This is a genomic window from Faecalibacterium faecis, from assembly GCF_040096475.1.
Lineage (GTDB): Bacteria > Bacillota > Clostridia > Oscillospirales > Ruminococcaceae > Faecalibacterium > Faecalibacterium taiwanense.
Genome location: NZ_JBBMEP010000003.1, coordinates 56602 through 114272 on the forward strand (window position 1 = coordinate 56602; position 57671 = coordinate 114272).

The 57671-nt window shown below is 56.5% G+C and carries 53 protein-coding genes and 1 riboswitch (2 of these 54 only partly in view); of the genes, 12 read left to right on the top strand and 41 right to left on the bottom strand.

All coding sequences use genetic code 11. The annotated features are described in order from the left end of the window. The 7 genes from WMO17_RS02300 to ligA form a co-directional block, all read right to left on the bottom strand. Nucleotides 1-421: the 5' portion of a hypothetical protein gene (locus WMO17_RS02300; RefSeq protein ID WP_349137395.1), read on the bottom strand. Its footprint begins 50 nt before the window's first position; only the first 421 of its 471 coding nucleotides appear in the window; it begins with the start codon at nucleotides 419-421; the stop codon falls past the left edge of the window. A gap of 3 nt (nucleotides 422-424) precedes the next feature. Then, nucleotides 425-1507, bottom strand: coding sequence for a stage III sporulation protein AE (locus tag WMO17_RS02305; RefSeq protein ID WP_349137396.1), 1083 nt, complete (start codon nucleotides 1505-1507; stop codon nucleotides 425-427). After that, nucleotides 1504-1887, bottom strand: coding sequence for a stage III sporulation protein AD (locus WMO17_RS02310; protein ID WP_349137397.1), 384 nt, complete (start codon nucleotides 1885-1887; stop codon nucleotides 1504-1506). Before WMO17_RS02310 ends, WMO17_RS02305 begins: the two co-directional genes overlap by 4 nt. After that, nucleotides 1884-2078, bottom strand: coding sequence for a stage III sporulation protein AC (gene spoIIIAC / locus WMO17_RS02315; RefSeq protein ID WP_005942027.1), 195 nt, complete (start codon nucleotides 2076-2078; stop codon nucleotides 1884-1886). Before spoIIIAC ends, WMO17_RS02310 begins: the two co-directional genes overlap by 4 nt. 18 nt (nucleotides 2079-2096) lie before the next feature. Next, a complete protein-coding gene (locus tag WMO17_RS02320) occupies nucleotides 2097-2561 on the bottom strand; it encodes a hypothetical protein (RefSeq protein WP_294647422.1) in 465 nt (154 codons plus the stop codon). Continuing rightward, nucleotides 2558-3451 (bottom strand): ATPase, T2SS/T4P/T4SS family, encoded by an 894-nt coding sequence (locus tag WMO17_RS02325; RefSeq protein ID WP_349137398.1) that lies wholly within the window; start codon nucleotides 3449-3451, stop codon nucleotides 2558-2560. The genes WMO17_RS02320 and WMO17_RS02325 overlap by 4 nt, the downstream gene beginning before the upstream one ends. 128 nt (nucleotides 3452-3579) lie before the next feature. Then, nucleotides 3580-5580 carry an NAD-dependent DNA ligase LigA gene (gene ligA, locus WMO17_RS02330; protein ID WP_173012910.1) on the bottom strand — a complete coding sequence of 667 codons (2001 nt, stop codon included), beginning with the start codon at nucleotides 5578-5580 and terminating at the stop codon, nucleotides 3580-3582. Nucleotides 5581-6202: 622 nt separating this feature from the next. On the opposite strand from ligA, the gene WMO17_RS02335 reads away from it, so the two are divergent. From WMO17_RS02335 to WMO17_RS02345, 3 genes are all read left to right on the top strand, one after another. Further along, entirely contained in the window at nucleotides 6203-6778 is a 576-nt protein-coding gene (locus WMO17_RS02335; RefSeq protein ID WP_349137399.1) for a uracil-DNA glycosylase, read from the top strand. Between the two features lie 70 nt (nucleotides 6779-6848). Beyond that, entirely contained in the window at nucleotides 6849-7934 is a 1086-nt protein-coding gene (locus tag WMO17_RS02340; RefSeq protein WP_207698067.1) for a hypothetical protein, read from the top strand. Between the two features lie 160 nt (nucleotides 7935-8094). Then, nucleotides 8095-10581, top strand: coding sequence for an ATP-dependent DNA helicase (locus WMO17_RS02345; RefSeq protein ID WP_154255702.1), 2487 nt, complete (start codon nucleotides 8095-8097; stop codon nucleotides 10579-10581). 66 nt (nucleotides 10582-10647) lie between these two features. Here WMO17_RS02345 and WMO17_RS02350 read toward each other — a convergent pair whose 3' ends face one another. The 4 genes from WMO17_RS02350 to glyA all read right to left on the bottom strand — a co-directional run bounded on the left by WMO17_RS02350 (nucleotide 10648) and on the right by glyA (nucleotide 14056). Beyond that, the gene (locus tag WMO17_RS02350) at nucleotides 10648-11619 is read right to left on the bottom strand and encodes a ketopantoate reductase family protein (protein ID WP_005942013.1); all 972 of its coding nucleotides are present in this window, start codon (nucleotides 11617-11619) and stop codon (nucleotides 10648-10650) included. Nucleotides 11620-11654: 35 nt separating this feature from the next. Next, nucleotides 11655-11915, bottom strand: a complete 261-nt coding sequence (locus WMO17_RS02355; protein ID WP_044953687.1) for a heavy-metal-associated domain-containing protein — start codon at nucleotides 11913-11915, stop codon at nucleotides 11655-11657. Nucleotides 11916-12185: 270 nt separating this feature from the next. Next, a complete protein-coding gene (locus tag WMO17_RS02360; protein WP_097775481.1) occupies nucleotides 12186-12701 on the bottom strand; it encodes a cob(I)yrinic acid a,c-diamide adenosyltransferase in 516 nt (171 codons plus the stop codon). A 101-nt stretch (nucleotides 12702-12802) separates the two neighbouring features. Beyond that, nucleotides 12803-14056: a serine hydroxymethyltransferase gene (gene glyA, locus WMO17_RS02365; protein ID WP_005942005.1), complete on the bottom strand. Its 1254-nt coding sequence runs from the start codon at nucleotides 14054-14056 to the stop codon at nucleotides 12803-12805. A gap of 250 nt (nucleotides 14057-14306) precedes the next feature. Between glyA and WMO17_RS02370 the strand changes: the two genes are divergently transcribed. From WMO17_RS02370 to WMO17_RS02380, 3 genes are read left to right on the top strand one after another with little or no spacing between them, the layout of a single operon-like run. Continuing rightward, nucleotides 14307-14879, top strand: coding sequence for a 5-formyltetrahydrofolate cyclo-ligase (locus WMO17_RS02370; RefSeq protein ID WP_207698063.1), 573 nt, complete (start codon nucleotides 14307-14309; stop codon nucleotides 14877-14879). After that, the gene (locus tag WMO17_RS02375) at nucleotides 14870-15505 is read left to right on the top strand and encodes a cyclodeaminase/cyclohydrolase family protein (protein WP_349137400.1); all 636 of its coding nucleotides are present in this window, start codon (nucleotides 14870-14872) and stop codon (nucleotides 15503-15505) included. Before WMO17_RS02370 ends, WMO17_RS02375 begins: the two co-directional genes overlap by 10 nt. 11 nt (nucleotides 15506-15516) lie before the next feature. After that, nucleotides 15517-16371 carry a bifunctional 5,10-methylenetetrahydrofolate dehydrogenase/5,10-methenyltetrahydrofolate cyclohydrolase gene (locus WMO17_RS02380; protein WP_349137401.1) on the top strand — a complete coding sequence of 285 codons (855 nt, stop codon included), beginning with the start codon at nucleotides 15517-15519 and terminating at the stop codon, nucleotides 16369-16371. Nucleotides 16372-16478: 107 nt separating this feature from the next. Here the strand turns inward: WMO17_RS02380 and WMO17_RS02385 are convergent, their stop codons facing one another. After that, entirely contained in the window at nucleotides 16479-17432 is a 954-nt protein-coding gene (locus WMO17_RS02385; RefSeq protein WP_005941994.1) for an MraY family glycosyltransferase, read from the bottom strand. 171 nt (nucleotides 17433-17603) lie between these two features. On the opposite strand from WMO17_RS02385, the gene WMO17_RS02390 reads away from it, so the two are divergent. Next, on the top strand, nucleotides 17604-19022 hold the full coding sequence (locus tag WMO17_RS02390; RefSeq protein WP_097775476.1) for an MATE family efflux transporter: 1419 nt from the start codon (nucleotides 17604-17606) through the stop codon (nucleotides 19020-19022). A 126-nt stretch (nucleotides 19023-19148) separates the two neighbouring features. On the opposite strand, the gene WMO17_RS02395 is transcribed toward WMO17_RS02390, so the two are convergent. Beyond that, complete coding sequence (locus WMO17_RS02395) at nucleotides 19149-19748, bottom strand: ECF transporter S component (RefSeq protein ID WP_005941988.1); 600 nt, start codon at nucleotides 19746-19748, stop codon at nucleotides 19149-19151. 150 nt (nucleotides 19749-19898) lie between these two features. Then, nucleotides 19899-20018: riboswitch (FMN riboswitch) on the bottom strand. Between the two features lie 168 nt (nucleotides 20019-20186). Here WMO17_RS02395 and WMO17_RS02400 point away from each other — a divergent pair. Next, nucleotides 20187-21269 (top strand): mechanosensitive ion channel family protein, encoded by a 1083-nt coding sequence (locus tag WMO17_RS02400; protein WP_349137402.1) that lies wholly within the window; start codon nucleotides 20187-20189, stop codon nucleotides 21267-21269. A 237-nt stretch (nucleotides 21270-21506) separates the two neighbouring features. On the opposite strand, the gene pta is transcribed toward WMO17_RS02400, so the two are convergent. The 7 genes from pta to hprK form a co-directional block, all read right to left on the bottom strand. Then, complete coding sequence (pta, locus tag WMO17_RS02405; RefSeq protein WP_349137403.1) at nucleotides 21507-22532, bottom strand: phosphate acetyltransferase; 1026 nt, start codon at nucleotides 22530-22532, stop codon at nucleotides 21507-21509. 381 nt (nucleotides 22533-22913) lie between these two features. Continuing rightward, nucleotides 22914-23888, bottom strand: a complete 975-nt coding sequence (gene pfkA / locus WMO17_RS02410; RefSeq protein ID WP_207698060.1) for a 6-phosphofructokinase — start codon at nucleotides 23886-23888, stop codon at nucleotides 22914-22916. 170 nt (nucleotides 23889-24058) lie between these two features. After that, nucleotides 24059-27568 carry a DNA polymerase III subunit alpha gene (locus tag WMO17_RS02415; RefSeq protein ID WP_349137404.1) on the bottom strand — a complete coding sequence of 1170 codons (3510 nt, stop codon included), beginning with the start codon at nucleotides 27566-27568 and terminating at the stop codon, nucleotides 24059-24061. Beyond that, nucleotides 27565-28494, bottom strand: a complete 930-nt coding sequence (gene whiA / locus WMO17_RS02420; RefSeq protein ID WP_207698058.1) for a DNA-binding protein WhiA — start codon at nucleotides 28492-28494, stop codon at nucleotides 27565-27567. Before whiA ends, WMO17_RS02415 begins: the two co-directional genes overlap by 4 nt. Nucleotides 28495-28510: 16 nt before the next feature. Beyond that, a complete protein-coding gene (rapZ, locus tag WMO17_RS02425) occupies nucleotides 28511-29374 on the bottom strand; it encodes an RNase adapter RapZ (protein WP_005941973.1) in 864 nt (287 codons plus the stop codon). Between the two features lie 33 nt (nucleotides 29375-29407). Continuing rightward, nucleotides 29408-30304, bottom strand: coding sequence for a UDP-N-acetylmuramate dehydrogenase (gene murB / locus WMO17_RS02430; RefSeq protein WP_207698057.1), 897 nt, complete (start codon nucleotides 30302-30304; stop codon nucleotides 29408-29410). 28 nt (nucleotides 30305-30332) lie between these two features. After that, a complete protein-coding gene (hprK, locus tag WMO17_RS02435; RefSeq protein WP_120079314.1) occupies nucleotides 30333-31268 on the bottom strand; it encodes an HPr(Ser) kinase/phosphatase in 936 nt (311 codons plus the stop codon). A 297-nt stretch (nucleotides 31269-31565) separates the two neighbouring features. Here hprK and WMO17_RS02440 point away from each other — a divergent pair, with 297 nt between their 5' ends. From WMO17_RS02440 to WMO17_RS02450, 3 genes are read left to right on the top strand one after another with little or no spacing between them, the layout of a single operon-like run. Then, nucleotides 31566-33353 carry a Na/Pi cotransporter family protein gene (locus WMO17_RS02440; protein ID WP_349137405.1) on the top strand — a complete coding sequence of 596 codons (1788 nt, stop codon included), beginning with the start codon at nucleotides 31566-31568 and terminating at the stop codon, nucleotides 33351-33353. Continuing rightward, nucleotides 33350-34039, top strand: coding sequence for a response regulator transcription factor (locus WMO17_RS02445; RefSeq protein WP_120079316.1), 690 nt, complete (start codon nucleotides 33350-33352; stop codon nucleotides 34037-34039). The genes WMO17_RS02440 and WMO17_RS02445 overlap by 4 nt, the downstream gene beginning before the upstream one ends. Continuing rightward, complete coding sequence (locus WMO17_RS02450; RefSeq protein ID WP_097775631.1) at nucleotides 34036-35385, top strand: sensor histidine kinase; 1350 nt, start codon at nucleotides 34036-34038, stop codon at nucleotides 35383-35385. Before WMO17_RS02445 ends, WMO17_RS02450 begins: the two co-directional genes overlap by 4 nt. 1 nt (nucleotide 35386) lies before the next feature. On the opposite strand, the gene WMO17_RS02455 is transcribed toward WMO17_RS02450, so the two are convergent. From WMO17_RS02455 to WMO17_RS02465, 3 genes are read right to left on the bottom strand one after another with little or no spacing between them, the layout of a single operon-like run. Further along, a complete protein-coding gene (locus WMO17_RS02455; protein ID WP_349137406.1) occupies nucleotides 35387-36358 on the bottom strand; it encodes a hypothetical protein in 972 nt (323 codons plus the stop codon). After that, a complete protein-coding gene (locus WMO17_RS02460; protein ID WP_223387567.1) occupies nucleotides 36355-37155 on the bottom strand; it encodes a hypothetical protein in 801 nt (266 codons plus the stop codon). The genes WMO17_RS02455 and WMO17_RS02460 overlap by 4 nt, the downstream gene beginning before the upstream one ends. Then, a complete protein-coding gene (locus WMO17_RS02465) occupies nucleotides 37152-38612 on the bottom strand; it encodes a spore germination protein (protein ID WP_223387566.1) in 1461 nt (486 codons plus the stop codon). The genes WMO17_RS02460 and WMO17_RS02465 overlap by 4 nt, the downstream gene beginning before the upstream one ends. Nucleotides 38613-38690: 78 nt before the next feature. On the opposite strand from WMO17_RS02465, the gene WMO17_RS02470 reads away from it, so the two are divergent. Further along, entirely contained in the window at nucleotides 38691-39086 is a 396-nt protein-coding gene (locus WMO17_RS02470) for a DUF421 domain-containing protein (RefSeq protein WP_349137407.1), read from the top strand. On the opposite strand, the gene nrdR is transcribed toward WMO17_RS02470, so the two are convergent. The 18 genes from nrdR to ppk1 all read right to left on the bottom strand — a co-directional run. Beyond that, nucleotides 39083-39493: a transcriptional regulator NrdR gene (gene nrdR, locus WMO17_RS02475; protein ID WP_349137408.1), complete on the bottom strand. Its 411-nt coding sequence runs from the start codon at nucleotides 39491-39493 to the stop codon at nucleotides 39083-39085. The two genes, WMO17_RS02470 and nrdR, sit on opposite strands and share 4 nt — an antisense overlap. A 38-nt stretch (nucleotides 39494-39531) precedes the next feature. Further along, the gene (gene secF, locus WMO17_RS02480; protein ID WP_298637918.1) at nucleotides 39532-41868 is read right to left on the bottom strand and encodes a protein translocase subunit SecF; all 2337 of its coding nucleotides are present in this window, start codon (nucleotides 41866-41868) and stop codon (nucleotides 39532-39534) included. A gap of 180 nt (nucleotides 41869-42048) precedes the next feature. Beyond that, a complete protein-coding gene (locus WMO17_RS02485; RefSeq protein WP_349137409.1) occupies nucleotides 42049-43332 on the bottom strand; it encodes an aspartate aminotransferase type Ic in 1284 nt (427 codons plus the stop codon). A gap of 230 nt (nucleotides 43333-43562) precedes the next feature. After that, nucleotides 43563-44885 (bottom strand): ATP-dependent Clp protease ATP-binding subunit ClpX, encoded by a 1323-nt coding sequence (clpX, locus tag WMO17_RS02490; RefSeq protein ID WP_097775636.1) that lies wholly within the window; start codon nucleotides 44883-44885, stop codon nucleotides 43563-43565. Nucleotides 44886-44926: 41 nt separating this feature from the next. After that, nucleotides 44927-45523: an ATP-dependent Clp endopeptidase proteolytic subunit ClpP gene (gene clpP, locus WMO17_RS02495; protein ID WP_005941935.1), complete on the bottom strand. Its 597-nt coding sequence runs from the start codon at nucleotides 45521-45523 to the stop codon at nucleotides 44927-44929. A gap of 146 nt (nucleotides 45524-45669) precedes the next feature. Next, nucleotides 45670-46986, bottom strand: coding sequence for a trigger factor (gene tig, locus WMO17_RS02500; protein ID WP_005941933.1), 1317 nt, complete (start codon nucleotides 46984-46986; stop codon nucleotides 45670-45672). Nucleotides 46987-47195: 209 nt separating this feature from the next. Further along, complete coding sequence (locus WMO17_RS02505) at nucleotides 47196-47879, bottom strand: metallophosphoesterase (RefSeq protein WP_005941928.1); 684 nt, start codon at nucleotides 47877-47879, stop codon at nucleotides 47196-47198. Between the two features lie 34 nt (nucleotides 47880-47913). Beyond that, nucleotides 47914-49374: a threonine synthase gene (gene thrC, locus WMO17_RS02510; RefSeq protein ID WP_349137410.1), complete on the bottom strand. Its 1461-nt coding sequence runs from the start codon at nucleotides 49372-49374 to the stop codon at nucleotides 47914-47916. Nucleotides 49375-49473: 99 nt separating this feature from the next. Then, nucleotides 49474-49836, bottom strand: coding sequence for a YraN family protein (locus WMO17_RS02515; protein WP_120079326.1), 363 nt, complete (start codon nucleotides 49834-49836; stop codon nucleotides 49474-49476). Then, nucleotides 49833-50480 carry a ribonuclease HII gene (gene rnhB, locus WMO17_RS02520; RefSeq protein WP_097777741.1) on the bottom strand — a complete coding sequence of 216 codons (648 nt, stop codon included), beginning with the start codon at nucleotides 50478-50480 and terminating at the stop codon, nucleotides 49833-49835. Before rnhB ends, WMO17_RS02515 begins: the two co-directional genes overlap by 4 nt. Beyond that, nucleotides 50477-51400 (bottom strand): ribosome biogenesis GTPase YlqF, encoded by a 924-nt coding sequence (gene ylqF, locus WMO17_RS02525; protein WP_005941918.1) that lies wholly within the window; start codon nucleotides 51398-51400, stop codon nucleotides 50477-50479. Before ylqF ends, rnhB begins: the two co-directional genes overlap by 4 nt. Beyond that, the gene (lepB, locus tag WMO17_RS02530) at nucleotides 51397-51945 is read right to left on the bottom strand and encodes a signal peptidase I (protein WP_120079328.1); all 549 of its coding nucleotides are present in this window, start codon (nucleotides 51943-51945) and stop codon (nucleotides 51397-51399) included. Before lepB ends, ylqF begins: the two co-directional genes overlap by 4 nt. Nucleotides 51946-52115: 170 nt before the next feature. Then, nucleotides 52116-52457 (bottom strand): 50S ribosomal protein L19, encoded by a 342-nt coding sequence (rplS, locus tag WMO17_RS02535; protein WP_022257134.1) that lies wholly within the window; start codon nucleotides 52455-52457, stop codon nucleotides 52116-52118. Between the two features lie 215 nt (nucleotides 52458-52672). After that, on the bottom strand, nucleotides 52673-53317 hold the full coding sequence (locus WMO17_RS02540) for a TIGR03936 family radical SAM-associated protein (RefSeq protein ID WP_349137411.1): 645 nt from the start codon (nucleotides 53315-53317) through the stop codon (nucleotides 52673-52675). Then, complete coding sequence (locus tag WMO17_RS02545) at nucleotides 53292-55154, bottom strand: TIGR03960 family B12-binding radical SAM protein (RefSeq protein WP_349137412.1); 1863 nt, start codon at nucleotides 55152-55154, stop codon at nucleotides 53292-53294. Before WMO17_RS02545 ends, WMO17_RS02540 begins: the two co-directional genes overlap by 26 nt. A gap of 65 nt (nucleotides 55155-55219) precedes the next feature. Continuing rightward, nucleotides 55220-55705 carry a zinc metalloprotease gene (locus WMO17_RS02550; RefSeq protein ID WP_120020213.1) on the bottom strand — a complete coding sequence of 162 codons (486 nt, stop codon included), beginning with the start codon at nucleotides 55703-55705 and terminating at the stop codon, nucleotides 55220-55222. Beyond that, nucleotides 55702-56232, bottom strand: coding sequence for a M23 family metallopeptidase (locus WMO17_RS02555; protein ID WP_349137413.1), 531 nt, complete (start codon nucleotides 56230-56232; stop codon nucleotides 55702-55704). Before WMO17_RS02555 ends, WMO17_RS02550 begins: the two co-directional genes overlap by 4 nt. 94 nt (nucleotides 56233-56326) lie before the next feature. Further along, nucleotides 56327-57671, bottom strand: the 3' portion of a protein-coding gene (ppk1, locus tag WMO17_RS02560; protein ID WP_349137414.1) for a polyphosphate kinase 1. Its footprint extends 1043 nt past the window's final position; 1345 of the gene's 2388 nt are visible here — the last part of the coding sequence; its start codon lies off the right edge, out of view — the gene reads right to left on this strand; its stop codon occupies nucleotides 56327-56329.

A 57671-nucleotide genomic window follows, 5' to 3' on the forward strand; every position in this document is an offset into this window, starting at 1 on the left:
GCTGCAGATATGCCGCGATCCGGCTCTGCTCTGCGGATGTGCACGCCGACGGGAGGATCACAAGCACCTTTTCTGCCCGAACGGTCTGTTCTGTCCGGGTCAGTGTGATCTCCAGTTTCACCTTTGTACCAAAGCGCCGCTCACACTCTGCGCAAAGATCCGCTTCCAGCCGTTCCTGCGTTCCCTGTAAGAGCGATGTCTCCGTACTCTGGATGCTGACCGCTGCCGGAGCAGCCGCCGCTGCACTTTTCAGTTCCAGCTTCATCTGCGGAGCCAGCCGGAACAGGATCACTAGAATATATAGCCCGGCAACGGCTTTTATGCATCTGCCCGCCCAGCCTGCGCCCACCAGCAGCGTCGTGATCTCCGCACAGATACAGGCAATGCAGAACGCCGATGCCGCCGTCTGAAATGCGTGCATTTCCTATCCGCCTCCCGTCATCATCAGAAGCCCCACGCCTACCGTCAGCAGTTCAAAAAACAGTGCCGTTACTGCTGCCATGCATTTTACCGCTTCGGCCATGCAGTCAAACAGCGCCTGACAGCGCCGGTTCTCCGCAAGGCCGCACAGAAGCCTGCATCCTGCAAGGAATAGCAAATGGAGCAGAAGCTGCAGATACAGTGGCAGAAATTCGGCCCCGATCACGGCAAGTGCCGCAAAACCCAGACTGCTTTTGAGCAGCTGCATCCCGGCAAGAAATACTTCTGCCGTATCGCTCAGAGCCTGCCCGATCACCGGCACGCCGCCGGTAAGCAGCTGGCCCAACCGCAGTGCAGAACGGTCCAGCTGAACTGTTACCGCTCTTTGCAGCCCTAACAGCACTGCAAAAATCCGCCCAGCCCAGACAAGCCCCCTGCGCAGCAACGCGCCCATGACACGGCACGTTTCCGAAAGCCCCTGCTGAGTGCTGATGCAGCACGCCATGCTTACCGCAAGGTAGCTCTGCAGCAGCGGACTGACCACAAGCACCGTACCCTGTGCCAGAAAGCACAGCCCGGTCAGCAGCAGACCGCTTGCCGCTGTGCTGGCATTCACCTCTCCACCGGCAGCGAGCACACCGCTGTACACCGGAAGAAAACCCAGAAGGTAGTTTTTCCACCCCTCCATCCGCTCACAGGTCAGCTGTGCAAGGCTGATCAGATCTCCCCACAAAAGAGTGCCGCAGCCCACAGCCGCAGCCAGTTCCAACAAAGCGCTGTCGGCTGCTCCTCCCACCAGAAATGAAAGCACGATCAACAACAGTAAAAACAGCAGAACATCCGCATAGCAGTGTGCCATCTGCCGGATCATCTCTGCCGGTGATCCCGGCAGGAGCGCAAGCAGAGCTTTGAGCGGATCTTTGGCAAAGGACTCTGCGCTTTGCGGAGCTTTTTCCAGATAAGGCTGCCAAAGCTCCTGTCCGGGCAGGCCCTGCAGCTGTGCCGCAGCGGCATCAGGTGCAAAAGCCAGAAAGCATACTGTGCACAATACAAACGCTGCCGCTTTTTGCAGGAATTTTTTTATCATGCGGCAAGCCCCCAGATCTTCTGGCAGATCTCTTCCAGCAGAGGAAATGCTGCCGCCAGAACCAAACATCGGCCCGCAAACCCGGCGCACCATGCCAGAGTGTCCGCACCAGCTTCTTCGCACAGGGTCCGCGCGTAATCGGTCAGCAGCAAAATTCCGGCACAGCGCAGCAGGCAGGCAAATGCAGGCCCGTCCACCCGGCGGCTGAAAGCCAGTACATTCCGAAGCAGCTCCTGCACCACCGCTCCAAGCTGCAGCAGCACAAACAATGCTGCGCCAACGGACAGCAGAAACGCATAGGCCGGTGCATCCTTCCGCAGCAGAAGCTGCGCCGCTGCAAAGACGACCACTGCCCCCAGAATGGAAAAAGATGTACTCATAGTGCAAACAGCGACTTGATGGTAACGAACAGTGCGCTGATCTGCTTGACAAGGATGGAAAGCACTACCACAAGACCCGCAAGGGTCGTCATCATGGCCTGATCCTCCCGGCCGGAACGGATCAGCAGCTGGTTCAGGACTGCCACGATAATACCGATCGCTGCAATTTTGAACACAAGATCGATCTCCAAGTTTTCGTCCTCCTGCCACTACAAAAGAATCAGTGCTGCCACCGCACCGGCTGCAAGGCCAAGCCTGCACGGTAAGCCTTGCCCGGATGCCGCTTTCTGCTGCGCCTGGTGCAGGAATGCTTCAAAACGGGCAGAGTAATAATCCAGTCGTTCGCATTCCTGTGCCGCTTCGCTTTGGCCAAGGCCGGCAAAGCACTGCTCAAAGCAAAGGCGTTCCGCATCATCAAATCTTTCCGGTGCCGGAATTTCCTGCAGTTTAGGTGCTGCATCGCTTTCCAACAGCTTTTCCTGCACGAGACACCGCTGCAGCTGTTCCAGATCCAGCCTGCGGTAAGCGATCTCCTGCCGGATGCGCTGCAGCAGCTCCACGGTGCGCTGCAACTGCAGGATATGCTGCTCTGTTCTGGCCTGAAATGCAGAGCCGGTCAGCCACCCGCACAGCAGGAGCAGTGCAGCCGCTGCCCAATGGAAAAGCCGCATCATACCGTGCAGACCCGCCGGACTTTTCCCGGCGTTGTGCAGCCGTGCAGCAGTACAAATACACGCAGCATTCCATGCCGCTGCAGCGCCTGCACCTGCGGCCGCCGGGCGGCTTCTTCTACGCTTGCGGCATGGACGCTTGCAACAAAGTCCACCCCGCTGTAAAGGCCCTGTTCCAGCGCTGCAGTTTCGGCAAGCGTGCCCAGCTCGTCCAGCAAAATAACCTGCGGCGAAAGCGTGCGCAGTGCCATCTGCACAGCCCGTTCCTTAGGGATGCCGGACAGCAGATCCAGCGGCGGCATCTTCTCGGAATCACCCGGCGGAAAGATTTCGCAGCGCTCGTCCACCACGCAGGCTCGCCGCTGCATCCCGGCCAGTTCTCGTGCGATCTGACGCAGCAGCGTCGTCTTGCCGCTGTCCGGCTCGCCGACCAAAAGCATCCCAATAAAATGCTTTTTCAGTTGCACCAGAAGTTCGTCCGGCAGCTGTACCGGAACCGCCCTTGCAATGCGCAGGTTCAACCCCTGCACCTGCTGCAGAACCGTCTGGCCGTCGCGATCCACATAGCGTCCTGCCACACCCACCCGGCAGCCGGAGGGTGTGGTCAGAAATCCATGCGCAAGCTCCGTCTGGTGTGCATGTACCGCGCCGCCGCACAGGGTGTGAAAGATCTCTTCGATCTGAAACTGATCCAATACACACTCCCTCAGCTGCAGCGGGCACTCCGGCAGGTCCTGCAGCGGGAGCTGCCGACCCGACAGTGTAACAAAAACACCACAGCCTGTCCGGAACCGAAGTTCATGGATCTGCGCTGCCGTCTGTGCTGGCAGCTGTCCCAATGGCCCGGCCAGCCATGAGGGAAGCAGGCGTATCGCCCGATAATACTCATCCACACTGTCCTCTCCTTTTTCAGGCTCATTGCCTGCTATGAGTATATGCCTGTCCCTGCCGGATAGAACCTGCGGACATAAAAATATCCCCGCAGCACAAAACTGCGGGGATATCCATTGGAGCGGTTTTATCAGGTGTTTTCGTCGCTGATCATTGCCAGAAATTCTGCCTCGGTCAGCACCGGGATGCCAAGCGCCTGCGCCTTGGTCAGTTTGGAGCCTGCTGCCGTGCCTGCCACAACATAGGCCGTTTTCTTTGAAACAGAACCGCTGGCCTTACCACCGTTTTTCACGATCAGTGCTTCCGCCTCATTGCGGGAAAGAGTTTCCAGCGTGCCGGTGACCACCAGCGTTTTCCCTGCCAGCTTATCGCCCTTCGGTTCGCCCTTCCACTGCATATTCAATCCGGCATCGGCCAGACGATGGACAAGGTCGGTCGTTCCCTCTTTTGCAAAGAATTCCACGACGCTCTGCGCCATTACGCCGCCAAACCCATCGATCTCGCTGATCTGCTCTGCACTTGCTTCCCGGACAGCCTGCAGCGTACCGAAATGCTCTGCCAGCAGGGCTGCAGCTTTATCGCCAATGTTGCGGATGCCAAATCCGAACAGGAGCTTATCCAGATTGTTCTGCTTGGAAGCCTCGATGGCGTTCAGCAGGTTATCGGCGCTCTTTTCCTTGAACTTATCCAGCGTCAGCAGCTGTTCCCGCGTCAGCGTGTAGATATCCGCTGCGGAGTGCACCATGTCCTTCTCCACCAGCTGGGTGGCAACTGCTGTGCCAAGGCCCTCGATATCCATTGCATCGCGGGAAGCAAAATGGATGATATTGCGCAGTGCCTGTGCCGGGCACTCGGGGTTAACACAGCGCAGAGCTGCTTCATCCTCCAGATGAACGACTGGTGCACCGCAGGAGGGGCAGACCGTGGGCATCTCATAGGGCTGTGCATCCTCTGCGTGATGGGTAACACCGATCACTTCCGGGATGATATCACCCGCCTTGCGCACCTGAATGGTATCGCCGATGCAAAGGCCGAACTGATGGATAAAATCCTCATTGTGCAGGGTCGCGCGGGCAACGGTAGTACCCGCCAGAAAGACAGGGTCAAAGCAGGCCGTCGGGGTAAGAACACCAGTGCGGCCAACTGCGACCTCAATGCTGCGCAGCGTTGTCTCCTTTACCTCTGGCGGATACTTAAACGCAATTGCCCAGCGTGGGAATTTGTTGGTGGAACCCATCAAATCGCGCTGTGCAAAATCGTTCACCTTGATCACTGCACCATCCATATCAAAATCCAGTTTGGCACGGTTCTGGCCGATCTGCTCGATCTCGGCAATGGCCTGCTCAATGTCATGCACGATATGATAGCGCGGCGAGACCGGCAGGCCAAGGCTCTTGAGGTAATCCAGACTTTCAGCATGCTTGGTAAGCGTTTTGCCGCGGATCTGCTGCACATTGAAAACAAAGATAGAAAGGCCCCGGCTTCCGGTGATCTTTGCATCCTTCTGGCGCAGCGAACCGGCAGCCGCATTGCGCGGATTTTTAAAGGGCGCTGCGCCCTGCAGCTCCTGCTCTGCACACAGCTTCTGGAACGCGCCATGCGGCATATATACCTCACCGCGCACTTCCAGAAATTCCGGTGCATCCTTCAACTTTTTGGGAATGCTGCGGATGGCGCGGACATTGGCGGTCACGTCCTCGCCCACCACGCCATCGCCGCGGGTAGAGGCACGAACCAGCTCACCGTTTTCGTATTCCAGACTGCAGGAAAGGCCATCGATCTTGATCTCCACCACATACTCCGGCTCTATGCCGGCTTCCCGCACGCGGCGGTCAAAATCCCGCAGCTCATCATACGAAAATGCATCCAGCAGGCTTTCCATTTTTACCGCATGGGTCACCTTGGGCAGCTTGCTGCTGGCCGTGCCGCCTACCTTCTGGGTAGGCGACGATGCCGTGACCAGCTGCGGAAACTGCGCTTCCAATTCTTTCAGTTCCCGGGTCAGAGCATCATACTCAAAATCTTCAAGCTCCGGGGCATCCTGATCATAGTAAAGCCGATTGTTTTTCTCGATCACAGCGCGCAATTCTTCCACGCGCTTTTTTGCCTGTTCCAACTCCAAAAGTTCCACTCTCCCGCTATCCGGTTTCTCCCGCGCTGCCGTCCGGCACTACCGCCTGAAAATGCATCGCAGAAAACTATTTTGATTATAACACATCCAGCCGCGCTCTGCAAAGAGAAAGCAGATACAATTTGTATAAGTGCTTTGAAATCTGCGTGTGTAATCGTTTTCAATCATCACTGTGGATTGATTTAAAATCAACGCGTGGAGATACTCTTTGTTTATTCTTTTGATAAAGTAACGTTTTATCGTGTGATTTCTCCACATCCATGACGAGTGAATCGTCCTGTGGTATCGTTAAGTCGCCAGCCAAAACACACACAGAAAGGGCAACGCATTCGTCGTGAATGCTTTAGGCCTTGTCCCCCCGGCATCGTCCTCATGATGGTCGTGTTCCGTTCGTCACCACGGCAAAGAAAGCCGGTGTGGATGAGCATGTCATTAAAAAGATTGCCGGCCACTGTATTGATGATGTTGCCGAAAAGTCGTATACTAAAAGAGGCATTGAGTGGATTCGTCATTTCATGCAATGCATCGTACCATCCTAGATTTTGTACTATTATTTTAGGAGAAAAGCTGTTCCGATTTGTGAATTAAGTATCATACCGTTTCAAGAGGAGATCAAGCCGCCATGGATTGGGAAACATTAAGATCAAGCTGTCTTGCCTGCACCCGCTGCGAGCTGTGCAAGACCCGCACCAATGTGGTGTTCGGTCAGGGTGTGGAAGATGCCGAAGTTCTGTTTGTGGGCGAAGGCCCCGGCCAGAATGAGGATGAGCAGGGTCTGCCCTTTGTGGGGCGCAGCGGCCAGCTGCTGAACAAATATCTGTTTGCCATCGACCTTGACCGCACGAAGAACTGCTATATTGCAAACATCGTCAAGTGCCGCCCGCCGCAGAACCGTGACCCCCAGCCTGCTGAGAGCGAAGCCTGTATGCCCTGGCTGCGGGAGCAGTTCCGCCTGCTGAAGCCAAAGATCGTGGTCTGCCTTGGCCGCATTGCCGCCCAGCGGATGATCCGAAAGGATTTCTCCGTGACCAAGGAGCATGGCCAGCTGTACGAAAAGGGCGGCATCCTGTTCATGGGTACCTTCCACCCTGCCGCTCTGCTGCGCAGCCCGCAGAACAAGCCTGCAGCCTTTGCTGATTTTACTGCCCTGCGGGACAACATTGAAACGGTATGCAAACATACCTATCATAAAGACTGAATCATTCCCGCTGCAAGAACCAAACACCTTCCTTTTGCATACTCTAAAACAAAAAGAGAGGTGTTCGATTATGGAAACTGCACGACATGATTCCATTGATTTCTTTCTGGGTGCCACAACGCCTGCCGGTTTCAAGGGCTATTTTGAACCGCTGCGCCACGAACCCGGTATGCAGATGTACCTAATCAAAAGCGGGCCGGGCTGCGGCAAATCCACCCTGATGAAGCGGCTTGCCCGTGCTGCCGAACAGCGCGGCGAACTGACGCAGCGCATCCACTGTGCCAGCGACCCGGACAGTCTGGACGGCGTGATCCTGCCCGGGCAGCACAGGGCTATCGTGGATGCCACTGCACCCCATGTGGTGGAGCCGGATGCTCCCGGTGCGGACGAAGTGGTGGTGAGTTTGTACCACACCATCGATACAGAAAAGCTGCACCAGTGCACCGATGAGGTCAAGGCGCTGTTTGCCCGCAACGCCCTGCTGCGCAGCCGCGCTGCACGATATATTGCATCGGCAGGCAGCCTTTTGCTGGACAGCCGCCGCGCCGAAGCCTGCAGCGCCAATTTTGACAAGGTGCGCCGTTATGTCAAACGGCTGTGCACCCGGGTGATGCCGCGCACGGAAGGCATTGGCAGCGAAGAGCTGCGCCTGCTTTCCGCCGTCACCCCCAAGGGTGAAATGTTTTATCAGGGCACTGCACAGGCATTGGCGGATAAGTTTATCGTGTTCCGGGATGATTACGGCGCGGTGTCCCGCCTGCTGCTGGAGCTGATTCGTGCCGAAGCCCTGACGCGGGGCTACCACATTATTACCTGTCCATGCGCCATGCACCCGGAGGATAAGATCGACCATATCCTGATCCCGGAGCTGAAGCTTGCCTTCCTGACGGATAATCGCTGGCATCCGGTGCATCTGCCCAGTGTGCAGGCTGTGCGGTGCACCCGCTTCCTTGACAGGGAAAATCTGGCAGCGTACCGGGCACGGCTGCGCTTTAACGAGCGTGCTGCCGCCGAACTGCTGGAACAGGCCAGTGCCCTGATGGCACAGGCCAAGAGCTGCCACGATGAGTTGGAGACCTATTACCGTGCAGCGGTGGATTTTGGCAAAGTGGATGAAGCGGCAGCAGAATGCATGGAGATGTTCGGCCTGAAATAATCAGTTTACGTCGACGAACCGGGAGTTTCTCTGAAGACCGTCCGCTTGGGTGGGACCCTGTTGCCGTGAGGCAATCGGGCGGGCGATGGAATGGCCCGAATCGTGTCTGAAGAGGAATTACCGGTTCGTCAGTGTATCCCAAAAGCGGAGGTGAAATGCTTTGGCAACGGTTCATCTGCCCATCCGGCAGCTGGTGGAATTTCTGCTGCGGACCGGCAGCATTGACAGCCGGTTTACAGGGTTTGACCGTGCACTGGAAGGTGCCCACATCCACCGCAAATTGCAAAAAGCTGCCGGAGACGGCTATCAGGCTGAGGTATTTCTCTCCGTAGAGCGGCAGGCAGAGGGCATCACTTTTACCCTTGAGGGCCGGGCTGACGGCATTTTTACCGATGAGACTGGCACGGTAGTCATTGATGAGATCAAGACCACCGCTGTGCCGCCGGAAGAGATCACTGAGGATATGAACCCCTGCCACTGGGCACAGGGCATGGTGTACGGTGCCATTTATGCCACACAGCAAAGCCTGCCGGAACTGAACGTCCGGCTGACTTATTATCAGATAGACACCGATCAGATCATCCGCTTTATCCGCCGCTTTACGCAGCAGGAGCTGGATGAATTTCTTGACAAATTATTGTGCCAGTATGCTCCGTGGGCGCAGCGCCGGATAGAGTGGGATGTAAAGCGTACTCAGAGCCTTGCGGCACTGCAGTTCCCGTTTGCGCAGTACCGGCCCGGACAGCGGGCTATGGCGGGCGAGATCTACCGCGCCTGCCGCGCTGGCAAGACCGCCGACTGCAAGGGCGGTACGCGGCTGTTCTGTCAGGCTCCTACCGGCATTGGCAAGACCATGAGCGCGCTTTTCCCCGCGCTGAAAGCCATGGGCGAAGGCAACGGAGAAAAGCTGTTCTATCTCACGGCCCGCAACACGACCCAGACTGCCGCCGAGGATGCCTTGACCCGGCTGCATACGGCCCAGCCAGAGCTTGCCCTGCGCAGTGTGACGCTGACCGCCAAGGAAAAGGTCTGCCTGCATCCGGACGCAGAGGGACATCCCGCCTGCCTGCCGGAGCTTTGTCCCTACGCCAACGGCTACTACGACCGCATCAAGGATGCACTGACAGCTCTGCTGGACGGTACCGGCAGCTTTGACCGCGCAGCGCTGGCCGGGGCGGCAAAGCGTTTTTCGGTGTGTCCCTTTGAACTGGGGCTAGACCTGAGCGAGTGGTGCGATGTGGTCATTGGGGATTACAATTACCTGTTCGATCCGGTGGTGCACCTGAAGCGGTTCTTTGATTCTTCCGGCGACTGGTTGTTTTTGGTCGATGAAGCACATAATCTGCCCGACAGAGCCAGAGCAATGTATTCTGCACGCTTTTGTAAAAGCAGCCTGACCGAGGCAAAACGCGCATTGGGCAAGGGCAAAAGTGCTTTAAAGACCGCTCTGACCAAAGCAGACAAAGCCCTGCTGGAAGCCCGGAAAGCCTGCATACAGCTTGCACCCCGGCACAGCAGCCAGACCGATGCCGCAGACCCGGCACAGACCAGTCTTTTGCCTGAAAACACTGCCCCCGCACTGGAACTGCCCGAACCGCTGTATGCACAGGGCAGTACTGTATTTTTGCAGGAGCCGCCCTCTGCCCTGCTCAGTCCGCTGCGGGCCGTACAGGCACCTTTGCAGGACTGGCTGGAAGCGAACCCGGATGCCGAAGTACATGCACAGTTGCTGGAGCTTTATTTTGCTGTACAGGACATCACCCGTGCCGCCGAACGATACGACAGCCACTTTGTCACTCAGCTTACCGTGCACGGCAGAGAGCTTGAATTGCAGCTGCTGTGTCTGGACCCGGCACCTTTTGTGGATGCCAGCCTTGCCGCAGGGCGCAGCGCAGCGCTGTTCAGTGCAACACTGGCTCCGCCCTCGTTCTACCGCAGTGTTCTGGGCTGCAGCGATGCACGTGCCGTCGCACTGGACAGTCCCTTCCCGGCTGAAAATCTGGGGCTGTATTGCCTGCCGAATATCTCTACCCGCTACCGCGACCGCGAAGCCAGCGTGCAGGCAGTTTCGGATGCACTGGCCCGGCTGGTGCAGGCCAGAACGGGAAACTACTTTGCCTTTTTCCCAAGCTACGCATATCTGCGGCAGGTACACGAAGATTTTGCAGCACGTTACCCGGGCATTCGCACCCTTGTGCAGGAAAGCCGGCTGGATGATGCCGCTCGGGCTGAATTTCTGGCTCAGTTTGTGCCGGACCCGGCCGAAACGCTTCTGGGTTTTGGCGTGATGGGCGGCATCTTTGGTGAGGGAGTTGATCTTGCAGGCAGCCGCCTGATCGGGTGCGCCATTGTGGGTGTGGGCCTGCCGCAGGTAAATCCGCAGCAGGAAATGCTGCGCCGTTATTATGACGCACAGAACGGCTTTGGATTTGATTATGCCTACCGCTATCCCGGCATGAACAAGGTACTGCAGGCCGCAGGGCGCGTGATCCGCACGCCGGAAGACAGAGGTGCGGTGCTTTTGCTGGACGACCGGTTTGCCCAGCAGGAATACATCCGGCTGTTCCCTCCTCACTGGCGGCATATCCGCTATCTGCGCAGCTGTGAAGAACTGGCCGCTGCCCTGCAGGACTTCTGGAATAAATGAGACCCAAACAAAAAGGCACTGCCGCACCCAAAACAGGAGCGGCAGTGCCTTTGCTTCTTTTTTGTTTTATTTTGCTGCTTTCCGGTTCTGCTGCAGGCTATCCCACGAGGGCATTTCATTGCGCAGCTTTTCCCACATGGGCATTGCCGTGCCGGTCTGCCTGCGCAGAGCATCGAACGCTTCGTCCAGATACTTCATTTCGGACACTGCGTGCATGGCGTGATCCGAAACGCACAATCTGCCCAGCGATGTTTTTGTCATGGTAAACACCATCGCTTCCATCTTACGGCGGGCCGATGTGCCGGGCTGGAAATTATCGGTGTTGTTGGCATCGTTCACCGGGATGCCCGCATCCTTGAGCATCAGGCAGGCTTCATAGGCGGCATCCAGAATGGCGCCGCGCTGCTGCTTGGTGGCCCGGTGCAGATCGCCGTTGCAGGCATAGCACACATAGCACGCCGGCAGAACGAATGCAATGTGGCACTTGAGCCATTCATCCATATCGCCATAGAAGGTCAGCTTGTATTTTGCACCGTCAAAGGCGGTCTTGAGCCGGGTTCGGAAGGTGCCAGAAAGCGGAGTTGTGGCACCGCCCACCGTCATGCCAGCACTGGCGTACACACTGACCACATGGTCGTGTTCACGGCGGCCTGCCGTGCCCTGAAAGCCGAATGCGATCTTATCCGCCGGGCGCTGCATGAATTCCAGCACCTGCTTTGCCTGCGGGTTGTTGCCCACAAACACAAAATACTGGCTCTTGTTGGCCTTGAGCACAGGAAGCACATCCGGCAGCTGGCCCGCCTGCATGACCACAAAGACGAGATCATAATAATCATCCGGGGCAAGAGTGTCCACGGTTTTGATCCGTTCCGTTGTGGTCTTGCGCTGCACCCAGTGGCGGATGACCAAACCCTTCTGGTCGATCATTTCCTTCCACTCTCCGCGTGCAAGCAGCGTGACAACGTTCTTTTTGTTCTGCATCAGCACATGGGCCAGCTCGCAGCCCAAAACGCCCGCACCGTAAACCAGAATCCTCATCCAGATACGCCTCCCTTATGTGTGTTAAGGTTTGCTTACTTTTTCAAAAACGAGAAAAAGCCTTTTTTCTCGTAAGGTGCACTGCTTACGCCCTTGACCTCATAGCCGGTTGCATTGATGGCATCCCGCAGCTTCTGCTCGTCCAGCGGCTGTTCCGAGTGGATCACCGTCTGGGCTTTTGCCTGCGAGGACGACACCCTTTTTACCTCCGGGAAGGCCTTGCGCACGGCTTCGTTGACATGGCTCTCGCACATGCCGCACATCATACCATCTACTTTTACGATCGTTTCAATCATTTTATTCCCCTCCAGATCTTCTGCGCGCATCGGCCCGTTGACGCAGAATCTGTTAGGAAGCGCTAACCGCAGTTTCAAACAAAACGCCGTCGGGAACTGCCCGGCAGCGGTGCGGAGCGGTTCCCTGTTCTGTGGTGGGTCTGCTCAGAAAATGCACGCATGATTTCTTGCCTTCATCATATCACACCAGTGGGCTAAATGCAAGATGAAAAATACCCCATCCCGGTTTTTGCGCTTTTCACTCATGCACCCGGTATCCTGCTGCCGTGGTCAGTATTCAATGCCCTGCCGGGCGGAAATTCCCCTCTGGTAAGGGTGGCGGTGGCACTTCATCTCCGTGGCATAGTCCGCAGCGTCCAGCATCCACTGTGGCGCAGCATGGGCAGTAAGCACGCATTCCTGCTCTGCCGGGCGTTCCAGCACAGCCTTTTGCAACAGGGCTTTATCCACCATATCCAGTTCCCATGCGCTGCCTGCTTCGTCCAAAATCAGCAGGTCGGCAGGGTCGGCCATGGCAGCTGTGAGGTTCGCATTCTGCAGCTGGCGGGTGGCTTCCTTTTCCGCTTCGTTCATCTGGAACACGAATTTCTGCCCCGCCTTGCCGCGGTACACCTTTGCACCCAGCTGTTCCAGCAGCGGCACCTCGCCGCTTTTGCCGCCTTTGAGGAACTGCAGGATCACCACCCGCTTTCCGCTGCCCATGGCCCGCAAAGCAAGGCCCATGGCAGCGGTGGTCTTGCCCTTGCCATCACCGTAATATAGATGTAACAGCCCTGTACGCTTCATGGTCATTTCTCCTTTTGTCTTTGCGTTTATGGTAACACAAACCCAGCAAAAAAGGAAGAGGAAGCACCCGAAGGCGCTTCCTCTTTCAAACAATGCGATATTTACTGATACAGAGGGAAATCCCGGGTCAGCTTCAGCACACGGTCACTGATCTCGTCCTTCTTCTCGTCGTAGTGCCAGATGCAATCGGCGATGCAGTCGGCGATCACCTTCATCTCGGCCACGCCCATGCCGCGGGTGGTAACAGCCGGGGTGCCCAGACGCACGCCAGAAGTCACGAACGGGCTGCGGGTCTCGCCAGGGACAGTGTTCTTATTGGCGGTGATGTGCACGCTGTCCAGACGTGCTTCCAGCTCCTTGCCGGTGCACTCCTCGTCACGCAGGTCGATCAGCATGAGGTGGTTATCCGTACCGCCGGACACCAGCTTGACACCGCGTGCCTGCAGCTCTGCTGCCAGAGCCTGTGCATTCTCCACGATCTTGCGGGCATATTCCTTGAACTCCGGCTTCAGTGCTTCACCAAAGCAGACAGCTTTTGCGGCGATCACATGCTCCAGCGGGCCGCCCTGGGTGCCGGGGAACACGGCAGAATTGATGCGCTTTGCAAGAATGGGATTGTTGGTCAGGATCAGACCGCCGCGGGGGCCGCGCAGGGTCTTGTGGGTGGTGGTGGTAACAACATCAGCATACGGCACAGGGCTCTGGTGATAGCCGCCTGCCACCAGACCGGCAATGTGGGCCATATCCACCATCAGATATGCACCATAGCCGTGGGCGATCTCAGCGATCTTCTCAAAATCGATGGCACGGGGATATGCAGACGCACCGGCCACGATCAGCTTGGGGCGCACCTTCTTAACCTGCTTTTCCAGCTCAGCATAGTCGATCACGCCGTCGGCATTGACACCGTAAGAGACAAAGTTATAGTTCTTGCCGGACATGTTCACCGGAGAACCGTGGGTCAGATGGCCGCCCTGAGACAGGTCCATGCCCATGACAGTATCGCCCAGATCCAGCAGAGCAAAATAAACTGCCAGATTGGCCTGTGCACCGGAGTGGGGCTGAACATTGGCATATTTTGCGCCGAACAGCTTGCAGGCACGCTCGATGGCAATGTTCTCCACCTCGTCCACATAGACACAGCCGCCATAGTAGCGCTTGCCGGGCAGGCCCTCGGCGTACTTGTTGGTCAGGATGCTGCCCATTGCGGCCATGACGGCGGGAGAGACGATGTTCTCACTGGCGATCAGTTCAATGTTCTGGCGCTGACGGTTCAGCTCGCGATCCATGGCTGCGGCCAACTCCGGATCAACGGTATTGACCAGACCGATGGTGTCCATCATTTCATTGTACATAATATTCTACCCCTCTCAATTTCCGGAGAAAGCCCCGGATCTCTGGATCTCTTCAAGCCACCCTGCTCCGCGCACGAACCGAATTGCTTTCTTTTATCATAGCAGAAAGCTGCAGAATCTTCAACTTCCATTTTGCCAAAAGGCTTGCTTTTTTCGTCTGAAGTGTTTATTATACTTGTATAAAAATGCAGTGTCGTTTTTGTATATTTTTCAAGTCAGTCAACCTTCAGATGAAGCGAGGTGTTCTCTGGTGACGGTCAGTGAAGCAAAGCAGACCCAGCGCAAAGCGGGCCGTGCCGCACGCAAGGCTCTCGGTCCGGAAGAACGCAAGGCTGCAAATGCCGCTTTGTGCGCATTCCTCTGGCAGCTGGCTGCCGTGCAGAATGCGCAGACCATCCTGCTATACGCAGCGTTTGGTTCCGAAGCCGACCTTTCTGCCCTTGCGGAAAAGGCACAGGCGCAAGGCAAAACGCTGGCCTATCCGGTGTGCGGCGAGGCGTATTCCCTTACAGCCGCTGTGCCCGGCCCGGACGGCTGGGAGATGGGACAGTACGGCATCCGCACCCCCATCCTGAGCCGGTCGGAGATTCTGCTGCCGGAAGCGCTGGATCTGGTCCTTGTACCCTGCACGGCTTTTGATGCAGACTGCTTCCGGGTCGGCATGGGCAAGGGCTATTACGACCGGTATCTTCCACGCTGCAAAAACGCGGTGAAGATCGGCATTGCATTTGAGGCACAGCGGGTGGAACATGCTGCCGTAGACGAGCACGACCAGCGGCTGGATGCCTATGTAACAGAGAGGGGTATTTACAAATGGAAATGACTAAGCTGAGCTGTGAGAAATTTCTCGCAGAGCTGGCCAGCAAAGCCCCCACGCCGGGCGGCGGCGGAACGGCGGCGCTGGTGGGTGCTGCCGGTGTAGCGCTGGGCAATATGGTGGGCAACCTGACCACCGGCAAAAAGAAATATGCCGCCGTGGAAGCAGACATTCAGGCCCTGAACACAAAGGCCGCTGCCCTGCGCAAAGAGCTGGAGGCGCTGGTGCAGGCCGATGCCGATGCCTTTGCACCGCTGGCTGCGGCCTACGGCCTGCCCAAGGACACACCAGAGCAGGCTGCACACAAAGCCGCCGTGCTGGAAAAGGCGCTGGATGCTGCCTGTGCTGTGCCACTTGAGGTCATGGAAAAGTGCGCCGAGGGCATTGCTCTGGTGGAAGAATACGCCGCCAAGGGCAGCGTGATGGCCGTCTCGGACGCAGGCTGTGCAGCCGCTCTGTGCAAGGCAGCCTTGCAGGCCGCAAGCCTGAATGTGTTCATCAACACAAAGCTGATGGCAGACCGTGAGCGCGCTGCTGCGTTGGACGCAAAAACAGACAAACTGCTGGATGAATTTGTGTCGCTGGCAGACGCTGTTTTTGCATCCGTGACGAACAAATTGCGGAATAAGTGAGGAAAAGTATTATGGCAACGATTTTGAAGGGCGCACCCGTTGTAGCCGCTATGAACGAACGCAATGCGGCGCTATGTGAGCAGCTCAAGGCAAAAGGCATCACTCCCACGCTGGCCGTGGTGCGTGTGGGTGAGCGGGAGGACGACCTCTCCTACGAGCGCGGCGTGATCGCCCGCTGCGGCAAGGTGGGTGTGGAGGTAAAGCAGTTTCTTCTGCCCGCCGATGCTTCGCAGGACGATCTGCTGAAGGTGATCGCCGAGGTGAACGCAGAGGATACCATCCACGGATGCCTGCTGTTCCGTCCGCTGCCCAAGCAGTTCAATGACCGCACTGTGCGTGCGGCGCTGGCTTCGGAAAAGGACATTGACGGCATCACGGACGATTCTCTGGCCGGTGTGTTCACGAATACCGATCTCGGCTATGCTCCCTGCACCGCGCAGGCCTGCCTTGAGATCCTGAAGTATTACAACATTCCGCTTTCCGGCAGGCGCGCTGTCGTAGTGGGCCGCAGCCTTGTGGTAGGCAAGCCCGCAGCCATGATGCTGGACCGCGAGAACGCCACCGTGACCATCTGCAATTCCCGCACGCAAAACCTGCCCGCCATCTGCAAGGAAGCAGATGTGGTAGTAGTGGCCATGGGCAAGATGGGTGCCGTGGGTGCCGACTGCCTGCGTGAGGGCCAGACCGTGGTAGACGTGGGCATCCATGTGAACGAAAAGGGCAAGCTGTGCGGTGACGTAAAGTTCAGCGAAGCAGAGCCGGTAGTGGATGCCATCACGCCGGTACCCGGCGGTGTGGGCACTGTGACCACCTCGGTGCTGGTGGGCCATGTCGTGCAGGCTGCAGCAAAAAAGGCCGGGCTGTAACGAATGATAGAACTATAAAATAAAAGACGCTTGATACACTGCCGTATGCTTCCCTGCCGGGAAAACATATTCAGACAAGACCAAGCGTCTTTTTTGATTGCTATATTTTAACCGCGGACAATGAGCAGCAGCAAAGCCGAAGCCACACACTGCATGATCAGCCAGCGGGCCACCACCTGCTCGTCGCTCCAGCCCTTATTCTTGCGGGCGTGGTCGTGCAAAGGGGTGCGGGTGTTCTTGAGGATGGAAATGTGCAAAAAGCGCTTCAGGCTGATCTTCAGGATGCCCAGACTGCCATCCACGATGAACACGATGGCTGCCAGCAGGAAGGCAAACGGATGGCCGCACTTAAGGGACAGCATTGCGATAAAGAAGCCCATTGCGCGGCTGCCGGCATCGCCCATCAGCAGGCTGGACGGCTTTGCGTTGGACCACAGATAGGCCAGCAGCGCGCCCATGAACACAACGCCTGCGGTGCCGTACTCGGCCAGCTCTGTTTTATAGGCCAGCAGGTAGGTGCCGATGGTCACCACTGCAACACTTGCCGAAAGGCCGTCCACGCCGTCGGTGCAGTTGACCACATTGATGCTGGTCCAGATCAGAATAACGATCAGCAGCAGGTACACAGCATACGGCAGAGTGAAACTCCACTGCAGGAAATTCACACCGCAGCCGTTGAAGTTGAGGTAGGTCACACCTGCAACAATGGCAATGGCAAAATCAATGATACCCTTTTTATACTCGTTCCATGCAGTTTCAGCAGCATCGTCAAAGTAGCCGGACAGCATGGATGCAATGAGCAGGATGGTGTAGATGACGTATTCCACCTTGAACGGCAGGAATGCCAGCGATACCAGTGCGATGCACAGCACGAAGATCAGGCCGGAACCACGGGCCTTACCCTTGGAAAGCGCACCGTTCACCGCAAACTCGCGGCCATGGTCGTGCGGAAGCTTATCGTGAAAAACGGAGTCCATCAAAGCCGTAAGGGCAAACGCCAGCAGGAATGCCAGAGCATCGACACCGCGCTGTCCTACGACCGAAAGCAGTGATTCGATCATATTCAAAGTTCCTCTTTCTTTTATGTTTGTGAGAGAAGTGTATCACGCTATCCATAAAAAATCAATCATTCCCGGAGAAAAATCCACGTTTGATTGACTTTCTGCAGCACCGCACTTATAATAGTATATCAGTCTGTCGAAAAAGTTATTGTTTCTATAAAAGGAGAACTCATGTCCATCTCTCTTGAGCAGCTTTCGGCGCAGATGCGCCGGGGCGAACAGGTGCCGCTGCGGCACACCATGCAGGTGGTGCTCACACTGAGCATCCCATCCATCCTCCAGCAGATCGTGGTAACTGCGGTGGAGTACATCGACGCAGCCATGGTGGGGCATATCGGTGCATCTGCTACGGCATCCATTGGCATCGTCAGTTCCAGCACGTGGCTCATGCATGGAATGCTGGCCGGTCTATATATGTCCTTTGCCATTCAGGTGGCACAGTATCTGGGTGCAGACCGGCAGGACGATGCACGCGGTGTATTGCGCCAATCTATGATCTTCAACCTTGTGGTGGGCCTTGCAGCTGCGGCCTTCGGCATTGGCATCAGCCGCTTTCTGCCCGGATGGCTGGGTGCCGACCCTTCCCTGCAGGCGGATGCTTCGGCCTACTTTGCCATCTGGTCGGCTTCCCTGCCCTTTTTGATGATCATGGGAACCTACTCTTCCATGCTGCGTTCCTCCGGCGATGCCCTGACACCGGGCCTTATCAGCGTGCTGACCTGCGTGCTGGATGTGATCTTTAACTTCTGCCTTATCAATCCCACCCGTGAGATGGTGGTGTTTGGCCGCACAATGACCGTCTGGGGCCTTGGCTGGGGGGTACCGGGCGCAGCACTGGGCACCGCCCTTGCTACCGCTATCAGCGGTGTGCTGACCCTTGCCATCCTGCTGCTACGGGACGGCCCGCTGTGCATCCGCAAGCCCGGCTCCTGGCACATTACCAAAGCCTGCCTGCAGAACCTGTGGAAGGTAGGCGCACCGCTGGCCGCAGAGCGTGCAGTTCTTTCCTCGGCGCAGGTGCTGCTCATCCGCATCGTATCCGGCCTTGGCACCACCGCCATTGCTGCCAACAGTCTGGGTGTGAGCGCCGAAAGCCTGTGCTACATGGCAGGCTATGGCATTCAGGATGCATCCCTTGCACTGGTGGGGCAGGCCGTGGGCGCAAACCGTCGGGATATGGCAAAAAACTTTGCCTGGCTGTGCACCGGCATGGGCATAGGCATCATGGCGCTGACCGGTGTTGGCATGTACATTTTTGCGCCAAACCTGATGGGTATTTTCACCGCAGATGCGGCAGTTATTGCGCTGGGCGCACAGGTGCTGCGCATTGAAGCACTGGCCGAACCGATGTTCGGTGCCAGTATCGTTGCCAGCGGTGCCATGCAGGGTGCCGGAGACAGCACGGGATGCTTTGTGCTGAACCTTGTCAGCATGTGGGGCATCCGGCTCACGCTGGCTTCCCTGCTGGCTCCGCATTTTGGGCTGGTGGGCGTATGGATGGCCATGAGCTTTGAGCTGACCATGCGCGGTGTGCTGTTCCTTGTGCGGCTGGTACGCGGCAGATGGCTGGACAAAGGGGCATTAGCCTGATCGACCGCTGGCGGATATATTTTCCTCTAAATAACAGCTCCCCGGCCGGGAACCGCACTGCGGGACCTGACCGGGGAGTTTTGCTGTGGTTATATGATTTGAGAAGAAGAAAAGATGGAGAACAAGTTACTTTCTGCCGTGCAGGATGGGAGACAGCGGCTTGTAGATCAGCATGCACAGCACTGCATCCAGCAGGCCTTTGACCAGCGTGAAGGGCATATTGAAGATGACAAGGCACTTGATGAGGCTGTCTGCAGAAGGCAGGATAGCCTGATACATGCCGAGGATGGCTTCCAGCGGCATGTGGTAGAACTGCACATAGGCCGGATAGGTGATGAAGTAGTTGGACGGTACGCTGAACACAGCCATGGCTGCAGCGCCTGCAATAGCACCAATGATGGCGGTCTTGCGGCTCTTGTGGTGCTTATAGATAACGCCTGCCACAGCGGAGAAAACCGCACCCAGCATGAAGTTGCACAGCTCGCCCACGCATGCAGTGGAAGTGCCCTTGATAACGATGTGCAGCAGGTTCTTCATAAAGCTGATGACCACACCGTACACCGGGCCGAGAGCAAAGGCACCCAGCAGAGCCGGCAGGTCAGAAAAGTCCATCTTGACGAAGGACGGGATGAGCATCGGAATGGGAAACTCAATGAACATCAGGATAAAGGCCACCGCACTGAGCATGGCGGCAACAGTAAGATTGTGAGTCGTGCTTTTTTTCATGGTAATGATCCTTCCCGGGGTAAGATGCCCCTTACAAAAATTGTTCCGAAAGCTCTTTTCGTATCTTGTTTTTTGGAACGGGAAGGACAAATAGAAAAGCGCCCTGCTGCAACAAAAACACTGCAACAGGGCGCGTAGACAACGATTTGCCTGCCGTTTCTTGCATCCGGACTATACCGTTGGTCCCGGAGTTGCACCGGGTCAGCACCCTTGCGGGTGGTCGCGGACTTTACCGCCAGTGGGGAATCTCACCCCGCCCTGAAACGAACTTTCTGGCACAAAGTATAGCGTGGCAGGCCCAGCTTGTCAAGAGGGCATCTTAAAATTTGTGCAAAAAATGTCAAAGTAATTCTTTCAAGCTCCCTTCTCTGTAAGCTCTTGCCCGGGTGGGTGCGGTATGGTATCATAGATGGGTCGTATAAAATTCAGGAGGTTATCATGATCTTTTCTATTCGTGATCTTTCGTTTGAGTTTGGCTCTGTGCTGCTGGAGGGCTGGTTTGCACTGGCTGCGCGCGCAGGGTGCGCGCTGCTCATTCTGCTTGCCGCATGGCTGGTACGCCGCTGGCTGAGCAAAAAGGGCATTCCGGCACTGCTGGCCCGCAAGTGGCACTTTAACGGCACTCCCATCCTGCTGCGCAGCTTTGCGGTACCCATCCAGCGCATGTGCACTGCGGTTGGCGTATATCTGGCGGCAGCTTCCCTGCCCTGGGCCATTCCCGGCATTGCCAAGCTGCTGTTGGTCTGCTTCCGCCTTGTCATGACCCTGCTGGTCTGCGAGGGCCTGTATGCGGCATCGGATCTGGCCGACCTGCTGCTGGCTTCCTGCAGCCCGGAGATCCGCTCCAACAAAACACTCTGCTCTTTGCTGGACACCGCTTACAAGGTGCTGGTGATCGTGCTGTGCGTGGCAGCGTTGGCACAAGAAGTGGGCTTTCCCATCGGCAGCATTGTCGCCGGTGCCGGTCTGGTTGGTCTGACCATCTCGCTGGCCGCACAGGAAAGCGCCAGCAACCTGTTTTCCGGCATCGTGATTCTGCTGGACAAGCCCTTCTCGGTGGGCGACTGGATCACTGTGGGCGATGTGGAAGGCGAAGTGATCGACATCAACTTCCGTTCCACCCGCATCCGCTCGCTGGATAAAACCATCAATGTGGTGACGAACAGTAAGATCTGCTCTTCCACCGTGCAGAACGCCGCCCTGCGCACCATGCGGCCCTACAAGTTCAATCTGGGTGTCACCTATGGCACCACCCGCCCGAAGCTGGAACAGCTGATGAAAGACTTGCAGACCATGCTGGACGCAAGCCCTTACACCAACAAGGATACCAACATCGTACAGCTTGCAAACTTTGGCGATTCCAGCATCAACATTCTGGTCTCCGCCTACCTGCTGACCAACGCCTACGCGGAATTTTTGCAGATGCAGAACGACCTGAACCTGAACATTATGGACATCATGCAGGCCGACGGTGTGGATTTTGCGTTCCCCTCCACCAGCGTGTATATCGAAAAGAACTGAGCAAACCTGTAAAGGGGCTGTTGCAAAATAGCGCCAACGAAAAGCGGAAAACAAAAATCTCATCTTTTCCCTCAAAAAGAGTAGAATTTTTCGGAACTGAAAATGCAAAAAGCTGAGCACCTGCTTTTTCACAGATGCTCAGCTTTTCTATACTCATTTTTTGAAATCTGCCTTTGAGGCCTCAACATTCTGCCCGTTTTGTACGGTGAATGCGGCGGCTATTTTCAATCAGTCAGCTCAAGACTGGCAGGCAGTGATCAGGCTCATCTTGTAGACCTCGTCGGCGTTGCAACCACGGGACAGGTCGTTGATGGGAGCGTTCAGACCCTGCAGGATGGGGCCGTAAGCTGCATAACCACCCAGACGCTGAGCGATCTTATAGCCGATGTTGCCGGCCTCGATGCAGGGGAAGATGAAGGTGTTGGCCTGACCAGCCACCTTGCTGCCCTTGCACTTGACCTGTGCAACTTCGGGAGCAACGGCAGCGTCAAACTGCAGCTCACCGTCCACAGCCAACTCGGGATCCATTTCCTGAGCCTTGATCACAGCGTCATGGCTCAAAGCAACGGTGCCGCCCTTGCCGGAGCCCTTGGTGGAGAAGCTCAGCACAGCAACCTTCGGATCGATGCCGAACAACTTTGCGGTCTTAGCGGTCTCAATAGCAACCTCAGCAAGCTTTGCAGAAGCGGCGACCTTGACCTCGCCGGTAGCCTTATCAATGGTATCGGTATAGTCGATGTTAACAGCGCAGTCGCCCATGGCAATGCGCTTCAGGCCCTCTTCACCGCAGTCACGGTCCAGAATGAAGCAGGAGCTGACCAGATGTGCGCCCTTCTTGGTCTTGACCAGCTGCAGAGCGGGACGAATGGTGTCGGCAGTGGAGTAAGTAGCGCCGCCCAGCAGGCAATCAGCCTTGCCCATCTTCACCAGCATGGTGCCGAAGTAGTTGGACTTCTTCAGCAGCGCGGTGCACTCCTCAGCGGTCTGCTTGCCCTTGCGCAGCTCCACCATGGTGTTGACCATCTCATCGAAACCGGCATAGTTCTCGGGGTCGATGATCTCGGCAGCGGAAATATCAAAGTTACCGGCGGCAGCAGCAGCCTTGCACTCAGCCTCGTTGCCCACCATGACGACCTTCAGCACGCCCTCGGCCAGCAGCTTTGCAGCGGCCTCCAGAATGCGGGGATCATTGCCCTCGGTGAAAACGATCGTCTTGGGATTTGCCTTCAGCTGTGCTACCAGCGGTGCAAACATATCAGCCATTGTGATTACCTCCGAATTTACTTTCCAATATTCACATCCAGATATCTGTTGGACACAAGGATGCCTTTCTCTTTTATTCTAGCACATACGGCAAAAAGTTCAAGACAAAATTGGCTTTTTGTGCTACAATTTTTGCTTCACGCATCATCGTTATTTTCCTGCCAAAGTAGTAAAACACGCCCTGCGTATTCCTTCACAATTTCCCGTAAACCACCTTCCACAAATTTCAATTTTAAGCTATGCACTTTTCATTCACGATTTTTCTTTTTTAAAATGCAGAAAGTTCCAGTTAGCTTATATATTTTTTACGTTAAAACGCAAAAAAGAGCCATCCTCCCGATTTTTCGAGAGAACAGCTCCATAGTATTGGCTTTATAAATATCAGATAGAAATGGTGTTTGCCACGTCCAGCAGCACCGGGTCAAGCGTCTTGGTCATTTCAAGAGCTTCATCCACAGGGTAATCCACCAGCTTTTCGCCCTTCATGCCGACGATGCGGTTATACTTGCCCTGCTCCAGCAGGCACACGGCATGGTAGCCCATTGCAGAAGCGTTCACACGGTCACGCAGAGTGGGAGAACCACCGCGCTGGACATGGCCCAGAATGGTGGCGCGGGAGTCGATGCCGGTGCGTGCCTGAATCTCGTTTGCGATTTCCTGTGCATGGCCGACACCCTCGGCAACAATAATAATGAAGTGACGCTTGCCGGTCTTCTGAGTCTCAGCGATTTTATCCAGAATATCACGCTGCATGTCAAATTCCTTCTCCGGCAGTAGAACAGCCATAGCGCCGGAAGCAATTGCAACATTCAGAGCAATATAACCGGCGTTGCGGCCCATGACCTCGACCACACTGCAGCGGTCGTGGCTCTGGGTGGTATCGCGCAGCTTGTCGATCATCTCCAGCGCAGTATTCATGGCGGTATCGTAGCCAATGGTGTAATCGGTGCAGGAAATATCGTTGTCAATCGTGCCGGGCAGACCGATCATCGGAATGCCGCGGTGGGCCAGCTCACGAGCGCCGCGGTAAGAACCGTCGCCGCCAATGACCACCAGCGCATCAATGCCCAGTTCGCGGCACTTCTCTGCACCCTTGTCCTGACCTTCCTTGGTCTTGAATTCCAGACAGCGGGCGGTATACAGAATGGTACCGCCTGCAGAGATGATGTTCGACACACTGCGCAGGTTCATCTCAAAGCATTCGCCGTTCAGCAGGCCATTGTAGCCACGCTGAATGCCGATCATGCGGTAACCCTTATGCAGGCCGGTACGGACTACGGCGCGCACGGCAGCGTTCATGCCAGGAGCATCACCACCGCTCGTCAATACGCCAATCGTTTTGATCTGCTTTTCCATACGAGAGTTTCCCTCCAATTTGTTTCTTCATTTACCCAATGGTATCACAGCGTTCTCCGTTTTAACGCTGTCCAAAGCACTTCATTTGCCTTGAATCATTATAACACAAACGCCTTATTTTGGAAACAGCCATCCCGCCGGATTTGCGTTAAGATTCGTGCACGGAAATGTCATTTTGTTGCAATGTTGTCCGTTCCGACCAGCCTTTCCAGCTCTTTGAACAGCAGCGGATGGCCGGATGCGTACAGATGGCGCGGCACACGCAGATACTGCTTGGTATCGGTCAGATACAGGAGCACCGGCATATCCCCATCAAAAATGCCAAGCAGATTGACCACCTTTGCATATTCCCTGCTGCTGCGGGAAGGCACACGGATATACAGCTTCTTTGCTGCCGTTTTCATCGGGTCCGGCCTGCCGTTATCCAGTCGGGCCGGATCGTAATTATCGATCGGGACGATGCTCTCTGCCAGCAGCTTGGAAGCTTCATCCTCCCGTACCGACAGTCTGCCATCGATCACGACGACTGCATTTTCGTGCAGTGAATCCCGGAAAGCATCCAGCACCTTTGGGAATACGATCACTTCCATGGTGCCGGTCAGATCTTCTACGCTGGTAAAAGCCATCATGCTGTTGGACTTTGTGGTCATCATGCGGCTTTTTACCACCGCGCACACAATGCGCACTTTTTCTCCATCCTTCACATGGGCATCTTCCCCTGTAAGATCCTTGATGGTGTGGGATGCAATGCGTGCCGATTGTTCCCGGTAAGCATCCAGCGGATGACCGGACAGATACAGGCCGCTGACTTCCTTTTCCTGCTGGAGCAGTTCCTTATGGCTGTATTCCGGCAGCTGCTTTATTTCATAGTTATCCTCGGAAGCACCGCCCTGTGCTTCCCCGCTCATCACCGAGAACAGATCCAGCTGTCCATCCAGATTGCGCCGAGAGTCGGTCTCAATGCTCTTCAGAATGCCCTCTACGGCCTCCACATGGCTGTGGCGGTTGTTGCCCAGATGATCGAATGCGCCGGCCTTGATGAGGCACTCCACTGCCCGGCGGTTCAGTTCATTGCCATGCATCCGCTTGCAGAAATCGTACAGGCTGGTGTAAGGCTTATTCTGCCGCCCCTTCACCACATTCTCGATCAGGTTGCGGCCCACATTTTTGACCGCATTCAGGCCAAAGCGGATCTGACCGCTTCCATCCGCCGTAAAGCCGCCGTTGGAAACATTCACATCCGGCGGCAGCACCTTGATGCCAAGGCGGGCACACTCGCCGGAATATTCAATGACCTTATCCGTGTTATCCAGCACACTGGTCAGCAAAGCCGCCATGAACTCACTGGGATAATGGCACTTGAGGTAGGCCGTCTGGAATGCCACATAGGCATAGCAGGCCGCATGGCTCTTATTGAACGCATATGAAGCGAAACTGGACATTTCATCGTAGATCTCATTGGCCACTTTCTCAGAGATGCCGTTTGCCACACAGCCGGGGCATTCGTTGCCGGGATCGGTGCAGCCGTACACAAAGTGCTCCCGCTCGGCCTCCATGACGGCATGTTTCTTTTTGCTCATGGCACGGCGGACATTGTCTGCCTGACCAAAAGAAAAACCTGCCAGCTCCCGGAAGATCTGCATGACCTGCTCCTGATAGACGATGCAGCCATTGGTCACATCCAGAATGTGGGCCAGCTGTGGGGTCTTATAGCTGATTTTGTCCGGCTCGTGGCGGTTGCGCAGGTAGGTGGGGATCGAATCCATGGGGCCGGGACGGTACAGGCTGATCAGAGCGATAATGTCTTCTAGGTTCTGCGGCTGCAGGCCCACAAGCACCTGCTTCATGCCGGAAGATTCCAGCTGGAACACACCCTCGGTGTCTCCCTGTCCCAGCATCCTGTAGGTATCCGGGTCGTCGTAATCCAGCTTCTGGATGGAGAACTCCGGGTGGTGCTTCTGCACAGCAGTTTCCGCGTCATGAATGACGGTCAGCGTGCGCAGGCCCAGAAAGTCCATCTTCAAAAGGCCAAGTTCTTCGATCTCGGTCATGTTGAACTGGGTCACAGGCAGGCCGTCGTTGGTGGCCAGCGGCAGATAGTAGTCCGTAGGCTCCGGGGTAATGACGACACCCGCCGCATGGGTGGAAGCATGGCGGGGCATGCCCTCCACCTTCAAGGCCGTGTCGATCAGCTCTGTGACCTGCGGGTCGGTATCGTACATCCGCTTAAGTTCCGGCGATACCTCCAACGCACGCTTCAGCGTCATTTTCAGCTCCATGGGCACCTGCTTTGCCACAACATCTACCTGCTGATACGGAATGCCCATCACGCGGCCCACATCGCGGATGGCGTTGCGGGCGGCCATGGTGCCAAAGGTGACGATCTGAGCCACATGGTCGGCACCATATTTCCGGTTGACGTAATCGATCACTTCCTGACGGCGCTCGTAGCAGAAGTCCACATCAAAATCTGGCATACTGACGCGCTCCGGGTTCAGGAAGCGCTCAAAGATCAGGTTATAACGGATGGGGTCGATATCCGTGATGCCCACGCTGTAAGCCGCAATGCTGCCTGCGCCGGAGCCACGGCCCGGGCCTACCGGGATACCCTGACTCTTGGCGTAGTTCACGTAGTCCCACACGATAAGATAGTAGTTCGTGTAGCCCATCTTTTTGACCACGCCGATCTCGTATTCCAGACGGTCTTTGTTGGCCTGCGGAACATTGGGGCCGTAGCGGCGCTCCAGACCTTCCCAGCAGAGCTTTTCAAAAAACGCCTGATTATCCATACCGTTCGGCGCTTTGTAATATGGAATTTTAGTGTGTCCAAAATCAAAATCAAAGTTACACTGTTCGGCAATTTTGGCGGTATTCTCGCAGGCTTCCGGCACCATGGAGAACAGCTCGTACATTTCGTCTGTCGTTTTGACATAGAACTCGTCGGTCTGGAACTCCATTTTATCCGCATCCTGAATGGTCTTGCCGGTCTGGATGCAGAGCAGGATGCCCTGCATTTTGGCATCCTCCTTGCGCAGATAGTGGGAGTCGTTGGTGGCTGCCATGGGAATGCCGGTCTCCCGTGCAAGCTTGATGAGCTGCGGCAGCACAGTATTATCCTCTTCCAGACCATGGTCCTGAAGCTCGATATAATAGTTTCCCTCGCCGAAGAGGTCTCGATACCACAGCGCTGCTGCTTTGGCGCGCTCATAATCGCCCGCCAGAATGGCCTGCGGAACTTCGCCTGCCAAACAGGCCGACAGGCAGATCAGACCTTCGTGATATTTTTCCAGCAGTTCCTTATCAATGCGGGGCTTGGAATAAAAGCCCTCCACAAAGGCGGCCGACACCATTTTGATCAGGTTTTTGTAGCCGGTCTCATTTTTGCACAGCAGGATCAGGTGGTTGTTGCCGTCGATCTTATTTACCTTGTCAAAGCGGGTGCGGGTGGCCACATACACCTCACAGCCGATGATGGGCTTGATGCCAGCCTTTTTTGCAGCCTTATAAAATTGCACGCAGCCGTACATCACGCCGTGGTCGGTGCAGGCAATGGCGGTCTGTCCGCACTCTTTTACGCGATCCATCAGCTGGTCAATGCGGCAGGCACCATCCAGCAGGCTGTACTCTGTGTGGATGTGCAGATGGACAAAAGGCCGGGTATTGGGTAATGCTTCGCTCATGCTTTTGCCTCCTGTTCCAGATTCTGCCGCAGCGTTTCGGCCAATGCCTCCAGCTTCTTCATCCGGTGCGACAGGCCGGATTTGCTCACGGGCGGCTCAAAGCAGCCGCACAGCGCTGTGAGCGAAAGATCCGGGTACTGCATCCGCTTGGCAGCGGCTTCCTGCAGTACCTCCGGCAGAGTGCTAAGGGCATCCTGCTCTTCCAGAAAGCGGATGGCCTTCAGCGTCTGCGCATTGGCACGGGCCGTTTTGCCAAGGTTTGCCGTATCACAGTTGGTCTGTCGGTTGGTCTGGTTGCGCACCTGTTTGAAGGCTTTTTGTGCATGCATTTCCTCTGCAGCGTTTCCAGCGCCCATAAAGCTGAGCAGCCGTTCCACATTGGCCCCGGTCTTGACGTAGATCAGGTTCACGCCGTTGCGGCGGGTGCGGTGCGGTGCAAACTCATGCTCTGCCAGCAGCGCTTCAAAGTCCCGTGCCAGATTGGTGCGGGAGGTAAGAAATTCCAGATTATATTCTTTCTGCGGATCAATGACCGTTCCACTGCACAAAAAAGCTGCGCCAATGTACGCACTGACGCAGGTCTGACAGCGGATAAGGCGGGGATCGATCTGCAGGCTGGTCTCGCTGCCCGTGGTGCCGAACAGCTCGTGCACCCGGGCCACCTGCTCCGGCGCGCGAATGTTGAACTCATACAGCACGCCGCTGGGTCGCTGCTTGTGCAGGATCTCGCCCTGCACGCCGCAGCGTGCGAACAGCTGCTGGGCAGCCTGCACCGTCTCCTGCTGCTCGGTCTGCACCACCAGACCCTTTGCATCAAAATATTTGGCAAAGCACGCAATGCCATAAGCTGCCGCACGCACACAGCAATCCTTCTGGATACTGCGCTGCGCGATCTCCTCCCGCGCGCGGGATGCAAAACTACTCATACTTCCTCGAATTCTGTCAGCGTTTGGCATCGCGGTGCTGCACGCCCGGCTCGTAGCCGAGTTGCGTGCAATACTCCGCGATCTTACGCGCAAATGTAATGGAACGGTGCTTGCCGCCGGTACATCCCACCGCAATGGTCAGCTGGCTTTTGCCCTCCTTGACGTACAGCGGCAGTGCATACTGCAAAAAGTTCTCATACCGCTTGAGCAGTTCCTGCGCTTCCGGGTGGCTCATGACAAAATCCACCACATCCTGATCAAGGCCGGTCTTATGCTTAAGTTCCGGCACGTAGAAGGGGTTGGGCAGGCAGCGCACATCCAGCACAAGGTCTGCCTCCGGCGGGATGCCGAATTTGAATCCAAAGGACATCACGGTCAGGCGCATGGCACCCTTGGCTCCGCCATTTTTTGCAAAAAGATCGCAGATGCGTTCTTTATTTTGTGCTGTAGAAAGCAGGGCAGTATTGATGACGTAATCTGCACGCTCCTGCAAAGGCTTCAATATTTTGCGTTCCTTTGCAAAGGCCTCCCGGGTGGAAATACCCTCGGCAATGCTGATGGGGTGGCGGCGGCGGGTCTCGCTGTAGCGGCGCATGAGTACATCGTCCGGGGCATCCAGAAATAGAATTTTATAATCCACACCCTGCTCATCCAGCTTGTCAAGCGCACGCTCGATCTCTTCGCTGGTGCGGCAGCCGCGCACATCCATGGAAAGAGCCACCCGCTCCAGCTGGCTGTCGCCCGCTTCCGAGAATGCAGTGATGCTGGGCAGCAGTCCGGCCGGAACATTATCTATACAGAAAAAACCGATATCTTCCAGCGCATTCATAGCCACCGACTTGCCTGCACCGGAAAGTCCGCTGACGATCAACAGCTCCATAATCTGATCTACCGCTCCTTTTTGCTTTTTCCGTTATCGGACGACCCGGATCTCTTTTTCAAGGTCGTAGCCCGTCTTTTCCTTTACGATGGCGCGCACCTCGTCACAGAGTGCCAGCACATCAGCGCAGGTAGCGCCGCCAAGGTTTACCACAAAGCCGCAGTGCTTATCGCTGACGGCTGCGCCGCCGTGGCGATAGCCGCGCAGGCCGCACTGGTCGATCAGCGCAGCCGCAAAAGCACCCGCCGGGCGCTTGAAGGTGCTGCCGGCGCTGGGCTTATCCAGCGGCTGCTTTTCCACACGCTTGGCCATCAATTCATCCATTTTTGCACGGATGTCCGCTGCGTTTCCGGGCTGCAGATGGAACTGTGCCGAGAGGATGCAGCCGCTGTTCTCTTCAAAAATGCTGTGGCGATAGCGGAGATCCAGCTCTGCGGCAGGCACTTCTCTGACCTCGCCTTCTGCCGCCAGATACCGCACTGTGGTGAGCACATCCTTCATCTCGCCGCCGTAGGCACCCGCATTCATATACACTGCACCGCCCACCGTGCCGGGGATACCGTAGGCAAATTCCAGCCCGGACAAGCCATGCTTCAGTGCCGCCTTACACAGTGCCGCAAGGCGGACACCTGCGCCTGCGGTCAGGACTGTATCTTCCACCGCGATCTCTGCGTCCAGTGCCGAAACATCGATCACCACGCCGGAAAAGCCTTCGTCCGCAAACAGGATGTTGCTGCCGTTGCCCAGCAGGTAATAGCGGACAGCCTGCTCCTTGCAAAGCGCAACTGCACTGCAGAGCTGCTGCTCGTTTTCCGGCATGACAAACAGCTGTGCCGGGCCTCCGATTTTAAAGGTACAGTGCGCCGCAAGCGGTTCATTCTCCCTGAACGGGATCGCTGCTGCCTGCAGTTTCTGCTTGAATCGTTCCATGATAACTTGCTCCTTTTGCGGTGTGGGATCAATCCATTTTATCGTCCAGACCCAGACGGATCAGCAGTTCACGCGCTGCGTTGTAACCCATCTTCTTCTGGCGGTTGTTGATGGCTGCAGTTTCCAGCACGACAGCCAGATTGCGGCCCGGTGAGACTGGAATGCTGGTGCTGGGAATGCTGACACCCAGAATGTCGTAGTATTCGTTTTCCAGACCGGTGCGCTGGTAGTTCTTAGTGGGGTCCCATGCTTCCAGCTGAACCACAAGGTCAAGGCTTTCGCTCAGCTTGACCGCGCCCACGCCGTACACACGGGCCACATTGATGATGCCAATGCCGCGCAGCTCAATGAAGTGGCGGATATTCTCCGGGGCAGTACCCATGATCTGGCGGTTGGACACCTTGCGCAGCTCCACCGCATCATCTGCCACAAGGCGGTGGCCGCGCTTGACCAGCTCGATGGCAAGCTCGCTTTTGCCAATGCCGCTGTCGCCCAGGATCAGGATGCCTTCGCCGTACACTTCCACCAGCACACCATGGCGGGTGATACGCGGTGCCAGTTCCAGATTCAGCACACTGATCAGGCTGCCCATCAGAGTGCAGGTGGTCTCATTGGAGCGCAGCAGTGCAACACCATGCTTCTGGGCCAGCTCCTGCATCTCCGGGAAAGGAGTCAGTTCTTCGCTGCGGCAGACGATAACAGCCGGCGGCTGCTGACGGAACAGCTGATCCAGCGCCTCGTAGCGTTTTTCCGGTGAAAGGCCGGACAGAAAGTTCATCTCGGCCAGACCCATGATCTGCAGACGCAGCTTATCAAAATAATCGTAATAGCCCGCCAGAAACAGACCCGGGCGGTTCACTTCGGCGATCTCCACACAGATCTGATCCAGTTCCTTCGGCGTATAGACAACTTCCATACTGACACGGTCGGTCAGCGTTTTGAGCGAGACATTGAATGTGCCCATTCTTGTTCCTCCTGTGCTCCCTTTTGCTGCACAGCCCTGCCTGCTGTCAGGTACCGTGCAGGATTCCTTCTTATTATTATAATAGAACGATCGGTAAAAAACAATATTGTGCGGGCGGCTTTTTCGCAGCCCGGCAAGAATGCACGCAGCAGCGCAGCCATGTACTGATTTTTTACATTTTTCTTACCTTTACACGGATTTTACATTCCCTCGATTTTGGATTTTACATTGCATCTGTATACTCAAAATCAGGAGAAACACATCAAAAACACGTCAAACAAAAGTGAGGAAATCTTTATGACCATCTTCAATGTCTTTTCCCTGCTTGGAGGTCTTGCCCTGTTCCTGTTCGGCATGGACATCATGGGCAAAGCACTGGAAAAGCAGGCCGGCGGCCAGCTGCAGAAGATCCTGAGCAAGCTGACTGACAACCCCCTTAAAGGCTTTTTCCTTGGCCTGTGCGTCACCGCTGTGATCCAGAGTTCCAGCGCTACCACGGTCATGGTGGTCGGCTTTGTCAACAGCGGCATCATGGAGCTGCATCAGGCCATCGGCGTGATCATGGGCAGCAATGTGGGCACCACTGTCACCAGCTGGATCCTGAGCCTTTCCGGCCTGCAGGGCGACAGCCTCCTCATCAATCTGCTCAAACCCACTTCTTTCAGTCCTTTGCTTGCATTTATCGGCATTTTGCTGTATATGTGTAAGAGTGAGAAGAAAAAAGGCGTGGGCACCATCCTCATCGGCTTTGCCGTGCTGATGACGGGCATGACCACCATGTCTAACGCCGTCCTGCCCCTGCAGAACGAGGCATGGTTCACCAGCCTGTTCACCCGCTTTTCCAACCCCCTTCTGGGCGTTCTGGTGGGTGCCCTTGTTACCGGCATCATCCAGAGCTCCAGCGCCAGCGTGGGTATTCTGCAGGCGCTGAGCGCCACCGGCGTGATCACCTACGGCAGTGCCATTCCCATTATCATGGGTCAGAACATCGGCACCTGCGTTACCGCGTTGATCTCCTCTGTGGGTGCCAACAAGAATGCACGCCGTGCTGCCATGGTCCATCTGTACTTCAACATCATCGGTGTGACCATCTTCCTTGTCGGCTTTTACGGCCTGAATACGGTCTGCCACTTTGCTTTTGTGAACACCACCATCGAGGCATGGGGCATCGCTGTGGTGCACTCGGTGTTCAATATCGTGGCAACGCTGGTGCTGCTGCCCTTTGCAAACCTGCTGGAAAAACTGGCCATCCTCACCATTCCGGATTCGCCGGAAAAGGAAAGCTTTGCGCTGCTGGATGACCGCCTGCTGAACACCCCTGCCGTGGCCGTGGAGCGTGCACGCTCTGCAACTGCTGAAATGGCAGAGCTTGCCCGTGTGGGCGTGATGCAGGCCATGAGCCTGACTCATGATTGGAACGACACCCTTGCGCAGAAAGTCCGCGAGGAAGAGACGCAGGTAGACCGTTACGAGGACGCTCTCGGCACCTATCTCGTCAAGCTTTCCAGCCGTGAGCTGAACCATGCCGACAGCCAGAGCGTAAATACCCTGCTGCACACCATCAGCGATTTTGAGCGCATCAGCGACCATTCCGTAAATCTGATGGAATCTGCCGAAGAGATGCACACCAAAGACATCCAATTCTCGCAGGATGCCCGCGACGAGCTGCAGGTGCTGGAGGATGCGGTGCAGGATATTCTGAACCGCACCACTGATGCTTTCCGCAAGGGTGATCTGCATCTTGCCAGCAAGGTGGAACCGCTGGAAGCCGTGGTCAACGAGCTGGTACGTGCCATCAAGGCCCACCACATTGCCCGCCTGCAGGCCGGCAGCTGCTCCATTGAATATGGCTTTGTGCTGGACGACCTGCTGACCAACTATGAGCGTGTGTGCGACCACTGCAGCAACGTAGCCGTTGCACAGATTGAGGTTGCACAGGACAGCTTTGATACCCACGCATACCTCAACGAGCTGCGTCACGGCAATGACACCAAGGAAAGTGAGGAATTCCATCGCCGTCTTGACCGTTACCGTGAACGCTATCTCTTCCCTGAAAATCAATCTGCGGAGGATTTTGACAAATGATCTATATTGTTGAAGACGATGCCGCCATCCGGGAGCTGGAACAGTATGCCCTGCAGTCCAGCGGATACGAAGTGACCAGCTTTGAAAGCTCTGAGTCGTTCTGGCAGGCCATGCACGCTGCAGAGCCGGAACTGGTGATCTTAGACGTGATGCTGCCCGGTGAGGACGGTTTTTCCATCCTGAAAAAGCTGCGCAACACCCCTTCCCTGCGCAGGCTGCCCATCATTATGGTCACGGCTAAGTCCAGCGAGCTGGACACCGTGCGCGGGCTGGACTGCGGCGCAGATGATTACATCTCAAAGCCTTTTGGCATCATGGAATTTTTGAGCCGGGTGCGCGCCGCCTTGCGCCGCTCGGCTCCGGAAGCACGTCCCAACGTACTCAGCTTTCACGAGATCCTGCTGGACAATGCCCGTCACAACGTGACTGTAAGCGGAACGCCGGTGGAGCTGACCTACAAGGAGTACAGTCTGCTGCGCCTGCTGCTGGAGAACGCCAATCTGGTGGTGACACGCGAGACCATTCTGCAGGTGGTGTGGGGCACCGACATTTCGGTGGAGAGCCGCACTGTGGATATGCATATCCGCACCCTGCGCAAAAAGCTGGGGGATGCCGGCAAATACATCTGCACTGTGCGCAAGGTGGGTTACAAGCTGACCGATGAAGAGGAGGCCGGTGAAGAATGAAGCTGCGCAGCATGGAAGAAAAGATCAGCTACCGCCTGTTCCTGATGGGCTTCCTTGGTCTGCTGTTCACGGCGGCGCTTTGCATCTTTGTTTTTCACAAGGCATTCACGGCTCAGGCATGGACCAGCCTTGAGCGGGAAGCCGATCTGGTAAGCGCCGGTTATGATCTGGTGCAGGACCCGCAGCAGCTTTCGTCCTTTGTTACCAATGATCTGCGCATCACCCTGATCTCGCAGGACGGCAGCGTGCTATTTGAATCTGCTACCGATCAGCCCATGGAGAACCATCTCTCCCGCCCGGAGATCCGTCAGGCCATGACCGAAGGTGTGGGCCGGGACATCCGCGACTCCCAGACCATGGGCTACGAGACCTATTACTATGCCGTACTGTTGCCCAACGGTGAGATTTTGCGCATGGCACAGGATGCAGAAACGGTCTGGTCTATTTATGATTCGACCCTGCCTGCCATCGTGCTGAGCTGCGTTGCACTCATGCTGGCCGCCGCTGTGCTGGCAGCTCTGCTCACCCGTGCATTGGTCTCCCCTGTGCTGAGCATGACCGAAGATCTGGATCATATTCAGGACAATGTTCCCTATAAGGAGCTTGTCCCCTTTGCCGAAAGCATCCACTCTGACCGCATCCTCCGTGAGAACAATGAAAAGATGCGGCAGGAGTTTACTGCCAATGTCAGCCATGAGCTGAAAACCCCGCTGACCAGTATTTCCGGCTATGCGGAGCTGATCGAGACCGGCATTGCAAAGCCTGAGGATGTGCCGGGCTTTGCCCAGAAGATCCATGTGGAGGCCAGCCGTATGATCCAGCTGGTGAACGATATCCTGCAGCTTTCCAGTCTGGACAACGCCAGCGAAGCCGGTTCTGAGCCGGAGATGGAGACAGTGGATCTGCTTACCGTTGCCAAGGACTGCGTAGAGCGCCAGAAGCTGAATGCCCGCCGGGCTTACATCTCACTGAACTGTCTGGGCGAAAGTGCTCTTGTGCACGGCAACCGTGCCCTGCTGGACGAGCTATGCCAGAACCTGTGCGATAATGCGATCCGTTATAATCGTCCCGGCGGTAAGGTACAGATCACCACAGCCTGCAGCCGCGACGGACACTGCACCCTGACTGTGGCCGATAACGGCATCGGCATCCCGAAAGAAGCACAGTCCAGCGTGTTTGAGCGCTTCTATCGTGTGGATAAGAGCCGCAGCAAGGCTACCGGCGGTACCGGTCTGGGCCTTGCCATCGTCAAGCATATCGCACGCATCCACAACGCACGCATCAAGCTGGAAAGTCAGGTGGATGTGGGCACTACCATTACTGTCACCTTCCCCACTGCCAACTGAATCACATCGGTAAAAATCTCACGTCTGCCTGCAATTGCGGGCAGGCGTTATTTATTGTGATCTTTTCTCTGCCCACACCGTTCTGCAATGCACTGCGCTGCTGCAGATGCACAAGGTCGATGCCCTGCTGCCAGAAAGACTGCACCGTCTGCGTGCACAGTTCTGCCAGCTGTTTGCACTGTGCGGCGCTGGGCTGCGGCGTATCATAGCTGCGCTGACAGTCCAGCCGCAGACTGGCAGTTTCTTCCCGCAGGGTGACAGACACGCTGCATCGGCGGACCGTTACCGGCTCACCTTCCAGCCAGAAAGTATGCACGCCTCCCATTTCCAGCAAAAGCCGCGCTGTTTCCGCCTGCCGGGCCTCCAGCTCAATGCTGTTTTCCACTCGCCAGAGGATGCTTGTATCTGCAAGTGCCACTTCCTGTTTCTCTGCCCGCAGCTGCGGCAGAAGCATTCCGTCCTGATACTGGTAAAGCCTCGGCATCTGGTCTGTGCACTGCTTGAGCAACTCAAGCAGTTTGTTCGGAAATTCCTGCTTTTCCGCTGGAAGTTCCTCCAAAAATCCATCGTCCATCTCCAGCACAGAAACTTTTGCCGATACCCTGCCCTGCCTGTTTTCCAGCACCGTACGCTCATACGCTGCAAGCAGCTCTGCCGATGCATTTTGATCGATCAGCAGATAATCGCACAGGCGGTAATCCGCCTTTTGCGGCAGTTGCTTTTGAGCCGCCGCCAGCGCTTTTGCCAGCGTGTCCGCCTGCGCCAACTGCAGCTGCACAGCCCCAGAAGCCTCGGATGCATCGGCGGCGGCTTCCGGAGCCTGATACAGCAGCCCTACGGTGATGGACTGTTCCTTCTGAGCAAGATACAGCGCACGCACCATGCTTTTTTCAGTGGTCTCGCAGCGCAGAAAAATCAGGCACCACCCGATCAAAAGCACCGCACTGAGAGAGCGCAGTTTCTTCTGCTTCATTTTGCCGCTCCTTTCCCGCACTGCACCGCGCGCTGCCACACGGTACGCACTGCCGCGCAGAGAAAGCCGATGCGGAAGATCGCGCAGGTGAGCCAGATGAGCAAAAGCAGCGCATCCATGCGGGAGAAAACATCTGCACTCCATGCCCGCAGCAGTTCCTGTGCCGGGTAATCCGCTGCGCCAAATACGAGGCACATCCCGGCAGTAAGACCCGCCTGTGCCAGAAAGGTGAGCCATGGCAGCCAGGACATGCTGCGCGGCTCTTCATAACCTGCAAGAAGCGGCCAGAACAAATACTCCGCATACAGCGGAACACGCGGCCAGCGGGCCAGTTGCACAGCATCTGCCGTCAGCAGGTGCGCCCAGTCCATCTGTCCGGCAAGCCCTGTCAGACAGACCAGCCCACCCAGCAGCACGAACCACCACAGCACCCGTGCCGGAGCATCCCAGCCGGAAGGCGGAATACACCACCCTGCCCAGAGCAAAAGCGGCAGCAGGCCGATCAGCGCCATGGAGCGGAACTCCTGCTGGCAGATGTTCTGGGCCTGCATTACGGTTCCAAACAACTCTGCCAGAAACCATGCTCCTGCGGAAAACAGCCAGACCCACTGCATGGCTGCCCGCTGCCAGCAGGCAGAGAACACCCCACTGATACATGTGAGCAAAAGAGCCTGAACCGCTCCATGAATGATCATCCCACGCGGAGAGATACCGGTCTGCATTTCTTCTGCCAGCGCAGCTGTCCACACGCTCAGTGCCAGCACGGGAGCAGAAAAGCCTTTCTGTTTTTGTATCATTTTCCCTCCCGTTTCTGCCAGATATTAAAGTCGTGCGCTGAAAGGCGGCGGTAGTTGCGGCGGATGATGCCATCCTCTGCCATGGGCCGCTGCGGGAACGGATGCGCCGCCAGATATGGCACCTGCAGGCAGGCTGTGCCGGAAAGACTGAGCAGAACTGCAAAAAAAGCCCCCGCAAGGCCCACCGGCCCGGCAAGACCTGCAGCCAGCACCACACCCAGACGCAGCAGCGTAGCAGGCTCGTACAAAGAGGGCGTGACGAACACCGCGATGGCCGTGATGCTTGCCACAAAGATCACCGGCGTGCTCATAAGCCCGGTGGCAATGGCAGCATCGCCGATGATCAACGCGGACACCAGACTGACCGAATGCCCCAGCGACTGCGGCATCCGCAGACCTGCTTCCCGGATGACCTCCAAAATGAGTATGACCAGCAGCATTTCCGCAAACAGCGGCAGCGGTGTGGCCTTCTCCGCCGCTTCGATCTTGTACAGAAGCTGTGGTGGGATCAGCTCCGGCAGGTAGACCGCCAGACAGACGAACACACCCGGCAGAAATACTGTGAGGTAGAACGAAACATATTTGAGGATGCGCAGAAAAGAGGAAAACACGGCGGTGGATGCATAATCGTCCAAGCACTCAAAATTTTCGCAGAAAAGAGCTGGAAGCACCATGGCAGAGGGACTTCCGTTGACCAGCACCACGATCTTGCCCTCACAGATCTTTGCCGCCGCCACGGCAGGCCGCTCGGTGTAGCTTACCGGCGTGAACAGCCGCGCCTTGCCCGGCAGAAGCCACGGCACAAAGTAACTGGAATCCAGCAAAAGCTCCGGCTTTGCAGCGGCAAGCGCTTTGCGCACACGGATCACCATGGCGGAGTCTGCCCTGTTTTTGCAGTAGCAGATGGCGTATTCCGTTTGCATTTCGGTATCGGCCTGCGCCACCTCCTGCACCAGATGTTCGGTACGGATGAGCCGCCGCAGCAGGCTCAGATTGACCCGCAGCAGGTCGGCAAAGCCTTCGCGGGAGCCGCGCAGATTGCCCTCCCCGGAAGGCTCGTCTACCGAGCGGAACTTCAGTCCCTGCACCGAGAAGGCAATGCCCTTTGCGCAGCCGTCCAGCAGTAAGACCGCCATGCCTGCCGTCATTCGTTTGATCAGATCAGCCAGATCTGTTACCGGCTCACTTTCTGCCGGAAAGGCTGAGCCGTGCAGGATCAGCTCAAAGACCTGCGGCCCAGTGCAACGCTGGCCTGCCTGCTGCGGCGGTGCCTGACGGCTGGCCGCATCCAGTAAAAGCTCCCACAAAGAATCCAGGCTTGCCATGCCGTCAAACAGCAGGATGCTTCCCCTGCAATGATAAATCGTGATCTCCTTGGCATAATAATCCGCAGAGGTGCCAAACATTTTGTCCAGCACCGCAAGATTTGCCGCAAGGCTCTGTGATAACTGCCGCATCCAACCACTCCTTTGCACAGCAGTATGCCCGGCTGCAGCGGCATCCATTCCGCCAGAAACGACAGGAGGTCTTGTTACTTGAAGCTTCTGATCTGCCGCACGATCATCATTTATCTGTGCGTTCTGTTTGCCATGCGGCTGATGGGCAAGCGCCAGCTGGGCGAACTGCAGCCCGAAGAACTGGTGTCCACCATTCTCATTTCCAATCTGGCATCCATCTCCATTGAATCGGAAGAGGTGCCCATCACATCCAGCCTGATCCCGCTGTTTCTCATTGCAGCGCTGGAACTGCTGGGCTCCGTGCTGAGCTTCCGCAGCCAGAAATTCTTCAACTTTCTCTCCGGCAGACCAAAGACGGTGATCTTGGACGGGCAGATCGATCAGAAAGCCTTGCGGATGCTGCGGCTGACCACAGCTGACCTGATGGAAGCGCTGCGCGGTAAAAATATTTTTGACCCACGGGAGGTCTCCTAGTCTGCAAACTGACGGTAGACCGATGCAAAGCGAACATATGCCACTTCGTCGATCTTTTTCAGTTCCTGCATGGTCAGCTCACCGATGCGCACGCTGGGGATCTCACGGTCGTAGGAGCTGAGCAGCGTCTGCTCAATGCTGCTTACCGCACGCTCCAGCGATTCGTAGCTGACCGGCCGCTTGGCGCAGGCACGCACCATGGCGTTGAGCAGCTTCTGCCGGTCGAACGGCTCACGGGAGCTGTCCTTTTTGATGACCACAAGCGGAACAGTCTCCACGACTTCATAGGTCGTAAAGCGCATATGGCAGCTCAGGCATTCGCGGCGGCGGCGGATGCGCTCACTGTCTTCGGTGGGGCGGGAATCGATCACTTTGGATTCCTCGGCTCCGCAATAGGGACACTTCATGTTCTGTTCCTCCTGTCCGGTCTGACCGGGCTGTGTTTTTAGGCTTTGGTCTTGGGCTTGCGCTCACTCCACAGCACCCACGCAGAGGTGGAAACGCACAGCGAAGTGTACACGCCGCTGATCATGCCCATCATCAGCGGGAACGCAAAGGTAAAGATGCTGTCCAGACCATACAGCTTTGCCACGATGCACATAACGCCCAGCGCCATCACCGTGGTAATGGTGGTGATCAGGGTGCGGCGGGCGGACTGGTTCACCGAGTGGTTCACCAGCTCTTCAAAGGATGCCTTTTTACCCATCAGGGTGCGGTTCTCGCGGATACGGTCGTAGACCACAACAGTATCGTTGATGGAGTAGCCAAGGATGGTAAGCATGGCGGCAATGAAGTTGCCGTCCAGCGCGGTGCGCAGCAGCACAAAGGTGCCAAATACCACCATCAGGTCGTTCACAAGCGCCAGCACTGCCATCATGCCGCCGGTCAGGCCGCCGATGTTCTTGAAGCGCAGGGCGATGTACAGCAGGATCAGCACCAGTGCAAACACCACGGCAACCAGACTCTTCTGCAGGAACTTGGTGCCCATGGCAGCGCTGACGTTGCTCAGCGACAGCTGTTCAAAATTGTTGTCCGGGCAGCTTTCGTTCAGGCTGTCCAGCAGCTTGGCCACCTGCTCGGTAGTCACTGTTTCGGTACCGGGCATCGAGATTTTCAGGGTCTGGCCACCGGTAGCAACATTCTCGCCGGTCTGCAGGGTCAGGCCGTTATTCTCCAATGCAGAGGATGCAACCTTCTGCACATCCGACATGGTAAAGCTGCCCTCGTAGCTCAGGGTGATCATGGCACCGCCGGTGAACTCGGTATCCAGATGGACACCCAAAACCACAGCGCACAGCACGATGGCTGCCATCAGGCAGGAGGAGATCGTCAGGAAGCGCTTGCGCAGGCCCACAAAGTCAATAGGCTTCTTCTCGGTTTTTTCCTTGCCAGGCTTTTCTGCACCGTAGAGCCAAGGGTTGCGCAGTGCCTTGATGGATGCCGCACCGCGGATCATCACACGGGTAGCAAACACGCCAAACACAAAGTTCAGCAGCACGCCGGTGAGCAGCGTGTAACCGAAGGCATAAATAGTGCCTGCGGTGGAGGGACCAAAGGCAAAGAACACAAAGTGGAGTGCCTTTGCAAACATGCCGTCCGAGGGGCCAAAGGCACCCATCAGCACGATGGCCACGATGACGATGGTCACGTTGCCGTCAACGATGGGGGTCAGGCCGCGGGCAAAACCGCTCTTGAGCGCGCCATCCAGAGACTTGCCGTTTTTCAGCTCTTCCTTGATGCGTTCTGCCGTGATAACATTGGCATCCACGCCCATGCCGATGGCAAGGATGATGCCTGCGATGCCGGGCAGGGTCATGGTAAAGCTTTCAAACACCGGGAAGTAACCGGAAACGAACGCCAGTGTTGCTGCCACCTGACCAGCCAGTGCAATACATGCAAGGAAGCCCGGCAGACGGTACAGCATCGTCATGAACACCACGATCAGTGCAAAGGCGATCAGGCCGGCCAGAACCATGGCGCTCAGGCTGTTCTCGCCCAGACTGGGGCTGACGGTGGAATAGCTGTCCACCGTCAGTGCAAAGGGCAGTGCGCCGGAGTTGATCTGGCGGGCCATCTTGACGACCTGCTCCTGCGTGAAAGGATTGGAAGCAGAGCTTGTAATGATGGCAGAGCCATCGGTAATAGCGGTGTTGACCGTAGCCGTGCTCACGTTTTCATCGTCCAGCCAGATGCTGATGGTGCCGCCCGATGCAGCCAGCTTTGTGGTAGCATCGCCAAATGCCTTGGCACCGTCATCGGTGAACTTCAAAGAGACGAAATATTCCGAAGCACCGCCATTGCTGACGGGGCCATACTGAGCTGCGGCGCTCTCGATCATGGAGCCGTCCAGGATCAGCTCACCGTCCGCACTGCTTCCCTCGCGGAAGGTGAGATAGGCGGTGGTGCCGATCTCATCGATTGCAGCTTCCGGGTCAAAATCCGTCTCACCGGACTGCCACGGGAATTCCAGGATTAGACTGTCGGAATTGTTGTCCACATACAGCTCATAGTCGGTCACGTTCAGCGCCACGAGACGGTTCTCAATGACGAGCTGGGCTGCTTCCAGCTGTTCTTCGGTAGCATCGTAGCCATCCGACGGCACAAAGGTGACGTTGACACCGCCCTTAATATCCACACCGAAGCGGATATCCTTTGCACCTTTGATATAGGTCGTGGTCGTATCGCCGTACTTGGCATACACACCGAAGAACGCAGTATACACAAATACCACGATCAACAGCACTGTGGCGATCAGATGCCATGCTTTTCCTTTTGTTTTCATAAAATTCAGGGAACCTCCAAAAGCAGCAGTTCTTGCAGCTGCCGCCCGTATTCTAGTGCGGACCGCCTGCTCCGGCGGGCCTTATCATTTCCGCAAGGGGGCCGTCGTGCCGGCTTTCTTGCGACAAAACTCCCCTGACGGCCCAGACGGGCCGCACAGAGGAGATAAAATCAAAAAATGTTAGTCTGCCTTGTCAGCCAGCAGTTTTTCTGCCACAGCCAGACGCACACAGATGCACAGCAGTTCGGAAGCGGTTTCCACCTCGTCCAGACTGGGATAGGTGGGCGCAATGCGCAGGTGAGAATCCTCGGGGTCCTTGTGATAGGGATATGCAGAACCGGCACCGGTCAGGGTCAGGCCCGCATCCTTGCACAGACCCGCCACGCGCTTTGCACAGCCGGGCATCACATACAGGCTGATGAAGTAGCCGCCCTTGGGGTCCGTCCAGTGGGCAATATCCCCGCAGGGGATGAGGTTGTTCTTGAATGCGGTCTTGACGGCATCAAAGCAGGGCACCAGACGACGACGGTGCTTTGCCATGTGGGCCAGCACACCTTCTTTGTTCTTCAGGAAGCGGACGTGGCGCAGCTGGTTCATCTTGTCGTAGCTGATGATCATGACCGAGAAGCGCTTGCAGATATACTTCATGCTGCTCTCGCTGCAGGCAATGGCAGAGACACCTGCGCCCGGGAAGGTGATCTTGCTGGTGGAAGTGAACATGAACACACGGTTTTCGTTGCCGTACTTCTTGCTCTCGTTCAACAGCACCGGAGTCTCAATGATCTCATCGGTCAGGTGATGGACGATATAGGCTTCATCCCAGAAGATTTTGAAATCAGGCGCAGCGGTCTTCATCTTGGCAAAACGCTCGATGGTCTCATCGCTGTAGGTGTAGCCATCGGGGTTGGAATACTGCGGCACACACCAGATGCCCTTGATGTCAGGATCCTCGGCCACCAGCTTTTCCACAATGTCCATATCCGGACCATTGGGGGTCATAGGCACGCTGATCAGCTCAAAGCCAAACTCCTCGGTAATAGCAAAGTGACGGTCATAGCCGGGCACCGGGCAGAGGAACTTGCGCTTCTCCACCTGAGACCAGGGGCACGGAGACTCCGGGAAACCGAACACATAGCCGATATTGACGAGGTTATACATCAGCTGCAGGCTGGAGTTGCCGCCCACGAACACCTCGCCGGGCTGCACGCCGAATACATCCGCAAACAGCACGCGGGCCTCCTGCAGGCCTTCCAGCTCGCCATAGTTGCGGGCATCCGTACCGGCATCGGTGGTATAGTCATTCATCTTCAGCAGGTCCATAGCCAGATCCATCTGGTGAGGGCCGGGCTTGCCGCGGGCCATGTTCAGCTTGAGACCCTTGGCCTGAAATTCCTTGTACTTTGCCTCAAGCGCTGCCTTTTCGGCAGTGAGTTCATCACGATTCATTGCAAGATAATTTGCCATTGGAAACACACTCCTTTATCGTACTTCCTGTTACCCATAGCGCCAGAACGGCATTTTGCGGAGCATTCCTGCCAGGGAGCGTTCCCCATGCCATTCCAGACCTTAACATTATAGTACATTTTGCCCTCGGAAACAAGAATAATAAAGCAAAAAGCCCTGCCAAAAGCAAAAAGCTTTTGAAACAGAGCTTGAATGCCGGGTCTTTGCTCCCCTGCTGTACGCTAAAAGCGTCAGCTCAGAGCGGCCTGATTTTTATAGCGCTTGCGCACCGCGCCGTATTCCAGATGTGCTTCGCCGCCTTCCACGGTATCTTCATCCACAGTTACGCGGATGATGGTAGCATCGGTGGGCACCTCGTACATGATGGGCAGCAGAATGCTTTCCATCACGCTGCGCAGGCCGCGGGCACCGGTCTTGCGCTCGATCGTCTTGCGGGCAATGGCGTGGAGTGCTTCATCCGTGAAGTTCAGTTCCACATTATCCATGCTCAGAAGTTCCTTATACTGCTTCACAAGGCTGTTACGCGGCTCCTTGAGCACGCGAACCAGAGCATCCTCGTCCAGATCGTCCAGCACGGTAATGACCGGCAAACGGCCGATCAGTTCCGGGATCAGGCCGAACTTGACCAGATCGTGGGGTTCCACCTTGCGCAGCAGAGCCTTCTCCGCTTCGCTGGAATTATCCTTCAGACTGCTGCCGAAGCCCAGTGCGGACTTATCGGTGCGGCGCAGAATATACTTATCCAAGCCATCAAATGCACCGCCGCAGATGAACAGGATGTTGGTGGTGTCGATCTGGATGAACTCCTGCTGCGGGTGCTTGCGGCCGCCCTGCGGAGGAACATTGCTCACAGTGCCCTCCAAAATCTTCAGCAGGGCCTGCTGCACGCCCTCACCGCCCACATCGCGGGTGATGGAGGGGTTCTCACTCTTGCGGGTGATCTTGTCGATCTCGTCGATATAGATAATACCGATCTGTGCCTTCTGCACATCAAAATCCGCTGCTTGGATCAACTTGAGCAGAATGTTCTCCACATCCTCGCCCACATAACCGGCTTCGGTCAGGGTGGTGGCATCGGCAATGGCGAAGGGAACGCCCAGCATTTTTGCCAGAGTCTGTGCCAGCAGGGTCTTGCCCACGCCGGAAGGACCCAGCAGCAGCACGTTGGACTTCTGCAGCTCCACATCGCTGCCCTTGCCGCTGAGGATGCGCTTGTAGTGGTTGTAGACCGAGACGGCCAGCACACGCTTTGCCTCGTCCTGACCGATCACATACTGATCCAGACCTTCCTTGATCTCGGCCGGGGTCAGGATGTTGATATCCAGATCGTCCGCAGGCTGGATGTGTGCACGGTTTGCACCGCGGGCCGGTCGGGCGCTTTTGGGCTGATCCGGCTTGTCGGAAAGCAGGTCGTGGCACAGGCCGATGCATTCGCTGCAGATATTGACACCGGGGCCGATGATCATACGCTCCACTTCGTCCTGATGCTTTCCGCAGAAGCTGCAGACCAGATCCTTTTCGTTTTTGTCTCTGCCGGAATTGTTATTTGCCATAGCTGTTTTTCCTTATCCTGGGTAAATTAAATGTCGGCGGCTCAGCGGTGGGCAATGACCTCATCGATCAGGCCGTATTCCTTTGCCTGCAGTGCGGACATATAGTTGTCGCGCTCGGTATCCAGCTGGATCTTTTCCAGCGGCTGGCCGGTGTACTCGCTGAGCATGCGGTTCATCTTATCGCGGATATACACCATGTGCTCGGCATGGATCTTGATATCGGTGGTCTGGCCGGAAAGGCCGCCGCCCTGCCCGCCGATCAGCGGCTGATGGATCAGAATTTCCGAGTTGGGCAGTGCAAAACGCTTCCCCTTGGTGCCGCTTGCCAGCAGGAAGGCACCCATGGAAGCTGCCATGCCCATGCAGATGGTGGAAACATCGCACTTGATATACTGCATGGTATCGTGGATGGCCATGCCGGCGCTGATGGAGCCGCCGGGGCTGTTGATATACAGGCTGATGTCCTTGTCCGGGTCCTGCCCTTCCAGATACAGCAGCTGTGCCACAACAAGGCTGGCGGAGGTATCGTTGACATCCTCGCTCAGAACGATGATGCGATCGTTCAAAAGACGGGAGAAAATATCATAGGAACGCTCGCCATGGGACGATTGTTCCACAACGTAAGGAACAAAACTCATAAAGTTCGCCTCCTGAAATGGAATATAGTATTTGCAAAATTGACCGATACGGTTTCCCTGCCGGTTCTGCCGTATCGGTCAATTTTTACAACCTTTGATTGAAACCGTGCAGCATACTGCCCGCTTCAAAGGAACACAGGAGCTGATTACTCAGCGTCTGCAGCCTTCTCTTCCTCAGCAGCCTTCTCCACGATGTTTGCGTGGCTCTTGATGAAGTCGATGGCCTTGTTGATGGCCAGATCCTTCTTCAGGTCGTCAACATTGACCAGCTCACGAACCTTGTTCTCTTCCATCTTGTACTGGTCAGCGATGCGCTTGATCTCAGCGGAAACTTCCTCCTCGGAAGCCTCGATGTTCTCAGCAGCAGCAACAGCCTCCAGAGCCAGACGAATCTTGACCTGTTTCTCAGCCTGCGGCATGAAGGAAGCGCGGAACTGCTCCATAGTCTGGCCCATATACTTCAGGTAGTCCTCGAGGCGCAGGCCCTGCTGCTCCACGCGGAATGCAAAGTCGTTGACCATCTCGTCCATGCGGGCATCATACATTGCCTGGGGGATCTCACCCTCCATGCTCTCGATGACCTGATCCACCAGAGCGTTCTCAACAGCCAGATCGTCCTGCTTGTCCAGCTGCTCCTGATTGTTCTTGCGGATGGAAGCCTTGAACTCGTCCAGAGTGTCGTACTCAGAGCAATCCTTAGCCAGCTCGTCATCCAGAGCAGGCAGCTCCTTGTACTTCACTTCGTGCAGCTTGATCTTGAACACAGCAGCCTTGCCAGCCAGTTCGGCAGCCTGATACTCGGTGGGGAAGGTAACGTTCACGTCGAACTCTTCGCCAGCGGAGTGGCCCACGATCTGATCCTCAAAGCCGGGGATGAAGCTGCCGCTGCCCAGAGTCAGGCTGTAGTGCTCAGCCTTGCCGCCCTCGAAAGCCACGCCATCGACGAAGCCCTCGAAGTCGATATCAGCGATGTCGCCGTTCTCAGCAGCGCCCTCACGGGTCAGCTCACGGGCATTGCGCTCCTGCACACGCTTCAGCTCAGCTTCAACAGCCTCGTCAGAAACAGTATGGACAGTCTTTTCAACTGTCAGACCATTGTAGCTGCCAACTTTGACTTCGGGCTTGACAGCGACCTTGACGGTCAGGGTGACACCGTTGGTCTCATCAGCAGAGTCAACAGTGACCTCCGGACGACCGACCGGCTCAACGCCAGCTTCCTTAACAGCAGCCTCGAAAGCCTCGGGGAACAGCTCATTGATGGCATCATAGGTAAAGACATCAGCGCCGTACATCTTCTCGATCAGAGCGCGGGGAGCCTTGCCCTTACGGAAGCCGGGAACAGCGTACTTCTTGCCTTCCTTCTTGAAAACATCGGCAACAGCCTTCTTGAAAGCCTCTGCGTCGATGGAGAACTGCAGTTCTGCCATGCTCTTCTCGAGCTTTTCACACTTGATGAAATTCATTTGTTTTTCCTCCACTCAAAAATTCTATTGCGCAGGGCAGGAAGTTTTTGCCCTTTGCAACCGCGCACTGCGTCCTGGATGAACTTGCTTTTGCAATATGCGGGGACGCGCGCGCTCAATTGGGTGCAACAATCGCGTCAAAAACTATTATAGCACGCTCCTGACACAATTGCCAGCCCAAATTGTTAATTTTTATTGGTTTTAACGGTTCAATTGATGCGGTACGGGCAAAAACGCAGCCCATCGGCACTGACCAGCTTGTAGTGGATGCCATCCACATCACCCTGCACCGCATAGCGGATGGCATTGCCGTGCAGATGGCCATAGTAGCAGGTCCTGATGCTGTATTCCTTTAAGGTGGCCACGATCTCCGGCGCACTGGTGCCGGTATACACCGGCGGATAGTGCAGGAACACCAGCTTTTCCAGACCGGGTTCGGCGGCATCCAGACTCATGCGCAGCCGTCCGATCTCGCGGTTCATCACCTTTTCGTCGTGGGCCTCGCCTGCATCAAACAGCCAGCCGCGGGTACCGCACAGTGCATACCCCTCTACACTGTAGGAGTTGTTGTGCAGAATGTGCAGGGTATCAAAGCCTTCTGCTTTGAGGTAGGCATTCATCTTGTTCACGGTAGACCACCAGTAATCGTGGTTGCCCTTCATGATGATCTTCTGCCCGGGCAGGCTCTGCAGAAATTCAAAATCCTTACGGGTATCGGTCAGGCGCATGGCCCAGCTGATATCGCCCGCCAATACAATGGTATCCTCTGGTTTGATGAGCTTGCGCCAGTTTTTCTCAAGGCGCTCCACATAATCATTCCAGCCGGGAAAAATATCCATCGGCTTGGAAGCGCCCAGAGAAAGGTGGGTATCGCCAAGCACAAAAAGTGCCATGTTTTTTCTCCTGTTCTAAATGCAGCAGGATGTGTTATTCCTGATAGCCCAGCGCCACCTCGGCGATCTGCGCAGGATCGATCACGGTGTTAAAGCGCTCCGGCTTCTGGCGCAGCGCGGCAAGGCTTGCCGGTGCGGTATGCGCGGTAGCTGCTTCCAGCTGCTGCATTGCTTCAAAATCATTTTCCGGGGCGGTGCGGCCCAGTGCTTCCAGCACACTGCGCGGGAACTTGAAGGGAGACGCGGTGGACAGCACCACCATGGGCACGCCCTCGCGCTTTTTCTGCGCTGCCACATGGAACGCAACAGCGGTGTGGGTATCACACAGGTAATTGTCCTTCTCGTAGCGGACACGGATCTCCCCTGCCACTTCTTCCTCACTGCTCCAGCCGCAGGAGAAGTTCTCCTGAATGGCAGCCAGCGTCTCCGGACGCACAGTATAGCTGCCAGTCTCGGCAAGGCTCTTCATCAGGCCCGCCACCTCGGCATCTCTGCCGGTGACATGGTACAGAAGGCGCTCGAGGTTCGAGGACACGAGAATGTCCATGCTGGGCGAGGTGGTCTTGAAGAACTCCCGCTTTGCGGCGTAGGTGCCGGTGGTGAGGAAATCGGTCAGCACGTTGTTCTCGTTGGAAGCGCAGACCAGCTTGCCCACGGGCAGGCCCATGCACTTTGCATAGTAGCCTGCCAGAATGTCGCCGAAGTTGCCGGTGGGTACGCAGAAGTCCACTTCATCGCCGAAGGTGATCCTGCCCGCCTTGAGCAGCTGGGCATAGGCGGCAAAGTAATAGACGATCTGCGGCACCAGACGGCCCCAGTTGATGGAGTTGGCGCTGGACAGGCGGATGTTCCGCTTGGCAAGCTCTGCTGCAATGGCAGTGTCACCAAAGACCTTCTTCACACCGGTCTGTGCATCATCAAAGTTGCCGCGCACAGCGTACACTGCCACGTTGGCACCCTCCTGCGTTGCCATCTGCAGGCGCTGGATCTCGCTGGTGCCGCCCGTGGGATAGAACACTGCGATCTCCACGCCCGGGATATCATGGTAGCCGTCCAGAGCTGCCTTGCCGGTATCGCCGCTGGTCGCCACAAGGATCAGGGTCTTTTCCGTGCGGCCCAGATTCTTTTTGGCTTCCACCAGAAGCTTCGGCATCAGCTGCAGAGCATAATCCTTGAATGCACAGGTAGGACCATGCCACAGCTCTAAGGCATAGGTGTCCCCTTCCACCGGGGCAAGATAGCCTGCCTTGCCGCCAAAGGCCTCTCCGTAGGTCTTGTGGGCAGCTTCGGTCAGGAAATCCTGCGAGTAGTCGGTCAGATATTCTTTGATGACGGCAGCTGCCATGGCCGGGTAGTCCAGCTCGCACAGTGCCTTCACATCCACCTGCGGAAAGCTTTCCGGTACAAACAGACCGCCCTCGTTGGACAGGCCCTGTGCGATTGCTTCCGAGGAAGTCACTTTGCGGTTTTGGTCTCTGGTACTAAAAAACTGCATTGTTGTCGCTCCTTTTTCGCCGTAGAACGTGCAAAGCACGCTCTTCTGCTGTGGCAGAGAAGCCCTCTGCCTGTACATTTTCCCACCGGGGCCGTTGCTTTACGTGAGAAAAGCGCCCCTTATAATATGTACCATCCAGCGCCCGCTGTCAAGAGGGAACACTTCTGCCACGTCAAATCGCACCGGCGCATCGCTCAGGCCGTTCTGCTGCAGATAACACTGTGCTGCACGGATCAGGCGGCGCTGTTTGGGCCGGTCCACCGCTTCTGCCGGGCTGGCCAGAGAGCCTTCCGCACGGGTCTTGACCTCACAGATGACAATGGTCCCATCCGGCTCCTGCACCACAACATCCAGCTCCCCCATCCGGGTGTGGAAGTTGTGTGCCAGCAGCCTGCAGCCCTGCTTCTGATACCAGCGGGCCGCAGCTGCTTCTCCCCTGCGCCCTGTCTCGGCGCGGTTCACTTTCCGTTCTCCGGCCAGTAGCCCTGCTTTTTGAGGAAGCTGCGGCGGTAGAACGGCTGGATGCCGTACTGGGCGATCAGCTCATAGTGGAGCTTGGTCGGGTAGCCCTTGTGCTTTGCCAGCTGATACTGCGGATACTGTCTGTCCAGTTCCAGCATATAGCGGTCACGGCTGACCTTGGCAAGGACGGATGCTGCGCCGATGCTGGCACTGGTGGCATCGCCCTTGACCACCGGCTGTGCCGGGACCAGCAGCCCTGCCGGGGTGCGGTTCCCATCCACGAGAACAAGGTTCGGCACGATGTCCAGCTCTTCCACAGCCTGCTTCATGCCGCCCATGGTGGCGTTGAGGATGTTGTCCCGGTCAATGATCTCCGGCCCCACAAAAACAATTTTGTAGGCCAACGCCTTTTCAATGATCTCATCAAACAGAGCTTCCCGCTTTTTCTCGGTAAGCTTTTTGGAGTCGTTGATGCCAAAGACCGGATTCTCCGGGTCCAGAATACAGGCCGCTACGCACACCGGGCCACACAGAGGGCCGCGTCCGGCTTCGTCCACGCCTGCAAAGCAGCCATACTGACTGCGTACAGCGGCATCGTATTCATACAGCGGAGCCGAGATTTCCTCGTCGGAACGGCGCTTCATTCGTCATCCTCCTCGGCAAAATCAGCCAGATCATCCCGCTGCGGCGGACGCTCCAGCGAGATGCGGCCCCACTTGCAGGCGCGGAACTCGTCCACCAGCATAATGGCGCAGCGCTCGGTGTTCACCTCGCCGCCGCGCACCAGCAGACCGCGCTTGCGGCCGATGGCTTCCATCAGCTCGTAGGGCGGCAGGGCCAGCGTTTCGGCATCCAGCTTGTAGCGCTGGGCCACAAGGTCGGGGTAGTTGCGGCGCACTTCGTCCAGCAGGTTCATGGCCAGCTCTTCCACATCCAGAATATCATCCTTGATGGAGCCGATAAAGGCCAGATTGGACGCAATGGTCTTGGAGTCGAACTTCTTCCACAGTACGCCGGGCATATCCAGCAAATCAAATTTGTCGGTGCTGACCCACTGTTTGCCCTTGGTTACGCCCGGGCGGTCTGCCGCCTTGGCGCGGGCAGAGCCTGCAAAGGTGTTGATGAAAGTGGATTTGCCCACATTGGGGATGCCGCACAGCATCACCTGTGTTTTGGCACCGCCCATGCCGCGGTTCTGGCGGCGTTCCAGCAGGCCCGCCAGTTCTTTTTCAATGGCAGCCTTTACCGCATTGGCACCGCCCTTCTGCTTGGCGCTGATGGCCACACAGCCGGCATCTGCCGCACGGAAATACTTGATCCATTCTTCCGTTACAGCCGGGTCTGCCAGATCAGCCTTGTTCAGCGCGTATAGTTTCGGCTTGCGGGCCGTGATGCGCTCGATCTCCGGGTTCAGGCTGGAAAGCGGGATGCGGGCATCCAGCAGCACAAGGCTGGCATCCACGTGCTGGATCTCCTGCTCCATCATGCGCAGAGTCTTGGTCATGTGGCCCGGGAACCACTGAATATTGTACTGGTTTGCAAAGCGGGTATCCATTTCGTTCATTTTACCACCCCAAAATCTGTAAAGGGCATAAAGCACAAAAGCACCCTGCCCAGAATGTCCCGTTCGTCAATGCAGCCCACATAGGTGGAGCGGCTGTCCAGCGACTGGTTGCGGTTATCACCCATCACGAACACCGTGCCCTCCGGCACTGTGTACGGGAACTGTACATCGTAGCCAAGATAGGTTGGCTCTGCAATGTAGTCCTCCTGCAAGACCTCACCGTTCACTGCCACGGTGCCGGTCGCATAATCGATGGAGACCGTATCGCCGCCTTTGGCGATGACACGCTTGACCAGCGGTTTACCGTAGGAGGTATAACTGTCCACAATGACCACGTCACCACGCTGCGGTGTATAGCCTGCTCCCCACACGATGAGCTTATCACCGTTCACCAGTGTGGGCACCATGGAGCTGCCGTCCACCTGAATGATGCGGAAGAAAAACGAAAAGATCAGCACCAGCACCAGCGCTGCCGAGATCAATGCCTCGTACCATTCCAGCAGGTTCTGCCCACGCACGGGCTTTGCCTGTTCCTGTTTTTCCATATCCGGTACACCTCACCTTCTGGTTTTACACTGCTGACCCGATTATACCGCAGCCGACAGGCTCTTCGCAAGAACGGTGCCTGCAAAAAGCCGCATTTTTTCCGAAATTTTGATAAAGAAAAAAGGGACAACAAGGTTGTCCCTTTTCTCCCGTTTCAAATCGGGGATGATCAAATATCGCTCTTGACCTTGGCAGCCTTGCCCGTACGACCACGCAGGTAGAACAGCTTTGCGCGGCGGACCTTGCCCTTGCGGACAACGGTGACCTTCTCAACGAAGGGGCTGTTGATGGGGAAGACACGCTCGATGCCAACACCGTAAGCAACGCGGCGAACGGTGAAGGTCTCAGCAACGCCGCCGTGCTTCTTTGCGATCACAGTGCCCTCAAAGGCCTGAATGCGCTCACGGTCGCCTTCCTTGATACGAACATCAACGCGGACGGTATCGCCAACGTTGAACTGGGGCTTTTCAGCCTTGATGCTGCCTTCAGAAATAATCTTCAGTGCGTCCATTTTTGAATCCTCCATTTGTTTTTAGACGTTCATACACGGCACTTTGCCGTCAGAGGACCGCCCGTTTAATGATATTGTCATTAACCCCGCTGTGGTCTCAGCGGACACTAACGCCTAAATAGGATATCACAAAACCTGCGTAAATGCAAGCGTTCTGACCAAAATAAATGCAAAAATTTTCTGTTTTGCCCAACAGACAGTCTTTCACGCTCCGATCAGACAAACAGCTGCTTATCTGCCGTCAAAAACTTTTTGCGCAGGATGTTGGCGCTGACAGCAGGCAGGCCGAATTTTTCTTCCAGAAAGCCGGTCAGCAGCGAGGGGTTCAGGTTCAGCTCCTGCGCAGCGGGCATGCACAGATCCATGTGCAGGCTGTCCCCCTCCGTGGTGTACTCCACCTTGGGCAGATGTTCCTTCAGCTCAATGATCTTGTTGCCCTTTTTGCCGTGCTTTTCCACCGGGGCGCTTTCCAGCGCGTTGTACTGATCCAGCGCCGCAGCCGCTGCCGCCGGGTAGGTGACGCGATAGCATGCGTAGGCAATGAGGTCCGCCTTCATCTGCACCGGGCCAACGTGCGTGATCACGATGCCTGCGGGCATGATGGCATTGAGGGCCGCTTTCCACTGCTCAAAATCCGGAGCTTCCGCTTCGGTCTTGACGTCCACGCACTCGCACTCGCTCTCCTGCCCCAGCGAAAGCGGGCAGGCAAAGGTCATATAGATGTGGGGGTTGAAACCCAGCGTATGCCACACCGGCAGGCCGCTGCGCTTGAGCACCCGCTGCATCACCCGCTGCAGGTCCAGCAGGGAGATGTAGGAGGCCTCATTCTTTTTCTCAAACGAGATTCTTACTGTAATCAAAGCAGGGACCTCCTAACAGGTGATTTGCACCGCAGCCGTGGCAGGCACGGTTGCAGGGCTGGGTGATCTGGGCGGCAAGAGCCTTTTGGTACTCCCGTACCAGATATTCGTGGGTGACGCCGTAATCCATGTGGGACCAGGGCGTTACCTCGTCCAGACCAATGGGGCGCTGACAGTAAAATGCCGGGTCGATGCCCAGATCTGCAAAGGTCTGCAGCCAAGTATCGTACTTGAAGCACTCCTCCCAGCCGTCAAAGTAGCAGCCGCGCTTGTAGGCTTCCACAATGACCGGGGCAAGGCGGCGGTCGCCCTTGGCGAACACGCCCTCCAGAAAGCTGGTGGTGCTGTCGTGGTAGTTGACCTTGATCTTGCGACTGCGCACACTTTCCAACAGATGCTTCTGCTTGGCACGCAGCATTTCTTCAGTGTCCATGGGCACGAACTCAAACGGCGTATGGGGCTTGGGCACAAAGCAGGCACAGCTGATGGTCACCTGTACACCCTTGCCCTTGCCGCGCTTGGGCAGCGAATAATAGAGGTCTACCACCTTCTGCGCCGTCTCTGCGATGCCCTCAATGTCCTCCATGGTCTCGGTGGGCAGGCCCATCATGAAGTAGAGCTTGACCGAGGTATAGCCCGCGTTGAATGCAATGGTGCAGGTCTTTTCGATCTCGTCCCATGTGACATTCTTGTTGATGACGTTGCGCAGGCGCTGGGTGCCGGCTTCGGCGGCGAAGGTCAGGCCGCTCTTGCGCACCTTGGTGGTCTTTTCAATGAGGCTCTGGGAGAAGTTGTCCACGCGCAGCGAAGGCAGCGACAGACTCACATGCTCCTTGGGTGCCCACTCGTTCAGATCGTCCAGCAGCTCTTCCAGCTGGCCGTGATCAGAGGTAGACAGGCTGGAAAGGCTCAGCTCCTCATAGCCGGTGTTGGCGCACAGCTCCTGCGCCGCCCTGTTCAGAAGGCCCGCGTCACGCTGGCGCATGGGGCGGTACAGAAAGCCCGCCTGACAGAAACGGCAGCCGCGCACACAGCCGCGCAGCACCTCGATGCTGGCGCGGTCCTGAATGGCACCCACCATGGGCACCACGAAATTCGTGGGCGGGGCAAACTCGTTCAGGTCCTTGATGATTGCCTTGGTGATGCGCGCCGGGATGCCCGGCTCATTGGGGTTGATGGCCTTGACCCGGCCATCTTCGTAATACTCCACATCGTAGAACGCCGGGATATAGACGCCGGGGATCTTTGCAATGCGCAGCAGCAGTTCCTTTTTGGAAACGCCGCCCTCCTTCTTGGCCTTTTCGATCTCGGCGCAGATGCCGGGCAGCTGGTTTTCGCCCTCACCCAGCTGGACCACATCAAAAAAGTCCGCAATGGGTTCCGCGTTGCAGGCGCAGGGGCCACCCGCCACGATCAGCGGCCAGCTTTCATCGCGATCCTTGGAATAGAACGGGATGCCCGCCAGATCCAGCATAGCCAGAATATTGGTATAGGAAAGCTCGTACTGCAGGGTGAAGCCCACTGCATCAAAAGCGGTGAGCGGATCCTTGCTCTCCATGGTGTAGAGCGGCAGACCAAGACGCTCCATCTCGGCCTTCATATCCAGCCACGGCATAAAAGCGCGCTCGCACCACCAGTTTTCGTGGCTGTTGAGCAGCTCATACAGGATCTTTTCGCCGAGGAAGGACATACCTACCTCATAGGTGTCCGGAAAGCAGAACGCAAAGCGGACATCCACTTTTTCTTTGTCCTTATATACACTGCCGGGTTCTCCGCCAGTATAACGACCAGGCTTCTGTACCCGTCCCAGTGCTTCTTTCAGTTTTGGATCAAACATCGAGTCCTCCAATAAACAGTCCATTTTTACACGTCATTTTATTGTACCCGAAATGAGCTGTTTTTTCAATCATTTCCCTTAAACTTTTTGCCTGCACGCCGCATTTCGCACAGGCAGGACGCCAGCTGCGCCCCATCCAGCGGTGGAACGGGCAGCAGATTGAATCCCCCGGTCAGCAGATTTGCCGCCCAGAAGGCACTGCCGCGGATGGTCAGTTCCTGTTCCAGCCGCAGTGCCCAGATGCCTGCCAGCATGAAATTGACCGCCGGGCCTGCAGCAGCCAGCCAGAAGAGCCTCCCCGGTGAAAGGCCCCGGGCCGGAGCGTCCATCCGCATACAAAAGCCAGTCATGGTCACCTCAATGACCGGAAAGCGGCGCAGAAACACACAATACACCAGAATGTGCCCGCACTCGTGCAGGAACGCCGCCAGCAACCCCAGCCGCAGAAAGCCGCTTGCATCAAAGTAGAGCAGAAAATACAGTGCGCTACACAAAAGCAGCGGGTCGCGGAACACCAGCGGCCCCAGCTGCCGGGAATCATGCAGCTTCATGAGGAAAGGCCCAGCGCATCCGCCGGGTCACAGGCTGTTCCCTGCCGGTACAGTTCAAAATGCAGGTGTGCTCCCGTAGCGCGCCCGCTGCGCCCTGCTGCGCCCAGCAGCTGCCCTGCTTCCACCACCTCGCCCGGGCGGACATAGGCGTACTGCAAATGGGCGTAAAGTGACTCGCTGCCATCTGTATGGAGAACACGCAGACAGGTTCCATAGCTTGTGCTGCGGTATGCCTGCACCACCGCACCGCCTTCCGCAGCAAGCACTTCTGTTCCCTCTGCACAGGCAAGATCCATGCCCTTATGGAACGTCCTTTCCCCGGTAAAAGGATCCTGCCGCCAGCCGTATCCGTCCGAAACACGGTACTGTGTGGTGTCCAGCGGGAAACAGAGCTTCCCCGTTTTTTTCTGCGCCCGCACCGGAAGCACCAAGCACACCAGCAGTCCGGCTAAAACTGCCAGAAGAATCACCTTCCGTCTGGGCTGCTCCCTGCCGTGCCCGGCTCGTCCCCATCGCTTTGCCCGCACCTTCTGCCTCCCGCCTTCCGTTTGCTTTTTATTTATGCAGGCAAACACGCAAAAAGACCCGGCAGAGGGTTTGCTCTGTCGGGTCTTGCAAATATTATCTGCGCAACCTGAAGAAATCCAAAATCCGTTTCAGGCGGCTTCTGGGGGCGGGTGTCTCCACCACCACCGGCTTTATCGGCTTGGCTGCAGGGGCAAGCTGCGGCTCTGTACGCTTTTTATGATTGACCATCTGTTCCAGCTGGTCAAAGCGGTCGCCGCTTTCCGGTGCCGCAGCAGATTCCGGGTGAGAAGCTTCTGCCTGTTTTGCAGCGGGAGCCGCTTCCGTTTTCGCAGGTTCTGGCTTTTCTGCTTCGGCAGAAGGTTCAGGCTGTTTTTCCTGCGCAGCGGCAGAAAGCCTCCAAGGCTCCGGCTGCGTCCAGTCATTTTTCAACAGCTCATACATGCCCATCTGGCCGTTCACCAGTGCTTCGCCCTCAGCGGGCTTTACCTTCTGGTAGCTGCCGTCCGGGCGCATCTCGCGGGCATTGACATTATCCCGCAGCTGCAGCTGCAGAATGTCGGTAAGCTTCCGCACCAGCACGGGATCCTCCACGCGCACGCCCACCTCCACGCGGCACTCGGTGTTGCGGGTGAGGAAATCGCCGGATGCAATATAGATGCGGGTATGTGCACCATCGAAGAAGCTGTAAATGCGGCCATGCTCCAGATAACGACCCACAAGGCTGCGGATATGCAGGTTCTCCGTCTTGCCGGGCACGCCGGCGCGCACGCAGCAGATGCCGCGCACGATCATATCAATGCGCACACCGGCACAGCTGGCTTCCTGCAGCTTAAGGATGATATCCCGGTCGCTGATGGAATTGTTTTTCAGGATCATGGATGCCGGACGGCCCATGCGGGCGGCGGCAATGACACGATCCATTTCTTCCAGCAATACGCTCTTGAAGCGCAGCGGTGCTACCAGCATCCGGTCGCTCTCCTCAGTCAGCTTCTGCACGGCAAGGTTCTGGAACACATTGGAAGCTTCCTCGCCAATGCCATGGTCTGCCGTAATGAAGGAGTAGTCCGTGTAAAGCTCACTGGTCTTTTCGTTGTAGTTGCCGGTGCCGATCTGGGTGATATAAGAGTAGCCCTCTTTGCTTTTTTGGGTGATAAGGGTCAGCTTGGAGTGCACTTTGTAATCATCAAAGCCATAAATGACCGTACAGCCTGCGCTTTCCAGCTGCTTCGACCAGTCGATGTTGTTCTGCTCGTCAAAGCGGGCGCGCAGCTCCACCAGCGCCACCACCTCTTTGCCGTTCTCAGCGGCTTCCATCAGCGCCTGCACGATCTGGGACTCCCGCGCCATACGGTACAAGGTCATTTTGATGGAAATGACCTCAGGATCATGGGCAGCCTTTTTGAGCATGGCAATGAAGGGCCGGATGGACTGGTACGGG

Coding starts and splice junctions, on each gene's coding strand:
- WMO17_RS02305 (WP_349137396.1), bottom strand. CDS start 1,507: ATGATAAAAAAATTCCTGCAAAAAGCGGCAGCGTTTGTATTGTGCACA.
- WMO17_RS02310 (WP_349137397.1), bottom strand. CDS start 1,887: ATGAGTACATCTTTTTCCATTCTGGGGGCAGTGGTCGTCTTTGCAGCG.
- WMO17_RS02320 (WP_294647422.1), bottom strand. CDS start 2,561: ATGATGCGGCTTTTCCATTGGGCAGCGGCTGCACTGCTCCTGCTGTGC.
- WMO17_RS02335 (WP_349137399.1), top strand. CDS start 6,203: ATGGATTGGGAAACATTAAGATCAAGCTGTCTTGCCTGCACCCGCTGC.
- WMO17_RS02340 (WP_207698067.1), top strand. CDS start 6,849: ATGGAAACTGCACGACATGATTCCATTGATTTCTTTCTGGGTGCCACA.
- WMO17_RS02350 (WP_005942013.1), bottom strand. CDS start 11,619: ATGAGGATTCTGGTTTACGGTGCGGGCGTTTTGGGCTGCGAGCTGGCC.
- WMO17_RS02355 (WP_044953687.1), bottom strand. CDS start 11,915: ATGATTGAAACGATCGTAAAAGTAGATGGTATGATGTGCGGCATGTGC.
- WMO17_RS02360 (WP_097775481.1), bottom strand. CDS start 12,701: ATGAAGCGTACAGGGCTGTTACATCTATATTACGGTGATGGCAAGGGC.
- glyA (WP_005942005.1), bottom strand. CDS start 14,056: ATGTACAATGAAATGATGGACACCATCGGTCTGGTCAATACCGTTGAT.
- WMO17_RS02375 (WP_349137400.1), top strand. CDS start 14,870: ATGGAAATGACTAAGCTGAGCTGTGAGAAATTTCTCGCAGAGCTGGCC.
- WMO17_RS02380 (WP_349137401.1), top strand. CDS start 15,517: ATGGCAACGATTTTGAAGGGCGCACCCGTTGTAGCCGCTATGAACGAA.
- WMO17_RS02385 (WP_005941994.1), bottom strand. CDS start 17,432: ATGATCGAATCACTGCTTTCGGTCGTAGGACAGCGCGGTGTCGATGCT.
- WMO17_RS02390 (WP_097775476.1), top strand. CDS start 17,604: ATGTCCATCTCTCTTGAGCAGCTTTCGGCGCAGATGCGCCGGGGCGAA.
- WMO17_RS02395 (WP_005941988.1), bottom strand. CDS start 19,748: ATGAAAAAAAGCACGACTCACAATCTTACTGTTGCCGCCATGCTCAGT.
- WMO17_RS02400 (WP_349137402.1), top strand. CDS start 20,187: ATGATCTTTTCTATTCGTGATCTTTCGTTTGAGTTTGGCTCTGTGCTG.
- pta (WP_349137403.1), bottom strand. CDS start 22,532: ATGGCTGATATGTTTGCACCGCTGGTAGCACAGCTGAAGGCAAATCCC.
- pfkA (WP_207698060.1), bottom strand. CDS start 23,888: ATGGAAAAGCAGATCAAAACGATTGGCGTATTGACGAGCGGTGGTGAT.
- WMO17_RS02415 (WP_349137404.1), bottom strand. CDS start 27,568: ATGAGCGAAGCATTACCCAATACCCGGCCTTTTGTCCATCTGCACATC.
- whiA (WP_207698058.1), bottom strand. CDS start 28,494: ATGAGTAGTTTTGCATCCCGCGCGCGGGAGGAGATCGCGCAGCGCAGT.
- rapZ (WP_005941973.1), bottom strand. CDS start 29,374: ATGGAGCTGTTGATCGTCAGCGGACTTTCCGGTGCAGGCAAGTCGGTG.
- murB (WP_207698057.1), bottom strand. CDS start 30,304: ATGGAACGATTCAAGCAGAAACTGCAGGCAGCAGCGATCCCGTTCAGG.
- hprK (WP_120079314.1), bottom strand. CDS start 31,268: ATGGGCACATTCAATGTCTCGCTCAAAACGCTGACCGACCGTGTCAGT.
- WMO17_RS02440 (WP_349137405.1), top strand. CDS start 31,566: ATGACCATCTTCAATGTCTTTTCCCTGCTTGGAGGTCTTGCCCTGTTC.
- WMO17_RS02445 (WP_120079316.1), top strand. CDS start 33,350: ATGATCTATATTGTTGAAGACGATGCCGCCATCCGGGAGCTGGAACAG.
- WMO17_RS02450 (WP_097775631.1), top strand. CDS start 34,036: ATGAAGCTGCGCAGCATGGAAGAAAAGATCAGCTACCGCCTGTTCCTG.
- WMO17_RS02455 (WP_349137406.1), bottom strand. CDS start 36,358: ATGAAGCAGAAGAAACTGCGCTCTCTCAGTGCGGTGCTTTTGATCGGG.
- WMO17_RS02460 (WP_223387567.1), bottom strand. CDS start 37,155: ATGATACAAAAACAGAAAGGCTTTTCTGCTCCCGTGCTGGCACTGAGC.
- WMO17_RS02465 (WP_223387566.1), bottom strand. CDS start 38,612: ATGCGGCAGTTATCACAGAGCCTTGCGGCAAATCTTGCGGTGCTGGAC.
- nrdR (WP_349137408.1), bottom strand. CDS start 39,493: ATGAAGTGTCCCTATTGCGGAGCCGAGGAATCCAAAGTGATCGATTCC.
- secF (WP_298637918.1), bottom strand. CDS start 41,868: ATGAAAACAAAAGGAAAAGCATGGCATCTGATCGCCACAGTGCTGTTG.
- WMO17_RS02485 (WP_349137409.1), bottom strand. CDS start 43,332: ATGGCAAATTATCTTGCAATGAATCGTGATGAACTCACTGCCGAAAAG.
- clpX (WP_097775636.1), bottom strand. CDS start 44,885: ATGGCAAATAACAATTCCGGCAGAGACAAAAACGAAAAGGATCTGGTC.
- clpP (WP_005941935.1), bottom strand. CDS start 45,523: ATGAGTTTTGTTCCTTACGTTGTGGAACAATCGTCCCATGGCGAGCGT.
- tig (WP_005941933.1), bottom strand. CDS start 46,986: ATGAATTTCATCAAGTGTGAAAAGCTCGAGAAGAGCATGGCAGAACTG.
- WMO17_RS02505 (WP_005941928.1), bottom strand. CDS start 47,879: ATGGCACTTTTTGTGCTTGGCGATACCCACCTTTCTCTGGGCGCTTCC.
- thrC (WP_349137410.1), bottom strand. CDS start 49,374: ATGCAGTTTTTTAGTACCAGAGACCAAAACCGCAAAGTGACTTCCTCG.
- rnhB (WP_097777741.1), bottom strand. CDS start 50,480: ATGAAGCGCCGTTCCGACGAGGAAATCTCGGCTCCGCTGTATGAATAC.
- ylqF (WP_005941918.1), bottom strand. CDS start 51,400: ATGAACGAAATGGATACCCGCTTTGCAAACCAGTACAATATTCAGTGG.
- lepB (WP_120079328.1), bottom strand. CDS start 51,945: ATGGAAAAACAGGAACAGGCAAAGCCCGTGCGTGGGCAGAACCTGCTG.
- rplS (WP_022257134.1), bottom strand. CDS start 52,457: ATGGACGCACTGAAGATTATTTCTGAAGGCAGCATCAAGGCTGAAAAG.
- WMO17_RS02545 (WP_349137412.1), bottom strand. CDS start 55,154: ATGTTTGATCCAAAACTGAAAGAAGCACTGGGACGGGTACAGAAGCCT.
- WMO17_RS02550 (WP_120020213.1), bottom strand. CDS start 55,705: ATGAAGCTGCATGATTCCCGGCAGCTGGGGCCGCTGGTGTTCCGCGAC.